44 protein-coding genes and 1 pseudogene are annotated in these 49412 nt (G+C 69.3%); 26 read left to right on the forward strand and 19 right to left on the reverse strand.

Translation table 11 applies throughout. From position 1 onward, the window contains the following. Positions 1-82, forward strand: a pseudogene (locus ACIA8X_RS45620) (IS5/IS1182 family transposase); the annotation flags it as partial. 476 nt (positions 83-558) lie between these two features. Here the strand turns inward: ACIA8X_RS45620 and ACIA8X_RS45625 are convergent. Continuing rightward, entirely contained in the window at positions 559-1089 is a 531-nt protein-coding gene (locus ACIA8X_RS45625) for a malonic semialdehyde reductase (RefSeq protein ID WP_393462846.1), read from the reverse strand. Between the two features lie 774 nt (positions 1090-1863). Beyond that, positions 1864-4716 carry a helix-turn-helix transcriptional regulator gene (locus tag ACIA8X_RS45630; protein ID WP_399460723.1) on the reverse strand — a complete coding sequence of 951 codons (2853 nt, stop codon included), beginning with the start codon at positions 4714-4716 and terminating at the stop codon, positions 1864-1866. Between the two features lie 155 nt (positions 4717-4871). On the opposite strand from ACIA8X_RS45630, the gene ACIA8X_RS45635 reads away from it, so the two are divergent. After that, on the forward strand, positions 4872-6386 hold the full coding sequence (locus ACIA8X_RS45635; RefSeq protein WP_399460724.1) for a 4-hydroxyphenylacetate 3-hydroxylase family protein: 1515 nt from the start codon (positions 4872-4874) through the stop codon (positions 6384-6386). 20 nt (positions 6387-6406) lie between these two features. Here ACIA8X_RS45635 and ACIA8X_RS45640 read toward each other — a convergent pair whose 3' ends face one another. The 4 genes from ACIA8X_RS45640 to ACIA8X_RS45655 all read right to left on the reverse strand — a co-directional run bounded on the left by ACIA8X_RS45640 (position 6407) and on the right by ACIA8X_RS45655 (position 11499). After that, complete coding sequence (locus tag ACIA8X_RS45640; RefSeq protein ID WP_399460725.1) at positions 6407-8623, reverse strand: LuxR C-terminal-related transcriptional regulator; 2217 nt, start codon at positions 8621-8623, stop codon at positions 6407-6409. Positions 8624-8758: 135 nt separating this feature from the next. Beyond that, positions 8759-9247, reverse strand: coding sequence for a flavin reductase family protein (locus ACIA8X_RS45645; RefSeq protein WP_393462839.1), 489 nt, complete (start codon positions 9245-9247; stop codon positions 8759-8761). 256 nt (positions 9248-9503) lie between these two features. Then, entirely contained in the window at positions 9504-10373 is an 870-nt protein-coding gene (locus ACIA8X_RS45650; protein WP_393462840.1) for a dioxygenase, read from the reverse strand. After that, on the reverse strand, positions 10366-11499 hold the full coding sequence (locus ACIA8X_RS45655) for a maleylacetate reductase (RefSeq protein WP_393462841.1): 1134 nt from the start codon (positions 11497-11499) through the stop codon (positions 10366-10368). Before ACIA8X_RS45655 ends, ACIA8X_RS45650 begins: the two co-directional genes overlap by 8 nt. A 383-nt stretch (positions 11500-11882) precedes the next feature. On the opposite strand from ACIA8X_RS45655, the gene ACIA8X_RS45660 reads away from it, so the two are divergent. The 5 genes from ACIA8X_RS45660 (at position 11883) to ACIA8X_RS45680 (ending at position 18310) form a co-directional block, all read left to right on the forward strand. Beyond that, positions 11883-12638 carry a CoA transferase subunit A gene (locus ACIA8X_RS45660; protein ID WP_393462842.1) on the forward strand — a complete coding sequence of 252 codons (756 nt, stop codon included), beginning with the start codon at positions 11883-11885 and terminating at the stop codon, positions 12636-12638. Continuing rightward, positions 12638-13285, forward strand: a complete 648-nt coding sequence (locus ACIA8X_RS45665; protein ID WP_393462843.1) for a CoA transferase subunit B — start codon at positions 12638-12640, stop codon at positions 13283-13285. Before ACIA8X_RS45660 ends, ACIA8X_RS45665 begins: the two co-directional genes overlap by 1 nt. Positions 13286-13287: 2 nt before the next feature. Beyond that, on the forward strand, positions 13288-14490 hold the full coding sequence (locus tag ACIA8X_RS45670; RefSeq protein WP_393462847.1) for a thiolase family protein: 1203 nt from the start codon (positions 13288-13290) through the stop codon (positions 14488-14490). A gap of 636 nt (positions 14491-15126) precedes the next feature. After that, positions 15127-15720, forward strand: a complete 594-nt coding sequence (locus ACIA8X_RS45675) for a malonic semialdehyde reductase (RefSeq protein WP_393462844.1) — start codon at positions 15127-15129, stop codon at positions 15718-15720. A gap of 139 nt (positions 15721-15859) precedes the next feature. Continuing rightward, on the forward strand, positions 15860-18310 hold the full coding sequence (locus ACIA8X_RS45680) for a SpoIIE family protein phosphatase (protein WP_399460726.1): 2451 nt from the start codon (positions 15860-15862) through the stop codon (positions 18308-18310). 182 nt (positions 18311-18492) lie between these two features. Here the strand turns inward: ACIA8X_RS45680 and ACIA8X_RS45685 are convergent, their stop codons facing one another. Further along, on the reverse strand, positions 18493-18978 hold the full coding sequence (locus tag ACIA8X_RS45685) for a hypothetical protein (protein ID WP_393462706.1): 486 nt from the start codon (positions 18976-18978) through the stop codon (positions 18493-18495). Positions 18979-19175: 197 nt separating this feature from the next. Here ACIA8X_RS45685 and ACIA8X_RS45690 point away from each other — a divergent pair, with 197 nt between their 5' ends. Next, positions 19176-19370 carry a hypothetical protein gene (locus tag ACIA8X_RS45690; RefSeq protein ID WP_393462707.1) on the forward strand — a complete coding sequence of 65 codons (195 nt, stop codon included), beginning with the start codon at positions 19176-19178 and terminating at the stop codon, positions 19368-19370. Positions 19371-19519: 149 nt separating this feature from the next. Here ACIA8X_RS45690 and ACIA8X_RS45695 read toward each other — a convergent pair whose 3' ends face one another. The 3 genes from ACIA8X_RS45695 to ACIA8X_RS45705 form a co-directional block, all read right to left on the reverse strand. Next, entirely contained in the window at positions 19520-19918 is a 399-nt protein-coding gene (locus tag ACIA8X_RS45695; protein WP_393462708.1) for a WhiB family transcriptional regulator, read from the reverse strand. Next, entirely contained in the window at positions 19915-21348 is a 1434-nt protein-coding gene (locus ACIA8X_RS45700) for a sugar porter family MFS transporter (protein WP_393462709.1), read from the reverse strand. The genes ACIA8X_RS45695 and ACIA8X_RS45700 overlap by 4 nt, the downstream gene beginning before the upstream one ends. Before the next feature lie 165 nt (positions 21349-21513). Next, positions 21514-22503 carry an ROK family glucokinase gene (locus ACIA8X_RS45705; RefSeq protein ID WP_393462710.1) on the reverse strand — a complete coding sequence of 330 codons (990 nt, stop codon included), beginning with the start codon at positions 22501-22503 and terminating at the stop codon, positions 21514-21516. Positions 22504-22950: 447 nt separating this feature from the next. Between ACIA8X_RS45705 and ACIA8X_RS45710 the strand changes: the two genes are divergently transcribed. The 8 genes from ACIA8X_RS45710 to ACIA8X_RS45745 all read left to right on the forward strand — a co-directional run bounded on the left by ACIA8X_RS45710 (position 22951) and on the right by ACIA8X_RS45745 (position 31555). After that, positions 22951-23325 carry a cupin domain-containing protein gene (locus ACIA8X_RS45710; RefSeq protein ID WP_399460727.1) on the forward strand — a complete coding sequence of 125 codons (375 nt, stop codon included), beginning with the start codon at positions 22951-22953 and terminating at the stop codon, positions 23323-23325. Positions 23326-23447: 122 nt separating this feature from the next. Then, entirely contained in the window at positions 23448-26255 is a 2808-nt protein-coding gene (locus tag ACIA8X_RS45715) for an ATP-binding protein (RefSeq protein ID WP_399460728.1), read from the forward strand. An 87-nt stretch (positions 26256-26342) separates the two neighbouring features. Continuing rightward, entirely contained in the window at positions 26343-26774 is a 432-nt protein-coding gene (locus ACIA8X_RS45720; protein WP_399460729.1) for a GntR family transcriptional regulator, read from the forward strand. Further along, positions 26771-27682 carry an ATP-binding cassette domain-containing protein gene (locus ACIA8X_RS45725; RefSeq protein ID WP_399460730.1) on the forward strand — a complete coding sequence of 304 codons (912 nt, stop codon included), beginning with the start codon at positions 26771-26773 and terminating at the stop codon, positions 27680-27682. The genes ACIA8X_RS45720 and ACIA8X_RS45725 overlap by 4 nt, the downstream gene beginning before the upstream one ends. Continuing rightward, on the forward strand, positions 27679-28635 hold the full coding sequence (locus ACIA8X_RS45730; RefSeq protein ID WP_399460731.1) for a transporter: 957 nt from the start codon (positions 27679-27681) through the stop codon (positions 28633-28635). Before ACIA8X_RS45725 ends, ACIA8X_RS45730 begins: the two co-directional genes overlap by 4 nt. A 90-nt stretch (positions 28636-28725) precedes the next feature. Then, positions 28726-29529 (forward strand): class I SAM-dependent DNA methyltransferase, encoded by an 804-nt coding sequence (locus ACIA8X_RS45735; protein ID WP_393462716.1) that lies wholly within the window; start codon positions 28726-28728, stop codon positions 29527-29529. 18 nt (positions 29530-29547) lie between these two features. Continuing rightward, on the forward strand, positions 29548-30684 hold the full coding sequence (locus tag ACIA8X_RS45740) for an acyltransferase family protein (RefSeq protein WP_399460732.1): 1137 nt from the start codon (positions 29548-29550) through the stop codon (positions 30682-30684). Positions 30685-30814: 130 nt separating this feature from the next. Then, positions 30815-31555, forward strand: coding sequence for a polysaccharide deacetylase family protein (locus tag ACIA8X_RS45745; protein ID WP_393462718.1), 741 nt, complete (start codon positions 30815-30817; stop codon positions 31553-31555). On the opposite strand, the gene ACIA8X_RS45750 is transcribed toward ACIA8X_RS45745, so the two are convergent. Further along, positions 31543-34347 (reverse strand): ATP-binding protein, encoded by a 2805-nt coding sequence (locus tag ACIA8X_RS45750; RefSeq protein WP_399460733.1) that lies wholly within the window; start codon positions 34345-34347, stop codon positions 31543-31545. The genes ACIA8X_RS45745 and ACIA8X_RS45750 overlap by 13 nt on opposite strands. Before the next feature lie 167 nt (positions 34348-34514). After that, positions 34515-35156 carry an MBL fold metallo-hydrolase gene (locus ACIA8X_RS45755; protein WP_399460734.1) on the reverse strand — a complete coding sequence of 214 codons (642 nt, stop codon included), beginning with the start codon at positions 35154-35156 and terminating at the stop codon, positions 34515-34517. 250 nt (positions 35157-35406) lie between these two features. Between ACIA8X_RS45755 and ACIA8X_RS45760 the strand changes: the two genes are divergently transcribed. The 6 genes from ACIA8X_RS45760 (at position 35407) to ACIA8X_RS45785 (ending at position 37905) form a co-directional block, all read left to right on the forward strand. Then, positions 35407-35823, forward strand: a complete 417-nt coding sequence (locus ACIA8X_RS45760) for an SsgA family sporulation/cell division regulator (protein WP_393462721.1) — start codon at positions 35407-35409, stop codon at positions 35821-35823. Positions 35824-35849: 26 nt separating this feature from the next. Further along, positions 35850-36080: a hypothetical protein gene (locus tag ACIA8X_RS45765; protein WP_399460735.1), complete on the forward strand. Its 231-nt coding sequence runs from the start codon at positions 35850-35852 to the stop codon at positions 36078-36080. Beyond that, a complete protein-coding gene (locus ACIA8X_RS45770; RefSeq protein ID WP_393462723.1) occupies positions 36059-36352 on the forward strand; it encodes a DUF1003 domain-containing protein in 294 nt (97 codons plus the stop codon). The genes ACIA8X_RS45765 and ACIA8X_RS45770 overlap by 22 nt, the downstream gene beginning before the upstream one ends. 29 nt (positions 36353-36381) lie before the next feature. Continuing rightward, positions 36382-36513 carry a hypothetical protein gene (locus tag ACIA8X_RS45775; protein WP_393462737.1) on the forward strand — a complete coding sequence of 44 codons (132 nt, stop codon included), beginning with the start codon at positions 36382-36384 and terminating at the stop codon, positions 36511-36513. Next, on the forward strand, positions 36510-36887 hold the full coding sequence (locus tag ACIA8X_RS45780; RefSeq protein ID WP_393462724.1) for a hypothetical protein: 378 nt from the start codon (positions 36510-36512) through the stop codon (positions 36885-36887). The genes ACIA8X_RS45775 and ACIA8X_RS45780 overlap by 4 nt, the downstream gene beginning before the upstream one ends. An 82-nt stretch (positions 36888-36969) precedes the next feature. Then, on the forward strand, positions 36970-37905 hold the full coding sequence (locus ACIA8X_RS45785) for a sigma-70 family RNA polymerase sigma factor (RefSeq protein WP_393462725.1): 936 nt from the start codon (positions 36970-36972) through the stop codon (positions 37903-37905). A gap of 29 nt (positions 37906-37934) precedes the next feature. Here the strand turns inward: ACIA8X_RS45785 and ACIA8X_RS45790 are convergent, their stop codons facing one another. After that, a complete protein-coding gene (locus ACIA8X_RS45790; protein WP_393462726.1) occupies positions 37935-38810 on the reverse strand; it encodes an RNA polymerase subunit sigma in 876 nt (291 codons plus the stop codon). A gap of 204 nt (positions 38811-39014) precedes the next feature. Here ACIA8X_RS45790 and ACIA8X_RS45795 point away from each other — a divergent pair, with 204 nt between their 5' ends. Further along, on the forward strand, positions 39015-39260 hold the full coding sequence (locus tag ACIA8X_RS45795) for a WhiB family transcriptional regulator (protein WP_399460736.1): 246 nt from the start codon (positions 39015-39017) through the stop codon (positions 39258-39260). An 86-nt stretch (positions 39261-39346) separates the two neighbouring features. Here the strand turns inward: ACIA8X_RS45795 and ACIA8X_RS45800 are convergent, their stop codons facing one another. The 4 genes from ACIA8X_RS45800 to aceE form a co-directional block, all read right to left on the reverse strand. Beyond that, a complete protein-coding gene (locus ACIA8X_RS45800) occupies positions 39347-40090 on the reverse strand; it encodes an SDR family oxidoreductase (RefSeq protein ID WP_393462728.1) in 744 nt (247 codons plus the stop codon). A 75-nt stretch (positions 40091-40165) separates the two neighbouring features. Then, complete coding sequence (locus tag ACIA8X_RS45805; protein WP_399460737.1) at positions 40166-41902, reverse strand: FAD-binding protein; 1737 nt, start codon at positions 41900-41902, stop codon at positions 40166-40168. 47 nt (positions 41903-41949) lie between these two features. Further along, a complete protein-coding gene (locus ACIA8X_RS45810; protein WP_393462730.1) occupies positions 41950-42441 on the reverse strand; it encodes an Ohr family peroxiredoxin in 492 nt (163 codons plus the stop codon). An 88-nt stretch (positions 42442-42529) separates the two neighbouring features. Continuing rightward, positions 42530-45217, reverse strand: coding sequence for a pyruvate dehydrogenase (acetyl-transferring), homodimeric type (gene aceE, locus ACIA8X_RS45815; protein ID WP_399460738.1), 2688 nt, complete (start codon positions 45215-45217; stop codon positions 42530-42532). A gap of 209 nt (positions 45218-45426) precedes the next feature. Between aceE and ACIA8X_RS45820 the strand changes: the two genes are divergently transcribed. The 3 genes from ACIA8X_RS45820 to ACIA8X_RS45830 all read left to right on the forward strand — a co-directional run bounded on the left by ACIA8X_RS45820 (position 45427) and on the right by ACIA8X_RS45830 (position 47085). After that, positions 45427-45870, forward strand: coding sequence for a cupin domain-containing protein (locus ACIA8X_RS45820; RefSeq protein ID WP_393462732.1), 444 nt, complete (start codon positions 45427-45429; stop codon positions 45868-45870). Positions 45871-45940: 70 nt separating this feature from the next. Further along, positions 45941-46492, forward strand: coding sequence for a DUF5134 domain-containing protein (locus tag ACIA8X_RS45825; protein ID WP_393462733.1), 552 nt, complete (start codon positions 45941-45943; stop codon positions 46490-46492). Positions 46493-46611: 119 nt separating this feature from the next. Beyond that, a complete protein-coding gene (locus tag ACIA8X_RS45830) occupies positions 46612-47085 on the forward strand; it encodes a carboxymuconolactone decarboxylase family protein (RefSeq protein ID WP_393462734.1) in 474 nt (157 codons plus the stop codon). Positions 47086-47227: 142 nt separating this feature from the next. Here the strand turns inward: ACIA8X_RS45830 and ACIA8X_RS45835 are convergent, their stop codons facing one another. After that, positions 47228-47470 carry a hypothetical protein gene (locus tag ACIA8X_RS45835; protein ID WP_393462735.1) on the reverse strand — a complete coding sequence of 81 codons (243 nt, stop codon included), beginning with the start codon at positions 47468-47470 and terminating at the stop codon, positions 47228-47230. A 1024-nt stretch (positions 47471-48494) separates the two neighbouring features. Further along, positions 48495-49208, reverse strand: coding sequence for a TetR/AcrR family transcriptional regulator (locus ACIA8X_RS45840; RefSeq protein WP_393462736.1), 714 nt, complete (start codon positions 49206-49208; stop codon positions 48495-48497). Positions 49209-49412: the final 204 nt, after the last annotated feature.

Genomic DNA, 49412 nt, shown 5'->3' on the forward strand with positions numbered 1-49412 from the left:
GCGAGCCCGATGCTCCACCCGGCGTATCGGCACCGCCGTCCGAGCCATCCACACACTCTTGACCTGCGATTATTCAGGATGAAAGAGGTTCACTGGGTCACATCCAACTCGAGTACGAGTCCAAGGTGTTGGATTTGCAGTACGCCCCGTACGCCGAAAGTACTCCCACAAGTCACGTCCTTGCGAGAGCCCTTCGTTGTGCTGCCTGCCACGTGAAGGTTGCGAAGACGATCACGAGCAGGACATCCGTGCGGACGCGCCTACGCCGTCACGGCGCGAGCAGCAGGCTGTCGCCGCGCCCCTTGGCAGCGGGCCAACGTCGGGCCAACTAAGGCCAGTTGACGTCATCGGGCGACGATCTTCACCGAAGTCATCCGCCCGCGACCAGCCCGAGCATCGAGAACCCCACGCACAACAGACCCGTGACCTGCAAATTCACGATGCACACTGCTCCATGGGCATTGACGCGGGTGCAGTCGGCCGACCGTTGCCCTTCGATCGGGCTGTGGTGACCACTTGCGCGTATGTCAGACGTGTGGAGCGTGTGAACCACGCGTTCTAGCCCGGCCTGCCGATGTTGATGACGGCGAGGACCGAGTGCTCGCCGTCGCTGAAGAACTCCTTGTCGATGCCTTCGGCGTCGAAGCCGGTCATCGGTCCTGCGGCCAGGCCGGCGGCGCGGACGCCGATGATGAAGTAGCGGACCTGGAGGAGCGCGTTGAGATGCGCGGACCGTTCGCGCACGGCACGCTCGGCGAAGAGATCCTTGGCCTGTGGGAAGTGTGGGAACTGGCTGGGCAGTTCCTCGTGGAACTCATTGCCCGCGGCCAGGATGGCGACGAGCGGGGCGGCCGCGGTCTTGTTGCGGTTGCCCTCCAACAGGTGCTTGGCCAGGCGCTCGCGCGCCTGGGCGGATCGGACCAGCACGATACGCAGGGGCTGCTGGTTCATCGAGGTGGGAGCGTACTTGACGAGGTCGTAGATGGCCTCGATCTGGTCGTCCGTTACTGGCTCGTCGGCGAAAGTGTTGACGGTCCGTGCCTGCCGGAACAGAAGGTCCTGGGCGGAGGGGTCGAGCGCGAGGCGCATGGTGAATCTCTTGCGCGTGAATGTCTGTGTCTTCTGGGTGACATGGCGAACTGCAAAGCAGAGGAACTGGGCGCTGACACCCAGTAGGTACACGGCAGTCGTGGTCGTGCCGACGAGCCCCCACAGGAGGGGCCCTGAACAGCACCGTGTCAGCAGCAGGCTGACCAGCGCAGCGCAAGCCGCCATGGGCAGATGGAAGGCCGCCCAGATCCGCGTGCCGGCGTGGGCGGACCAGCCCGGCGTCATAGGGGCAGCGCCGTGGGCGGCAGCGGCCAACGCGACGAAGGCGAGCGTCGCGCCGACAAGGAGCGCCAGGACTTCAGCAGCCCCTGGGGCGCCCTGCTCGGACGACGTCACCGCGGTGGCGGTCCACAGCGCCAGGGTGTATCCGTGCGGGGCCGCGCTCGCGGTCACAGCAGCCCTGAGTTGGCCGCGGTATCCGCGCTCGGTGCTGGTAGGAGCGCCGGGCCCGACCGCTTTGGGCTGCGGTTGACCATCCGTCGGCGACATGGGTGACGGCCTTGCCACGCCAGTGCTCCTTTCGAGCGCGCCTCGTTCGCGGCGCGGGTCTGCGCGAGCGGCACGACTCGGTCGCTGAAGCATCGGATTGTGATCAACTCACTGATGGAGTCGAGTGCGTCGCGGTCCGGCGGGGCGAATGACGGTGCTGTGCCGGAGGCCACGCCGTTGGGTCCAGCATTACGGGCGGTGCCGGAGCCGGGCGTCACCCATTCAAGGGATCCTTGCCGCCGCGCCCTGCGGTGGGTGCACCGCTCAGTCGGCCCCGTCGGCGCTGGTGCCCCGCTCGATCGCCAGCCGGGTCAGCTCGACCCGCGAGTTGATACCGAGCTTGGTGAAGATGTGCTTCATGTGGGTGTTGACGGTGTGCACGGACACGTAGAGCCGGTCGGCGATGGCCCGGTTGGTGAGGCCCTGAACGACGAGCGGGATCAGTTTCTGCTCGGATTCGGTCAGGTTTCCCAACCCCTGAGGGCTGGCCGTGTGGTTCCGCACGGGGGTGGTGCGCACGCCGAGCTGGCGCAGGCGCCGCCTGATCCGTTCTTGATCGCGCCCGGCTCCTGAGGCCGACGCCAGCTGACCCGCTTCTTCGAAGTACGGGATCGCCGGCGTCGTATCGGCCGATGCCGCCATGAGCTCGCCGAGGTCCTCACAGGCCGCCGCCAGGGCCAACGGCCTGCCGGTGTTCCGGTAGCCGGTGATGGCGGACACCAGCGCACGCGGGTCGCGGTCGAGCAGGCCGTTCACGTGGGCGCGGACCGCCCCGATGATCTGCTGGCTCTCGTCCTGTGCCGTCAGGCTGCGCAGTGCGCCGGACACGGCCTGTGCGACCGACGGGTCCTCGTCCCCCAGCGCGATGCGCACGATCCCGGGCCAGTGGGACGGAGGTACCGCAAGCAGCCGCGTCGGCTCACAGCTTGCGAAGCTTCCCGTGAGTGCCGCCGCCGCCTCGCCGTCTTCGCCCTCCGCGTCCGCCAGACCGGCGCGCGCCAGAGACACCCAAGGGCCGTACCGCTGCATTTTCGTGCCGGAACCGGTTTCCGCGGCGCGGAGGTGGTCCGCGGCCTTGGCGAGGTCACCGCGTCTGATCTCCACCAGTGCCAGCACGGAGCGGGCCTGCGGATTCGGCAGAGTGATCTCGAGTTCGTCCGCCACCATCAGACTGGCCTCGGCCTCCACGGCCGCGTCGTCCAGCGCTCCCTGTTCGAGTAGTGCGCACGCACGGGCGGCATGCCAGTGGGGAAGTGACCAGCCGAGGCCCAGCGCCTCCGCTTCCCGCTGTCCCTCCCGCAGAATCCGCTCGGTGTCAGCAAGCCGGTCGGTGCTGGTCAGCACGGTGGCCAGCCACAGCGCTGGAATCCGCGGGGGCCGCAGGTAGAGCGCGGCGGACTGGGTGCCGGCGCGTCGGGTGGCCTCCTCGGCAAGCTCGAGGGCGCGGGCCAGGTGCCCGCGATAGAAGATTGTCTGCGACTGGAACACCATGGCGCTGACGACGACGGCGGGATCGTGACTCTGGTAGGCGGCCTCGACCAGGCCGGTGTCGGTCTGCTCGGCAGCGGTGATGTCCCCGAGGTACACGTGGCCCGTCGCCTTGGTTTTCAGCAGCCGGACGCGCACGTCGGGCGGCAGCGCGGGAAGGTCCAGGGCCTGCTGGAGGTGTGTCATCGCGGCGGCGTCGTCGCCCGCGGCCTGGTGGATCTCGGCGGCCACCAGGCGCAGGTATGCCTCCTGCAGTGACTCAAGACCTTCCGGCAGAGTGGCGTCGACCAGGTCGAGCGCCTCGTGAACCCGGCGGGTCCGGCCGAGGTACTCGGCGGCGTCGGTCAGCAGGGAGATGCGACGCCGGTCCTGTGGGGGCAGCAGTCCGGCGACCCGCTGAGCCAAGTCCGCAGCCGCGTCGGGGGCCGACGAGGACAGTTCCCGTACGGCGGTGGACAGCGTGGTCACGGCATCGTCGTCGACCGGGCCGCCTGACATGACGACGTGCCAGGCCACCTCGGCCGATCGTGCACCGATGACACGCAGACTGTCGGCCGCCTCCCGGTGCAGAGCGGTCCGTACGGCCAGAGGCAGGTTCTCGTGGACGGCCTGCCGTATGAGGTCGTGACGGAAGGCGAGTCGCGGGCCGTCGGCCGAGAGCAGACCTGCGTTCAGGGCGGCCTCGACGCCGGACAGCAGGCTGCCGACATGCCTGCCGAGCATTCGGGCGGCCGTGCCGAGGTCGAATTCGCGTCCGAGGACCGACCCGATCTGGAGCAGGCGCACGGCGTCTTCCGGGAGCCGGTCCAGACGCCCGGCGATACTCCGCCGGAATCTGCTGGGGATGCTGTCGTGCAGGAGGCTCGCCTCGCCCGCCTCCATTTTGACGGCATCCGTTTCGGCGAATGCGCGCATCAGTTCAATCGCCAGGAAGGGATTGCCCGCGACGCCTCGCAGGAGCCTGGCCAGACCAGGTGACGGGCTCGCCCCGAGGACATCGGCCGCGATGTAGTGCAGCTCCTGCTGTGGCAGGGGGCCGAGGGTCAGCCATCGGGCTCCGAGGCGTTCGAGGTCTTCCCGCACCCTGGCCACGGTCGGCCGCTCGGTGTCCGACCGTACCGCCAGGACCCACAGGACCCGCGAGGCGGCCAGTCGTCCAGGCAGGGTGCGGAGCACGAAGAGCGTGGCCGGATCCGCCCACTGCGCGTCGTCCACAAGCACGGCCACCGGGGCGCGCTGAGCCCGGTCCTCCAGGGCGTCCGTGATGCTGTCCAGCAGCCAGAGCCGCTGGTCGTCGGTTGCTGCCCCGGCTCGGTTGGAACCGTCGGAGGACTGCAAGGCGGACTGCATTGCGGCTCCTGCCGCGTACTGGTCGAGCTCATCGGCCCGTACCGACACCACATCGAACCCGAATCGCCGCGCCATCCCGTCCAGCTCCGCGAGCAACCGGCTCTTGCCGACTCCGGACGTGCCTTCCACGACGACACAGGCGCTCCGTCCGCCACGAACCGCGTCCAGGGCCTCACGGACAACCACGATCTCGCGGTCCCGTCCCCGCAGGCGCAGCCCGGTCATGGCCTGGTTCCCACGCCCACCGGCCTGGTCGTCGGCGGGGTCTGTGCTGCTCATGGGGGAAGCATGGCGCACTGCCGCATCCGCCCTCAACGTCGCTCCCCCGGAGATCGCCGCTTTCACCCGGGTGATTGCCGGTTGTGCGCCGTCGTCTCACCCTGCCGCGACGCATGCTCCGTGCCATCCGGATTGCCCCTGGAGAGGAGCACAACGTGCGTACAGGCAAGGAATACCTGGCAGCACTGAACGACGGCCGCACGGTGTGGGTGGGCGACGAACTCGTCGACAACGTGGCCACGCATCCCAAGACCCGGGCGTACGCCCGAAGCCTCGCGGACTTCTACGACCTGCACCACCGCCCGGACCTCCAGGACGTCATGACGTTCGTGGACGAGGACGGCGTCCGGCGGTCCATGACGTGGTTCCAGCACCGCTCCAAGGAGGACCTGAAGCGCAAGCGGCGCTACATGGAGACGGTCCTGCGGGAAACGGGTGGCGGGGCGACCCCGCGGACCCCGGATGTCAACAACTACGTCCTGCTGACCTACGTCGACGACCCGGAGCCCTGGAGCAGCCAGGCCGTCGGCACCGACGGAAGGGACCTGACCAAGGGGATCCTCGACTTCTGGAACCTGGTGCGGGAGGGCGACCTCAACACGACGCCCGCGTTCGTCGACCCGCAGACGGACCGCTCACGCGATTCCGCCCAGGCCGAGTCCCCCGCCCTGCAGGTGGTCGGCACCTCTGACGAGGGCATCACCGTGCGGGGCGTGAAGGCGATCGGCACAGGTGCGGCCTTCGGCGACTGGATCCACATCGGCGTCTTCTACCGCCCCGGCATTCTGCCGGAGCAGATCATCTTCGGGGCGGTGAAGCCCAACACTCCCGGCGTCACCATCATCTGCCGCGAGAGCAACGTCCGGGACGGGGAGGAGGTCGAGCACCCGCTCGCCTCCCAGGGTGACGAGCTGGACAGCGTCATCGTGTTCGAGGACGTGTTCATCCCCTGGAACCAGGTGTTCCACATCGGTAACCCCAAGCACGCGTCGCTGTACCCGCAGCGCGTCTTCGACTGGCTGCACTACCAGGCCCTGGTCCGGCAGATGGTGCGCGCCGAGCTGATGCTCGGTCTGGCCCTGCTGGTCACCGAGCACATCGGCACCTACCAGCTGCCGCCGGTCCAGACCCGGATCTCCCGGTTCGCCGGCTTCCACCAGACACTCAAGGCACATGTGGTCGCTTCCGAAGAGGAAGGGTTCCACACTCCCGGCGGCCTCTATAAGCCGAACGTCCTGATGTTCGACTTCGGGCGGGCGTACTACCTCGAGAACGTCGCCGAGATGGCCCACGAGATCGTCGACCTGGCCGGTCGTGCCTCGCTCATCTTCCCGACCGAGGGGCAGTGGCAGCGGCCCGAACTTCGGCCGTGGCTGGAGGCGCTGCAGACCGGACCGGTCGGCAGGCCGCATGACCGGCTGAAGATCAGCCGGGTGATCCGCGACCTGTTCCTGTCCGACTGGGGCGACCGCATCAGCACCTTCGAGAACTTCAACGGCACGCCCCTGCTGGCCATCCGCACACTCACCATGAAGCGCGCCGAGATGTCCCCGAGCGGCGTCATGGCAGACCTCGCGCGCAAGGTCTGCGGCATCGAGAAGGTGGAGGAGGAAAAGGAGACCGCGTACACGGCTCAGGCGGACTACGCCCGACGCCAGGACGCCAAGTAAGCAGAATACGAGGGCCCGGGTCAGAGCACACCGCGCTCCCGGGCCCTTGCGACCGCTGCGCTCCTGTCGTGCGCGTCGAGTTTGCGGAAGATGGCCCGTACCTGTGTCTTGACCGTGTTGTGGGACACATAGAGCTCGGAGGCGATCTCCCGCAGCGTCAGCGGACCGCACAGAGCCCGGAGCACTCGGCGCTCCCCCAGCGACAGTTCCTGGGGACCGGGGGCGGCAGGCGTCACGGCCGTGTCCTCGCCGACTCGGCCGAGCAGATCCATCAGTGCCCCTGGCGACTCGCACCGGGCCGCTGCCCGCTCGCCCGCCTCCCGGGCCTCCCGGGCCGCGTCCGTGTTGTGTCGCGCATTCTCCAGCCGCGCCCGCGTGACGTGGCACAGGGCGCGTACTTGGGGTTCGCTTCCGGTCCGGGCCGAGCCCGCCAGCACCGCTTCCGCGTCGGTCAGAACCCGTTCGGCTTCATCGATGTCTCCCTCTTCGAGGAGTAGGCCGGCCCGGCCGATATAGGCGGACACAGTGACGAAGTGCCCGCCCAGACAGGCCGTCGCGGCGGCCTGGAGTGCCTCGTCACTCAGGATGCGCGCCTGCTCGTGCCGTCCGGCCAGCAGCGCGCACACCGCCCGCAAACCCAGCGCGCGGACGAGCACCAAACCGTGCCCGGCGGCGTGCGCATCACGGGTCGCCTCGCCGAGCAGCGCCTCCGCCTCCTCGTACCGGCGGGTCCACAGCAGAGCGGTACCCCGGGCCGTACAGGCCAGGGCACGCCAGGAAGTCAACGGCATGGTGCCGGCAACGGCGGATTCGCCGAGACGGTCGGCGGTCAGCACCTCGCCCTTCAGATAGCAGGCCACGGCCTGAGCGACGGCTGCCGCATCGGACACGGTGCTGCCTTCGCCGACCGTCTCCGATCCCGTGTTCCTGAGCTGGGCCACATCCAGCCAGCGCCGGGCCGTTTCCGGGGTGCCCCCCGACAGAGCCGCCATGGCCGCCACGACGCACAATCTCGCGTCGGCGGCGACCATGCGGGGCGGCAAGAGCTCCAGCCAATGCGTGACCTCCGCACCACGGCCTACCGAGACCGCCTCCTCCCAGCCGTCGAGGACCGACGCGACGGCCGCGGGCTCATCGCCGCCCAGCACCCAGTGCCGTACGGCCGCGGTCGTCTCCCTCCGCCGGGCGTACCACTGAGCCGCCGACCGGTGCAGGGACACGACAGCGTCCGGCCCTTCGGACATCAGGACGTCGGACAGCAGCGGTGACAGTGCTCGGTGATGCCGGTACGCCGACGGATCGGCGGCGGGCACGAGCAGTTGCACGGTCCGCGCGAGTTCACGCAGCACCGCGCCCGCCCGCTCCCCGGCGAGGGCCTGGCATGGCCCGGCACTCAGCTCGTCAAGGACACTGGTGCGCAGCAGGAACTCGCGCTGCTCGGTGGTGAGCCGGTAGAGGACCTCGCCGGCCAGGTACTCGGAGACCGCTTGCCTGCCGCGGGCCAACTCCCTGTCCATATCGACCTCGTTCACGGAGCGGGCGAGAGCGCGCCCCATGATGCACAGCCCCGCCGCCCATCCCTCGGTGGCCTCATACAGCGCGCTCGACGTGTCCGCGCTCGGAGCGGATCCGAGCAGACCGGTGAGCACGGCCTGTGCTTCCTCAGGGGTGAAGGCCAGGTCGTGCTGGTCGAGTTCAGCGACCAGGCCCCTGGCGCGCAGAGCCGGCAGCGGACCTCCGAGGAGGTGCCGGGTCGACACGATGATGCGGAATCCGTGGGGAAGCCTTGTCAGGAAGTCCCCCAGGCTCCGGACCGCGTCGACGTCCGTGATGGATTCCAGTCCGTCGAGGATCACCGTGAGCGGCCTCTGTGCGCCCAGTCCGCTCACCAGACTCGGCAGGATCTCCTCGAGCCAGGCATCGACCGTCCACCCGTCGCCGTCGAGGCGGGCGGGCAGGTCCGGCAGTACCTGGTGCAGCGCCCGCAGGATGCAGGACCAGAGCCGGCCCGGGGCGTTGTCGTAGGCGTCCAGGCTGAGCCAGGCGCACTCTCCGCGAGCCACCAGGCGGCGCGACCACTCGGTCAGGAGCACCGTCTTGCCGGCGCCGGCCGGCGCGGAGAGCACCACGACGGGCTCGGTCGCCGCGTCAAGCCGGCGCAGCAGACGCGGGCGGGTCAGAAGATGCGGGGGCTGGGCCGCAGGATGCAGCTTGAATGCCGCAACGGAGCTGGTCATCACACTCTCCGTGGGGTCGTCGAAACGAGCGGAGCCCCCGATGTCCGCAGCTCGCCTCGCAGGAGCCGGACATCGGGGGCGGTGGCCGGCCCGGTCACGGGCCAGGCGGCCTGGTTCGAACCGCTGCCGCCAGGACTAGTGCGCGGCCCTGAGCGTGCCGAAGCCGCCCGCGAAGTGGACCAGCGGCCGGCAGTCCGCCTTGTGTGCCCACTGGCGGACGTCACCCACGAAGATGGTGTGATCGCCACCGGGGAGCGCCTCGGCGACGTCGCACACGACAGCCGCGATGGCGTCCTTCAACACCGGCACGCCGTGGTCGTCGAAGGTCTCGACACCCGCGAACTTGTCCGCTTTGGAAACGGCGAAGTTCCGCGCCAGGTGCTCGCTGTCCTCGCCGAGGACATTGACGGCGAAGCGGCCGTGTTCCGCGATCGCGGTCCGCGTGTACAGGTGGTTGCCGATGCAGACGAGCAGCTGGAGCGGGTCCAGGGAGAGGGCGGACACGGCACTCGCCGTCATGCCGATGGGTTTGCTTCCAGAGCATGTGGTGATCACGCTGACACCCGTGGCGAGCCGGCTCATCGTGGCTCGGAAATCGACGGTCATGTCAAGGGTTTCAGTCATCGCAGGACCTCCGTGAAAGTCGGGAAGGGCGTCGGCCTTTGTTGCGCAGGGCGCTGGGTGAACTCACCGTCCTGCTGGGTGTGTTGGCGGGCTTGATCGTTCGAGCGGGGCGGGAAGGCGGGCGGCTGCCCTGTGACGTACGCGAGGTCGGCGCGCGGGGTGGCCGGATCGTGCTTCGCCGAGTTCCGGGTCAAGGCGCGCGCCGGCCCTCGTTCATGGCACGCACAGCCGACTGCTTACGCGGTGGGGTGACGCTTCAGTCCGCGGGGAGGGGTTCGAGGACGAAGGTGTGGCGCAGCACCGTGTACGGCTGGTCGGTCGGCCCGCGCCTGGGCCCGGAGTCGGCCGCGTATGTGTCATAGGACGCGACCAGCGACTCCTTGACCCCGAACACCGGATCCGCATCCAGGTACGGGTCGTCCGAAGGGAACAGCATGGTGGTCACGCGCTGGAATCCCGGAGCCTCGATCAGCAGGTGCACATGGGCGGGGCGCATGAGCGACCGGCCGGTCGCGCCCATGATTTCGCCGACCGGGCCGTCACCGGGTATCGGGTAGCTGGACGGACGGATGGAACGGAAACCGAAGTGTCCCGTCTCGTCGGTCCGGAAGAGCGCACGCATGGCCGGGTCGACCCGGCCGGGCACATCCACGTCGTAGTGGCCCTCCGCGTCGCTGTGCCACACGTCCACCGCCGCGCCGGCCACCGGCGCTCCCTCACGGTCGACGACTCGTCCCTCGAAGAACAGCGGGGTGCCGGGCAATCCTCCGGAGATGTCGGCGGCGTCGGGGGGCTGCGGCCTGTCGTCCCTGAAGAAGGGGCCGAGGACGCTGTTCTGTGTGGCCTCGGCAGGGCGTCGATTGCTCAGGGCGTCGACCAGCATGGTGACGCCCAGCACGTCGGACAGCAGGATGAACTCCTGGCGCGTCGGGGTGCACATCTGCCCGGTGCGAGTCAGGAAGTCCACTCCCCGGGCCCACTCCTCCTCCGTCAGTTCCACGTCACGGACGAAGGCGTGGACGTGCCGCACCAGCGATTCCATGATCTCCGCGAGGCGGGAGTCCTTGGTGTCCCGCATGGTCGAGATCACGGCCTCGGTGATGGTGTCGCTGGTCAGATCACGCATGGCGTGCTCCCGTTGTGGTCGAGGCTTCGAGGACGGAGCCGGACTGAGGATCTTCGTTGCCGGGTGAGGTCGACGGCGCTTCCCCGGCCCAGGCGCGGGTCAGCAGGGCGCGGACAGCGTTCCGGTCCACTGGTCGCGGATTCCAGTAGCTGTCCCTCATGACGAGTTCGGCCGCCTGCTCGATCCCCGATTCCGGCATGCCGAGGTCCCGCAGCGCCCGGGGGGCGCCGAGCCGCCCGGCGAAGTCGTAGAGGCCGCTCGCGGCGTCGTCCCCCCGCAGCGCCTGCGCGATGCGCGCCATGGCCTCCGGGGCCGCCGGCCCGTTGTGGGCGACCACATGTGGAAGGACGACGGCGTGCGTTTCGGCGTGCGGAAGCCCGAACGTGCCGCCCAGCACATGGCACACCTTGTGATGCAGGGCCATGCCCACCGTGCCGAGGCACGTGCCCGCCAGCCACGCCCCGTACAACGCGTCCGCCCGCGCCGCTGCGTCGTCCGGATGCTGCGCGACGACCGGAAGGGATCGGATGAGGGAGTCGAGTGCTTCACCGGCCATCAGGAAGGCGACCGGGTCCCGGTCCTGTGCATAGAGGGCCTCCACCGCGTGCGCCATCGCGTTGATGCCGCTGACCACCGATGTCGCCACGGGAAGTGTGAGCGTCAGGTCGACGTCGTACACCACCGTGTTGAGCAGCACTTCCGGCAGCCGTCGGGTCGTCTTCCTGCGGCCTTCGGTCTCTCCGAGGATCGGCGTCATCTCCGAGCCCGCGTAGGTGGTGGGCAGCGCCAGCTGCCGAAGACCGGTCCGTACGGCGATGGCCTTGCCGAGGCCGATGGTCGATCCACCGCCGAGGGCGAGCACGGAGTCAGCTCCCACAGTTCTGGCGTACGCGACCGCCTTATCCGTGACGTCGACAGGGGTGTGCGCAGCCGCTTCGGCGAAAGTTCCCGCTGCTGCGGAACCCAGCAGGTCGCGCATCTGCGCCGCCTGGTCCACCTGACCAGGTGTGCACAGGATGAGCACCCGACGGCATCCGAGAGCATCGGCCTCTTCCGGGATGCGGCTGCGCGTACCGCTGCCGAAGACCACCTTGGTGATCTGTCCCCGGTGCACGAATGTCTTCATGAGAATTTCCTCGGTCCTACCACTCCTGTATTCATGGAGGAAAGCGTCGACACTCGGATGATGTGCGTCAATAAGATCTGCGAGTGATAACGCGGATCGGCGCGGGAATACCCTTTTCGCGCGACGTGCACCGACCCAGCGGCCTGTGGATCGGATGCGATATCCCCCATCTGCGGGATGCCGATGGATGCCCAGGCGTTGCACCGTGGAAGCACGCGTCTGTCAGGTGGGACGCGAGGAGGCAGGCGGGTCTGCGGCAAAGCCGCTCGCGCTATTCCCACGGCCCGCGCCACGACATTAGAGAGCCCGACCGAATTCTTGATGTCGCGTTACGGAAAACAGCGTCCGATGGGTCCACATTGGCGAGAGGCAGAGTAAAGAAGATGGATAAAGTGGTCGCCACGGCTTTGGAGGCTGTTTCGGATGTGCCGGAGGGTGCGTCGTTGGCCGTGGGCGGGTTCGGGTTGAGCGGTGTGCCGAATGTGCTGATCCAGGCTCTGTTCGAGCGGGGGGTGTCGGGGCTCGGCGTGGTCTCGAACAATTGCGGGGCGATGGAGTCGGGCCTGGCCGTGCTGCTCAGGGCCGGGCGGATAGCCCGGGTGACGGGGTCGTACATCGGCGCGAACAAGGAGTTCGCCCGGCAGTATCTGGCCGGTGAGCTGGAGGTCGAGATGATCCCGCAGGGCACGCTCGCTGAAAGGCTGCGAGCCGGCGGCGCTGGGATCCCCGCCTTCTACACCCCGGCCGGGGTGGGTACGCAGGTCGCCGACGGCGGGCTGCCCTGGCGCTACGACGGCTCGGGCGGCGTGGTGCTGGCCTCGCCGCCGAAGGAGGTCCGCGAGTTCAACGGCACCCAGTACGTGCTGGAGCGCGGCATCCGCACCGACTTCGCGCTGGTGCGGGCCGCGAAGGGCGACAGGCACGGCAACCTCGTCTTCAGCAAGTCCACCCGCAACTTCAACCCGCTGGCCGCCATGGCGGGCAAGGTCACGATCGCCGAGGTGGAGGAGCTGGTCGAGCCGGGCGGCATCGACCCGGACGCGGTGCACCTGCCGGGCATCTTCATACAGCGGGTGGTGGCCCTCACCCCCGAGCAGGCGACGGACAAGACGATCGAGCGTCGGACGGTGAGCAGCTGATGGCGTGGACGCGGGAAGAGATGGCCGCGCGGGCGGCACGCGAGCTGAAGGACGGCCAGTACGTCAATCTCGGCATCGGGCTGCCCACCCTGATTCCCAACCACCTTCCCCCGGGCGTCGAGGTGATCCTCGAATCGGAGAACGGCATCCTGGGCACCGGCCCGTACCCGACCGAGGCCGAAGTCGACCCGGACCTGATCAACGCGGGCAAGGAGACGGTGACGGTCCTGCCCGGCGCTTCCTTCTTCGACTCCTCGCTCTCGTTCTGCATGATCCGCGGCGGGCACATCGACGTCGCCGTGCTCGGCGCGATGCAGGTCTCCGCGAGCGGGGACCTGGCCAACTGGGCCGTCCCCGGCAAGCTGGTCACCGGGATCGGCGGCGCGATGGACCTCGCACACGGCGCGCGCACCGTCATCGTCGTGATGACGCACACCGCCAAGGACGGCTCACCGAAGATCCTCACCGAGTGCGCGCTGCCGCTCACTGGCAAGGCCTGCGTCAACCGGATCATCACCGACCTCGGCGTCCTCGACGTCACCGGCGACGGGCTCGTCCTCGTCGAGACCGCGCCGGGCGTGAGCGCCGACGACATCGTGGACAAGACCGACGCGAAGGTTCACATCACCGAGGAGCTCTCGTCATGACACTGCGGGACGTCTACATCGTCGACGCGGTCCGCACGCCGTTCGGTAAATACAGCGGTTCCCTGGCCATGGTCCGCCCGGACGACCTCGGCGCGCATGCCATCCGTGAACTGCTCGCGCGTACACCGGAGTTGGACCCGGCGCTGATCGGCGACGTGTACTTCGGCAACGCGAACGGCGCAGGCGAGGAGAACCGCAACGTCGGCCGCATGGCGGGACTGCTCGCCGGGCTGCCCACCTCCGTGCCCGGCGTCACCGTCAACCGGCTGTGCGCCTCCGGCCTCGAAGCCGTCATCCAGGCCGCGCGGGCCATCGCGCTCGGCGACGCCTCCATCGCCCTGGCCGGCGGCGTCGAGTCGATGACCCGCGCACCCTACGTCCTGCCGAAGAGCGACAGGCCCTTCCCCGCCGCCCACGCCGAGCTGCACTCGACCACCCTGGGCTGGCGCATGGTGAATCCGAACATGGACCCGCAGTGGACGATCCCGCTGGGCGAATCGGCCGAACTCATCGCCGACAAGCACAAGATCAGCCGTGAGCAACAGGACGAGTTCGCGCTGCACAGCCACCAGAAGGCCGCCGCCGCTCAGGCGGCCGGGCTCTTCGACAGTGAGATCGCACCGGTCTCCATCCCGCAGCGCAAGGGCGACCCGGTCGTCTTCGGCGCCGACGAGTGCGTACGGGCCGAGGCGTCATTGGCGACCATGGCCAGGCTGAAGCCGTCCTTCCGCAAGGAGAACGGCAGGGTGACGGCGGGCAACGCCTCCCCCCTCAACGACGGCGCCGCCGCGCTGCTCCTGGTCGACGCCGAGGGCCTGAAGGCCACCGGCCGCGAACCCCTCGCCCGCGTCTCCGCGACCGGCGTCTCCGCGCTCGACCCGCACTACTTCGGACTCGCCCCCGTCGAGGCCGTCACCCGCGCCCTGGCCAAGGTCGGCAAGACGTTCGACCACCTGTCCACGCTGGAGTTGAACGAGGCGTTCGCCGCACAAGTCCTCGGCTGCCTCGCCGAATGGCCCGACTTCGACCCGGCGATCCTCAACCCGCAAGGCGGCGCGATCGCGCTCGGCCACCCGCTCGGCGCGTCCGGCGCCCGCCTCGCCGGCTCCGTCGCCCACCAACTCGCCCGCAAAGGCAGTGGAGTCGGCGTCGCCACCCTGTGCATCGGCGTCGGCCAGGGTCTCGCCCTGGTCCTCGAGCGCTGACACGAATTCACCGGCACCGGCGTCGGTCCCGGCGGCGGCACCTCTACCACCGCCTCCAGAGCGGTGAACTGCTCGACGAACACGTCGCCCGCCGGCGTGTGGAGAAGACAGGCGTCCACGCCTCGCACACCCTCTGCCTCCGCGCCGGCCGGGATCACGGCATCCGGCCACGTGGCTGCGCTAGCCCGGAAGGCGTGCCTTGCCAGCGGACGGGGCGGACACATCCATGCCATCCCCGTCCCGCGCGTCGGGCACACCGCATCCACTCCGACATCACGCCGCACCACCCTGTGCTGCTCGCCCCGGACGAGCAGGTGAAGGCCGTCGACCTGGGGCTCGCGGGGTTCATCCAGACCGCGTTCTTTGTGGCACGCTCCGGCCGACCTCGCAGCAGCAAGGATCCCTCGAATAGGCGATGCCCCCGGCCGGTGCCTGCCCCAAGCTGGTGGCGATGCCAGCGGACCGCAGGGCGCGGCCGCGTCGACGCCCGGCTTTTTCGAAGCCGTCGGCCCAGGCGGCGTCCCCGGCGACCACGCCCGAGTCGCAGGCGCATCATCACAGCCGTAAATTTCCCGGGCGTCAGCGCCCGACTCTTTTGCGCACACCATCCACCACTGTCGAAATAGGGAAAACGTCATGTCTCTCGCACTCCACCCCGCCGCCCAGGACCTTCTGTTCCGAGAGGCCCGGACGGCCAATACCTTCACCGATGAGCCGGTGACGGACGAACAGATGAGGGCCATCTACGACCTCGTCAAGTACGGCCCCACCTCGATGAACCAGCAGCCGCTGCGGATCGTCCTGGTCCGCTCCGACGACGCACGGCGGCGGCTGGTGCCGCATCTCGCCGAGGGCAACCAGAAGAAGACCGCCACCGCCCCACTGGTCGCGATCCTCGCCGCGGACAACGAGTTCCATGAGGAGTTGCCGACCCAGTTCCCGCACTTCCCGCAGGCCAAGGACCTGTTCTTCGCCGAACGCGTGGCGCGGGAGAGGTCCGCTGCGCTCAATGCGGCGTTGCAGGTCGGCTACTTCATCGTCGGCGTCCGCGCCGCTGGTCTGGCGGCCGGCCCGATGACGGGGTTCGACGCCGAGGGGATCGACAAGGAATTCTTCGGTGACGGCGAGCACTCCGTACTGGTCGTGGTCAACATCGGCACGCCCGGAGATGCCGCCTGGTTCTCACGCAGCCCGCGCCTGGCCTACGACGAGGTCGTCACCACTGTGTGATGCCGGGGCGCGCATCGGTGGCCTATGTGAGCGGCGCTATAGAATATGAAGGAAAAGAATTCGCCCTACGGCATTGACTCACTGCTATTGCATTGAGCCCGCGGCGGATCATTCCTTCGTTCGACCGAAAGGGACAGCGGTGGTCGCCTCGGAGGGTGCTGGACCACACGAGGCGGCCGAGCCGGCTCGGGCCGCCACGTCCGTGGTGGATGCGAACGGTTTGATCGTCAAGTGGTCCGACGCCGCCGAGCGACTCCTGGGATATCCCGCACGAGAGGTGCTGAACCGCCGCGCCGTGACACTGATCGTGCCCCGGACGGACCCGACCGGGCGGACGGCGGCATCCGGGCTCCGCCTCACGGACACCGTGTGGGGCGGGTACACGGTGGTGAGGCACAGAGACGGGCGCCACCTCTCGCTGGTCGTGCAGGTATGCCCGCAGACCGACCCCACCGGCCGGCTTTCCTGGCTCGTCCACGCGTTCGACGTGGTGCAGTCGCCGTGGTGGGGGGTGAACAACTCGGTCATGGAGGGGCTGCTCGCGCGTGCGCCGGTGGGCATCACCGTGCTGGACACCGATCTGCGGTGCCTGTGGTTGAACGATGCGATGGTGGAGACCGTCGGCATCCCGCGCGAGCAGCGCATGGGGCAGAGGCTGAGCGCGGTGTTCCCCGGTCCCGATGCCGCGGCCCTGGAGGCACAGATCAGACAGGTGCTGGCGAGTGGCACGCCGCTCATCGACCGCCAGTACCTGGGCCCGACCGTGGCCGATCCGCACGGACAACGCGCGTATTCGGCCTCGTTCTTCCGGCTTGAGGATCCGTCCGGCCAGGTGAGAGGCGTCTCCTGTCTCGTGCTCGATGTCACCGAACGGTGGCAGGCCCACGAGCGGCTTGTCCTGATGAACGAGATCGGAGAACGAATCGGCGGCACGCTGGACGTGATGCGTACCGCACAGGAGGTGGCCGACGCCGCCGTGCCCTTCCTCGCCGACTTCGTGTCGATCGACCTCCTCGAATCGATCGCCCACGGCGAGGAACCGGACTCCCGGCGGGCCGGCGGCAGCACCACACTGCGGCGCGCGGGGCAGCGGTCAGTCCATGAAGGATGCCCGGAGTCATCCTCGGATACAGGGGATCTGGTCACTTACGCCCCGTCCTCGCCAACTGCCCAGGCCCTGACCGCAAGACAGGCCACTCTGGAATGCGTCCTGAATGTCGACACCAGCGCGTGGGTGGCGGAGAGCGCGGATCGTGCGCACAGGATCCGGGCCTGTGGCATCCATTCGCTGATGATCGTGCCGATGGCTGTCGAGAACGCCCGTCTGGGTGTGGCCACGTTCGTGCGCTCACGCCACCAGCGGCCCTTCGACGAAGACGACCTGCTCTTCGCCAAGGAGTTCGTCGCACGATCCGCGCTCTCGCTGGACACGGCCCGTCGCTTTGAGAGCGAACGGACGACCGCCCTTGCGCTGCAGCGCAGCCTGCTCCCACGCAGGCCGGAAGGCCGATCGGTCCTGGACGTGGCCTGGCGTTACCTCCCCGCCGGCTCACACAGCGGCGTGGGAGGCGACTGGTTCGACGTGATTCCGCTTTCCGGTGCGCGCATGGCTCTGGTTGTCGGAGACGTGGTCGGGCACGGAATCCACGCCGCGGCCACCATGGGGCGACTGCGCACCGCGGTGCACACCCTCGCCGCCATGGATCTGCCTCCCGAGGAACTCCTGGCCCATCTCGACGACCTGGTCATGCGGCTCGCACAAGAGGAGGCCGAGGACGCGGAGGACACTAAGGCAGACTCCACCGCGCTCGGCCCGTCGGGAGCCACCTGCCTCTACGCCGTCTACGATCCCGTGGCCCGATCACTCACCGCCGCTAGCGCGGGCCACCCCCCGCCCGTGAGCGTCACTCCCGACGGCACTGCTGCCTTCCTGGACCTCCCGGCGGGGCCGCCGCTCGGCGTCGGCACCCTTCCCTTCGAATGCACCGAAGCGGACCTCCCCGAAGGCTCCATCCTGGCCCTGTACACCGACGGCCTGGTCACCGGCCATGACCAGGACATCGGCACCGGAATGGACCGGCTGGCGGGGGCGCTCGCCGATCCGGCCACCGCACTGGAAGAGTTGTGCGGCAACGTCTTCGAGAGCCTGCTGACGATGCCACTGTGCGACGACGCGGCCTTGCTCGTCGCCCAGACGCACACTCTGGGCCCTGAGCAGGTCGCATCCTGGGACCTGCCCGCCGAGCCGGCCATCGTCGCCCAGACGCGAGCCCTGGTCGGCCGCCGACTCACCGAGTGGCAGCTGGACGATTTGTCCTTCACGACGGAACTTCTGGTCAGCGAACTGGTCACCAACGCCATCCGCTACGGTGCAGAACCCATCCGCCTGCGGTTGATTCGCCATGACGTCCTCATCTGCGAGGTGTCCGACGGGAGCAGCACCTCCCCGCGACTGCGGCATGCTCGAACCACTGACGAGGGCGGCCGGGGGCTTTTCCTGGTCGCACAGATCGCCCAGCGGTGGGGCGCCCGCTACACCCGGGCGGGAAAGATCATCTGGGCCGAGCAGGCCCTGCCGGTCGTGACATGAGCGCCGCTGAGTCCGATCGGCCAAGCGCGGGGCGTCTGGTCACCAGACTGGGCGGGTGACGACACGACGATCCCGGATGGAGGCAGCAGCACCAGGACATTCCGCCGAACGGCCTGGTGCCCGTTCGTACTCTCCCTCGCAGAGCCGAAAGCCCGAGCCGGACGAGAACGGAAGAATCGTGGTTATGCGGCGTCCGGCGCCCCGGCCTCTTCTGGGCCCGGGCCTGCAAGGCGCGACTGGGATGGCCGGCTGACAGGCACCTGGGTGAGCCGTGAGCGCTGGGGATCGATATGAAGGCGTGCGGTATTGATGAAGTGGAGCCGCACGGTTTCCATTCGGTCGCGCGCCTCGCCCCAGGACCGCTCATCGGGGGCGACTTGCCGGATGAATTGATCGCTGCAATCCCAGAACACTTCGTCGACCCGTGCTGCGGCGTCGACGACTGCGGGACCGCCGACCAGCCAGATCGTTCCCAAGGCCACGTTCCAAGGCACCCAGTCCACCGGATCGCCGTGTTTCCAGGCGCGACGCAGAGCGAGTTGGATTCGGGTGGACTCGGCAACGATCGCCGAGCAGGCTGCGGTCTGCTTGTCACGTGCCCAATGCGTGCGATCGCTGCGGCAGGTGAGCAATGAGCCGGCCACCACACCGATCAAGGCAGTGGCCACCCCGCCCACAGTGGTGATGGTTGCCCCCCCCCAACGGCTGGCGTATTGGACGACTCTGCACGCCGGCCTTGTACTGGTATGCACTCGACCCTTCGCAAGAGCGGCATTTCGGCCATCATGTCGAGCCGGCCGATGCGGATTGAGGGAAGGCGGCTGCACCAGCAAGGAGTACCTCGCCGTCATCGCGTTTCCTTTACATGCCCGGCCCTCGGACGACCGACTGGACGACAGCCCACGGAGACCTGCACACCGCCAACATCACCGCCGGCACGCCGTATCCCCTCGACTGGGAAGGCTTCGGCATGGCGCTAGTCGGCTACGACGCCGCCACATTGCCGGCGTACTCCCTCCTTGTCCCCGCGTTGCGTGCCCTGGCCGGTGGGGTCGCTTAACCCAGCACCGCTCAAGAGTGTTACCGCTACCTCGGGAAGCACGGGCGCTCTCAGCGAATGAAGGAGTCGCCTGCCCTGACGGTGTCGTCAACCGGTTTGTTCACCGGGGGGCGTTCCGCGTCGAGGGATGCCAGGCTTCATCAGCCCTGTCAGCCTTCTTCCGTGGGTCCGGTCCGCGGCGCAGTCGCGTCGGCCGGACCAGCGCGGGGCACGAGCCTGTCCGGGACTTCCAGAGTCAGCGGCGGCCCCATGCGGATGAGCAGTTCGCGCGTCTGCTCGGTCAGTCCGCCCCAGATGCCGTGCCGTTCACGGCGGCTCAGCGCGTACCGCCGGCAGGGGCTCCGCACCGGGCACGACTCGCAGATCGCCAGCGCCCGTTGGATGGTGGCCTGGTCGCCCGGAAGCGGGAAGAAGGTCTCGGTGTCGGCGCCCCGGCAATACGCGGCCTGCCACCAGCCCGCCGTCGAGCAGACGGCCCGGTCATCGTCGTCGGCCACCGTCGGCTGCACGCCCTGTTCGTCCGGCCGGGAAGTGCACGGCGATGTCATTGCATCTCCTCCAGCTTCTTGCCGTTGGTCTCGCGCACCCGGACGGCGACGAAGACGAAGGAGAGCACGGCGAAGCCCGCGTAGATCGCGTAGGTGGACGACAGGTTCCAGTCCGACATGCGGGGGAAGCTCTCGGTGACGGCCCAGTTGGCGATCCAGTTGGCGGCGGTGGCCACCGACATCGCGGCGGCGCGGATCCTCAGGGGGAACATCTCACCGACCATCACCCAGAGCACCACGCCCCAGGAGACCGCGAAGAAGAACACGAAGGCGTGGGCGGCGATCAGCGCCACGGTGCCCTGGGTGTCCGGGATGGACAGACTGCCGCCACTTCCCGTCCGGTACGAGAACGCCCAGGCGGCGAGGGCCAGCGAGGCGGCCATGCCGGCCGAGCCGGTCAGTGCGAGCGGTTTGCGGCCCACCCGGTCGATGAGGAGCATCGCCACGACGGTCCCGACGATGTTGATGATCGATGTGGAGAGGCTGATCAGCAGGGAGTCGGACTGGTCGATGCCAACCGACTGCCACAGGAGCGACGAGTAGTAGAAGATGACGTTGATGCCGACGAGCTGCTGGAAGACGGCCAGCCCGATCCCGGCCCACACGATCGGCAGCAGCCCGAACCGGCCGCCGAGCAGATCCCGTACCCGTGGCTTGTGGTCGGTCCTGAGCGCGTGCTGGATTTCGGCGATCCGGACCTCGGCCCCGGTATACGTCCCCTGCAGGTCTCGCACTGCCTCGCGGGCGCGGTCCAGGCGGCCTGCGCCGACGAGGAAGTGCGGCGACTCCGGGATGCGGAGGGTGAGGAGCAGGTAGGCGAGCGCCGGGACGACGGCGGCCATGAGCATCCACTGCCAGGCGCGCAGAGGCCCGAGCAGGTTCTCGCTTCTGCCGTCTGCGCCTTGGGCGATACCCCAGTTGACGAGCTGGGAGGCGGTGATCCCCAGCACGATGGCCGCCTGCTGGAACGATGCCAGCCGACCTCGGTGGTCGGGCGGCGCGACCTCGGCGATGTAGGTGGGCCCGATCAGCGAGGCCAGGCCGATCGCCATGCCGCCGACGACCCGCCAGGCTCCCAGGTCCCAGGCGGAGAAGGGCACGGACGAGCCGAGTGCGCTGATCGCGAAGAGGAGCGCGGCGAGATGCATGACCCGCAAGCGGCCGATGCGGTCGGCAAGACGCCCGGCGACGGCGGCGCCAAAGGCGGAACCGAGCAGGGCGGAGGCGACGATGGTGCCCGTCTCGCTGGAGGAGACGTGGAACCGCTCCTGGATTCCGGTGACGGCCCCGTTGATGACCGCGCTGTCGTAACCGAACAGGAAGCCACCGATCGACGCGGCGGCTGAGATGTAGGTGATACGCCGGAGGTTGGTGGTGCGGGGTGCGGCCATCGGTCGGGCCGGCTCCGCGGGAGTGGCGTTGGCGGTCATGGTCGAGGACTCCTTCACAGGACCGGGTTCGCGGGCGCGCGGGCGGGGCTCGCGGCCGAGTGGGTACGCCGGTCGTAGAGGGGAGGGAGCGGATGGGGGTCGGGGCTGCCTTGCGGGCACGGTCGGCAACCGGGTCCGTCGGTGCGAAATGTCGTCGGCCCGCTGTCAGAGGACGGCCGCCGGGGACCAGAGCAGTTCGTGCAGACGGGCCAGGTTCGCTGCGCCGACGAGACCGGCGTCCTGCCCGAGGGTGGCGGTGCGGATCTGGGCGTAGATCCGGTGTTCGCCGCCGCCGAGAGCCCGCCGGTAGGCGAACTCGGCCGGACGGCGGATCAGTTCGCCGGTGTCGCCGAGTCCCCCGCCTATGACGAGGACGGACGGGTCGAGGATCGAAGCGACGTCGGCCAGAGCCTGGCCCAGCCAGCGGCCCGAGCGGGCGAACACGTCGAGGGAGAAGGGGTCGCCGCCCTGGGCGGCCTCGGTCACATGCTGCCCCTGCAGGCCGGCGAGGGTGCCGTCGCCCAGCACGAGCACCGCCGCGGCCCGCCCCGGATCGGCGGCCGCCATCTCGCGGGCGCGGCGCGTGTGGGCCGCTCCGCTCGCGTACTGCTCCATGCAGCCGTGCTGACCGCAGGGGCACGGGAGCCCGTCGGGGACCGCCCGGTAGTGGCCGATCTCGCCCGCCATGCCGAAGTGGCCGCGGAAGAGCCGGCCCCTGCTGATGATGCCTCCGCCGAGGCCGGTGCCCGCGGTGATCATCAGCATGTCCTCGTGTCCCGCACCGGCTCCGTGGACGAACTCGCCCCATGCGGCGGCGTTCGCGTCGTTCTCGACGACGACCGGAAGCCCGGTGGCCTCCTGGACGATGTCCCGGATCGCTTTGTCGTGCCAGCCCAGGTTGGGCGCGAAACGCACCGTGGAGCGGTCCGCGTCCACGTAACCGGCGGCTCCGACGCCGACCGCCCGGACGTCGTCCCAGCCCTCGCGGACCCGCTGGACCGCTTCGCCGATCGCCTCCGCGATCCGGTCCGGGTCGTGCGGAGTGGGGAGACGCACACGGGAGACGATCTCCCCACCGGGGTCGACCGTTCCGGCGGCGATCTTCGTGCCGCCGAGATCGACGCCGACGGTCAGGCCGCCGGTCTCCTCGCTCATCGGGCACCGCTCATGCCATGACCTGCGCTTTCGTGCATCATTTCGTGATTCCTTCATGTTGTGCTGTCGGGTGAGGTGTGGCCGACGATCACGGGCGTGGCGGACCGGAACGAGGGCCGTGATCCGCGACCGGTCCAGGGCCTCTTCAGCTTCCGTATCCGGGCGGCGAGTTGCTTCAGTCATTTGATGGCGTTCCGCGATGGCGTCGGACGTCGGCTCCCGACCCACGTGTCACACATGCGCGGCATGCCTTGTCATCACTACGAAGCGGGTTGTGTACGTCCGGACACGGTCGTGTGTTCCGGGCCCGGTTACGGAGGTGGCACAGTGCTGGAGAAGGATTCGGTCGGCGGAGCCGACACGCACGAGCACGGACATGGGCATGGGCATGGGCATGGGCATGGGCATGGGCATGGGCCCGTCGGCCCGGACGGGACCGGGCCCAGGATGCTGGCGGACATCAAGCCGCCCTTCATTCCCGAGGGCGCTTCGGGGATGACCGTCTTCGTCGAGTGGCCGCCCGGTCACCCCGGGACTCCTCCGCACCGGCACTCGGGGCCGTGTTTCGGCTACGTCACCGAGGGCGCGGTCCGGTGGGAGCTCGAGGGCGAGCCGGAGCACGTGATCCAGGCCGGTGAGACGTTCTGGGAGCCGGGCGGTGACGTGATCCATTACCAGAACGGCAACGCTTCGTCGGACGCGCCGGCCAAGTACGTCGTGTTCATGTTGTGCGCGCCGGGCCAGCCGATGCTGACGCTGGTCGAGGAGGAGGAGCTGGAGAAGCGGGCCCATCTGCGTGCCCCGCGGCCTTCCGCCGGCTGAGTCGCCGAGGGGAGGGGGCCTGCTGTGCGGCCGGCCGCTTCGCGCGGGGCCGCGGCCCGCGGACCTCCTCCGTTCCTCGGCCCGGCCGGGTCCGCCACGTCAGTTCTCGAAGGAGGCCGTTTGTGGCCGCTGAAAGCTCGGTGTCGCGGAACACGTCCGAGCAACTGGTAGGACGTGACCAGGAGTTGGAACTGCTCCGGTCGTTCGTCGACGAGACGGTCGGCGGTCTCGGCGGGGTTCTGCTGTTGTCGGGCGACCCAGGTGTCGGCAAGTCCGTTCTCCTGGATGCTGCGGCGCGGGCCGCGGCGTCGGCCGGTGTGCTGGTGCTGCGCCTGGACGGGGTCGAGTTCCTGGCGGATCTGAGCTTCGCCGGCCTCAACCACGTACTCGAACCGGTGCTGCACGAACGCGACGGACTCGACCCGGTCCACCGTGCCGCACTGATGGTGGCGTTGGGCACGGGCGAGGGCGCCGCGACGGAGCGCCTGGTCGTCTACGGGGCGGTGCTGGCGCTGCTGCGCCGGGCCGCACGCGCGCGTCCGGTTCTGATCGTCGTCGACGACCTTCAGTGGGTCGACCGTGCCAGCGCGGCGGCGCTCGCCTTCGCAGCCCGGCGGCTCACCGGCAGTCGAGTGGGCCTTCTCGCCGCGTCACGGCCGGGGTTCGAGAGCTTCTTCGAGCGGGCGGGGCTTCCTGAGCTCACCATCTCGCCTCTGGACGACGGCGCCGCGGCCGGCCTGGTCGGCACCCGGTTCCCGCTGCTCGGTGCGCGGGAACTGCAGCGCGTCCTCGCGCAGGCCGGCGGCAATCCCCTGGCCCTGCTGGAACTGCCCGCGACTCTCGGCGACTCGCGAGGCGGCGCGGGAGGCGCGCTGTCCGAGGTGCTCCCGCTCAGCCGTCGTCTACAGGAGCTGTACGCGTCCCGGGTCGCCCAGCTGCCCGAGCCGACCCGCCGGCTGCTGCTCGTGGCAGCGCTGGAGGGCAGCGGTGACCTGCCCGTTCTGCGGGCCGCCGTCTCCGGCGAGGACGTGCTCTCGCTTCTGGCCCAGGCAGAGCGGGCCCAGTTGGTTCGGTTCGAGGACCGGGGTCTCGGGCGGCTGTCCTTCCGCCATCCCCTGATCCGCGCGACGATCGTGTCGGGCTCGACCGGCCGTCAGCGTGTGGACGCCCATCGTGCTCTGGCCGACGCGCTGTCCGACCGGCCCGACCGCCGGGCCTGGCACCTCGCCGAAGCCACGCCCGATCCGGACGAGCGGGTCGCGGCGCTCCTGGAGCGCACCGGCCACCGGGTCCGCCGGCGCGGCGACGCGGTCGGTGCCTTCAACGCGCTGGTACGGTCCGCCGACCTCACTCCCGACCCCGCGGACCGCGGCCGACGCCTGGCCGAAGCCGCCTACGTGGGCTGTGACGTCGCCGGGGAACTGCGTACGGCGGCACAGCTGCTCGTGGAGGCCCGGCGCGCCGACCCCGGACTCAGGGGATCGCTGCAGGCGGCGGCCGCGGCCTCCAACGTGCTGCTCAACCGCGACGGCGACGTCACCACCGCGCACCGGCTGCTGGTCGGCGCGATCATGACCCGTGAGGGCCGGTCCGACGGCGGTGACGACGAGGCGGTCTTCGAAGCGTTGTGCACCTTGCGCAGGGTGTGCCTGTGCGCGGGCAGTCCCGAACTCTGGGACGGATATCACGGCGCCATGGCGCGGCTGAACGTGCCGCTGCCGCCCCTCCAGGGGCTGCTCGGCGACGTCTACGCCGACCCGGCACGGTCCAGCGCAAAAGCCCTCGCACTGCTCGACACCGTGATCCACGGACTGCACCGGGAGACCGACCCGAGCCGGATCGAGCGGATCGCGATGGCGGCACTCTTCGTGGACCGCGCGACGGGGTGCCGTGCGGCTCTGTGGCGCGTCGTCGAGGACGGGCGCGAAGGAGGCGCGGTCGCCTCGGCCCTCATCGCGATGGTGGTGCTGTGCCTGGACGATTTCATGACGGGCCAGTGGGACGAGTGCGCTCGCCTCGCCGCGGAGGGTCTCGCACTCTGCGATGACCACGGCTATCAGCTGCTGGCCCGGCAGTTCCACCGGGCCGAGGGTCTGCTGGCCGCGGCCCGAGGAGACGACGGCACGGTGCACAGCCTGGCGCGGCGGATCACGAGGTGGGCGGTCCCCCGCGGCGCCCGCACCGTCGAGCACTTCGCCCGGCACATGACGGCACTCGCCGCCCTGGGACGCGCCGACTACGAGGAGGGCTACCTCAACGCGTCGGCGATCAGTCCGCCGGGAGTGCTGGCCCCGCATGCCCCGCTGGCGCTGTGGGTTCCCCTCGACCTCGTGGAAGCCGCGGTACGCAGCGGACGCAGAGCCGACGCACTCGCTCACGTCGCCACGCTGCGGCAGACGGGCCTGCCCGGCATCTCCGGCCGCCTCGCACTGGTCACCGCCGGTTCGGCAGCCATTGCCGCCCCTGAGGACCAAGCCGCCGGCCTCTTCGAAGAAGCCCTCTCCGTGCCCGATGCCGAGCGCTGGCCCTTCGACCTCGCGCGCGTCCGTCTGGCCTACGGCGAGCACCTTCGACGCGCACGCGCCGCCAAGGACGCCCGAGCGCATCTCGCCTCCGCCCTCCACACGTTCCGCCGTCTCGGAGCCACCCCCTGGGCCGCCCGGGCGGCAAGGGAACTGCGGGCCACCGGCCGTACCACCGTCCTGGTACGTCAGGACCTGCGGGCGAACCCGCTCCGACCGCAGGAACACCAGATCGCCACACTCGCCGCCTCAGGACTGACCAACCGCCAGATCGGCGAAAAGCTCTTCCTCTCCCACCGGACCGTGGCGGCCCACCTCCATCGGATCTACGCGAAGCTCGGCATCAACTCCCGTGTCACTCTCGGCGAGGCCCTGGCCGCACTCCCGCCCCGCCAGGAGACCCAGTGATCCACCGGTGTTTGACACGGCGGCCGAACATCCACCATGCTTCCATTAATTCATTAATACAAGTATGGTGGAACCGAGGAAGGCGACGTGATCGACTACCGGATCGACCGTGGCAGCGGCGTACCGGCCTACGTGCAGATCGTCGAGCAGACCGAACGGGCGCTCCGGATGGGCACGTTGAAGGTCGGGGACAAGCTGCCCACGGCCAAGGAGGTAGTGGCGGCGACCGCCATCAACCCCAACACCGTGCTGCGGGCCTACCGCGACATGGAGCAGGCCGGCCTCGTCGAACTGCGCCGTGGCCTCGGCACCTTCGTAACCCGGTCGCTCGCCCGGCCCGGCGCCGAGGACGACTCCCCACTGCGCGGGGAGGTCACCGACTGGGTGGCACGCGCACGGGCCGCGGGACTGGAGCGGGCCGATGTCCTCGCCCTCGTCACCGCCGCCCTGGACGCCCACGACCACGAGCACGACAGCCACACCCCGGGCGACCGGGAACGAAAGAAGGAGGACGTATGACCGAGCCTGAAGCGCCGGCCGCGCTGTGCGCCACGGGACTCGGATTCCGGTACCGCAGACGGGGCGGCTGGGCCCTGCGGGACTGCGAGTTCACGGTCCCCGACGGCCGTATCACCGCCCTCGTCGGACGCAACGGCGCCGGCAAGAGCACCCTGCTGCACCTGGCCGGCGGCCTGCTGTGGCCCGGCTCCGGGGAGGTGCGCGTGCTGGGCACCGCACCCGGCACGCCCGAGGCCCGCGCCCGGGTGGCCCTGCTCACCCAGGACAAGCCCCTCTACCCCCGCTTCACCGTGGCGGACACCCTGCTGATGGGCGAGAAGCTGAACTCCTCGTGGGACCGGACCGCTGCCGAGCGGATCGTCCGCGAGGGCGACATCCCGCTCCACGCCCGCGTCGGCGAGCTGTCCCCCGGCCAGCGCACTCGTGTCGCGCTCGCCCTGGCACTGGGCAAGCAACCCGAACTCCTGCTTCTCGACGAGCCGTTGGCCGACCTCGACCCCGTGGCACGAGGCGACATCATGGCGGGGCTGCTGGCCGAGGCCGCCGAGCGCCGCATGAGTATCGTGCTGTCCTCGCACGTCCTGCCCGAAATCGAGGAGACCTGCGACTGGGTGCTGGTGCTGCGCGACGGCCGCGTCGAACTGAGCGAGGACGCCGAGGCACTGCGCGAGAGCCACACCGTACTGACCGGACCCGCCGACCAGGACGGCGCGCTGACCGGACAGCACACCATCGTGCGGCGCCGTACCACGGGCAGACAGCTGACCGCCCTGATACGACAGCACGGACCGCTGCGCGGCGACTGGCACGTCGAGCGGCCCCGGCTGGAGAACATCCTGATCGGCTACCTCCAGGCCGGCGACCCCGGGCACTCCGCACCCGCCGAGCGAACGGAGGCGGCGGCGTGAAGGGCTCCCTCTGGCTCGCCTGGCGCCAGCAGCGCGTGCCGGCCGGCATAGGTGCGCTCGCCCTGGCGCTGGCTGTGGCGATCGCCGCGTACTACCGCTCGGGCATGCTGGACGCCCTGGGCAGCGGGCTGTTCGACCACTGCGACCCCGGGCCGCTGTCCTGCACGCGGTCCGACACCGACCTGCTCCTGCTGCTGGACATCGAGCCGCTGAAGTACCTCGGCGCGCTGAACATCGCCCTGCCCGTCATCATCGGCGTCTTCTGGGGCGCCCCCCTGCTGGGCCGCGACCGGGAATTGGGCACGCATCGCATGGTTCTCGCCCAGGGCGTGAGCCGGGGCCAGTGGTTCGCCTCCCGGATGGCGCTCGCCGCGGTGACCACGGTGGTCGTCTCCGGCGCGCTCGCCGCGGTGTTCGCGTGGTGGTGGCGACCGGCCGCGGACCGGAGTTACGGCGTGTTCTGGTACGAGAACACGGCCCTGAGCGGCTCGGGCCCGCGCGTCGTGTCCGCCGCCCTGTTCGGCCTGGCGGCCGGCACGCTGCTGGGTCTGCTGGCCCGCCGGGTCCTGGCCGCGATGGGCCTGACCCTCCTGGTGACCGGGGCGACTACCCTCCTGCTGGAGTGGACGCACCGGACCCGCCTGCTGGTACCGCCGCACACCTACACCAGCGCCGGCAGCACCCCAAAAGCGCCGATGGGCGAGAAGTGGTCGACCGGCAACTACGGCCTGATCACCGCCTCCGGCCGCCACGACGACGTACTGAACTGCCCCTTCCCATCGGGCACCCAGCTCAAGGAATGCATGGCGACGCACGGGTACGTGGCCCGCTTCTACGAGGCCAACCCGGCCGGTGACTACTGGACCTACCAGTGGACCGACAGTGCCGTCCTCGGCGGCCTCGCCGTCGTCCTCACGGTCGTCACCGTGCTGCTCCTGCGCCGCCGCGTCTGACCGCGGCGACCGCACCTGGGCACATCTGCTCCACCCCCTTCCCTTCTCCTTCCCGCACCGGGATCCCTTTCGCACGGAGGTCGCTTCACCATGCCCGCAGACGCCAAGTCGCCGAAGAAGCTGCGCAGCAACCGCGCCGCGCTCACCCACAAGACCGGTTACGCCCTGCGCCACCCCGGCCGGGTCGTCCCGTACCTCCGCCGAGCCGGCCGGGACGCGTGGCTGCGCCTCAAGCACCCCGACCACGTCGGCTACTACCGGGCCGTGATGGCCTCGGACACCCGCCGCAACCCGGAGGCCGCGGTCGGCAGCCAGACCCACGACCGCTGGCTGGCGCTCGGCCGGATGCAGTTCGACTACCTCATCGAGCACGGGCTGCGTCCCGAACACCGCATGCTCGACATCGGCTGCGGCAACCTGCGCGGTGGCTGGCGCTTCATCAGCCACCTCGACACCGGCAACTACTACGGCATCGACATCTCACCCGACATCCTGATCGCCGCCAAGAAGACCCTCGTCGAGCGCCAACTCCAGGACAAGCTGCCGCACCTGACCATCACCGGCGACCTCACCCTGGACTTCCTGCCCGACGACCACTTCGACGTCATCCACGCGCACAGCGTCTTCTCCCACTCCCCGCTGCACGTCATCGACGAATGCCTTGCGCATGTCGGCCGCGTGCTCACCGAGACGGGTTTCTTCGACTTCACCTTCGACCGCACCGAGGGCACCGAACACCAGGTGCTGCGCGAGGACTTCTACTACCGCACCGAGACCCTCCTGGCCCTGGCCGACAAGCACGGCCTGCACGCGCGCTTCATGGAGGACTGGGAGCAACGCCCGCACGGCCAGTCGAAGATACGCGTCAGCCGCTCGCCCCTGCCCACCGCGTGAGACGGCCCCGCTTCCGACATGCCGTCCTCTGAACCTCGCAGCGGGCAGAAGCGCCTGGCCGCGATAGACGGACTCCGTCTGGTGGCAGCGGTGATGGTGGCCGCATACCACTTCCTCGGGACCCCCACCCCGCACTTCTGGGGACGGACCGAGCTCCGGGACTTCGCCCCGATCCTGCACGAGATCAGCCGCTACGGCTGGCTCGGCGTCGAGTTCTTCTTCCTCATCAGCGGATTCGTCATCTGCATGAGCTGCTGGGGGCGGACTCCCGCACAGTTCACGGTCTCCCGGATCTCACGGCTCTTCCCGGCCTACTGGTGCGCGGTGCTCCTGGTCGTCCTTCTCGTCCTGGTCTCGCGACTGGGCCATCGGCCCGCCGCCACGCGCGTCGACCCCCGTACCGTCCTGGGGAACCTGACGATGGCTCCGGGGCCGCTGGGGCTCGATCTGGTCGACGGAGTCAGCTGGACCCTCTGGGTGGAGGCGCGCTTCTACCTGCTGATGGCCGCGCTGCTCGTCTTCGGACTGTCCTACCGGCGCGTGGTGGCGTTCTGCGGAGCCTGGCTCCTGGCCGCCGTCATCACCCTTGAACTCCACTCACCACTGCTCGACGAGTTCGTAATGCCCCGGTACACCGGCCTGTTCGTCGCCGGGATCGTGCTCTACGTCATGTACAGGTTCGGACAGAACCTCCTGCTCTGGCTGCTGCTCGGTTTCGCCTGGTGCTACCAACTCACCGTGCTCCAACTGCGGGTGGCCGACCACGCCGCCGTACCCCCTGGCGAGCGCCCGCCCTCCTGGGCCGTCTGCGCGGCCGTACTCACCCTCTGCCTCGGGCTGCTGGCCCTCGCCGGGATCGGCCCGCTCGCCCGGCTGCGACGGCGTTGGCTGGTCACCGCCGGGGCGCTCACCTACCCCTTCTACCTCGTCCACCAAAGCCTCGGAATTCCCCTGGCCAAGGGCTTGGTCCGCGCATTCCCGGGGCTGGGGCCACTGCCCTCGATGGCGGTATCCGTCATCTGCATGCTGGGGCTGTCCCTGCTGATCCACCGCCTGGTGGAGCGTCGGCTCGGACGCCTTCTGAGGCATCGGCTGACGCTGGACGTGCGCATACGGGACCTCGCCGCGAAGCCGGCTCTCACCCGCGCGCGATAGCGCGAGGCGAACCCACTCGGAATCACCACGAACCCTGTCCAGGGATGGATCTCGCATGCCCTTCAACACAAGAATCAACGCACGAATCACCACGCGAATCACCACGCGAATACGACGCTCTCGCATCCTCATGGCCGTCACCACAGCCGTGGCCGCCGTCCTGACCGTCGCGCTGACGCTGGCCCTGACGGTCACGACCTACGATCACACCTCGCCGCGCGCCGCCCGCGCCAAGGCATCAGGATCCGTGGCCGGAAAGGTCGACTGCCGCAAGGCGAAGTGCGTCGCCCTCACCTTCGACGGCGGCCCCAGCCCGACGACCCCCGGGCTGCTGGACATCCTGAAACAGGAGGGTCTGCACGTCACCTTCTTCGTGCAGGGCAAAGGCCATATCGCGAAGTACCCCGAGATCCTGCGCCGGATGGCGGACGAAGGGCACGAGATCGGCAATCACACCTGGACCCACGAGCGGTTGACGGATCTCGGCACCGAGGACGCCCGCCGGGAGTTGACCCGGACGCAGGACGCCGTCGAGAGGATCACCGGCAGCAAGCCCGGACTGATGCGTCCGCCGGAGGGCCGCACCAACCGCAAAGTGGCCGGGATCTGCCGGGACTTGGGGCTGGCGCAGGTGCTGTGGAGCGTCACGGCCAAGGACTACGAGACGACCGACTCGGCCCTGATCACCCAGCGGGTGCTCGACCAGACCCACCGCGACGGCATCATCCTGCTGCACGACCTGCACAAGGGAACCGTGCCCGCCATCCCGGGGATCCTCAAGGCGCTCGAACAACGCGGCTACACCATCGTCACGGTGTCCCAGCTGCTCGCCCCTGCCAAGCCCCGGCCGGGGATGGTCTACCGGCCCTGAGGGAGTGCCGCGAGCGCATCTCTGAGTGCCGCGCGTGAGGCGATCTGGAGTTTCGGGAACAGCTGGTAGAGGTGCGAACCCACGGTACGCGGGGACAGGTGGAGGCGTTCCCCGATCTGCTTGTTGGTCAGCCCGGACGCGGCCAGGTGAGCGATCTCCAGTTCCTGCGCGGTGAGCGTCACGGAGTCGCGCGTCGCCCTGGTCCGGGACCGGCCGGTGGCGCGGAGTTCGCCCGCGGCCCGGTCGGCCCACGGCCGGGCGCCCAGGCGCTCGAACGCCTGAGCCGCCGCGTCCAGTTGCGCCCGTGCTTCCGTGATCGAGCGCATGCGCCTCAGGTGCTCCCCGTAGGCCAGTCGTATCCGCGCCAGATCGAACGGCCAGTCTTCCACTCCCGGGACGGCCAGGGCCTGCTCGAAACGTTCGGGCGCTTGGTCGTCGAGCGGGACGAGCGCAGCCGACCCCTCCACGAGCAGGGCCAGCCGGGGAGAGAAGGACACGATCCCCGACTCCCGTACCGCGCGGACGTGCACCTCCGCCTCGGCGGTGCGCCCGGTGTGGACCGCCGCCTCCACCAGATCCATGCAGGCCCACATGGCGTGGGGAACATGGGACGCGAGATGGCCGGCGGGACTGATCGCCACGGCGTGGTGATGGGCGGCCTCGTAATCCCCCTCACCGAGTGAGGCAAGGACGCGGGCATGGCCGGCGCAGGCCACCGCTCCCAGAACGCCGCGGGGCACGGCCCACTGCGTGATGCGGTCGGCCAGCGCACGGCTCTCCTCGAAGCGCCCGTGGACGGCGGCGAGCAGCGCCTGGATGTAGTGGAAGTACCAGGACAGGAACCGGTACCGGTGTTCCTCACAGATCCTCAGACCTTCGTCGGCCAGCGTTCCGGCTGCCTCCCACCGGCCGATCAGGAAGTCGTCCAGGCACAGGTTCATGAGTGCGCGGATGTACTGGCGGACGGGGCCGCCACGGCGTCCCTCGCGGACCACGTGCCCGGAGACGTCGCGCACTTGAGCGAGCCGGTCCGGGGTGACCGTGGCCATGGTGGCATGGACGATGCGCCCGGGGTCTTCCCCGTCGGGGAGGCCGGCGAGGATCGAATCGAGCTCCTTCAGTCCGGCCGCTCCGGTACGTGCCGGTTCGGCCAGCGTCCTGCTGCACGCGGAAAGCGACAGGGGAGGAGCCGGCTTGAGGCGTCGCAGCACCGTCTCGAAGCGATCCCACAGGTCGGCGCGGCCTCCGCACCAGCACACCAGAAACAGGGTGTGCATCGCCTCGACGAGTGTGTCGTCCCCGGCGTCATAGCCGTGCGTACCGGTCTCGACGGCGTCCACGAGGAGGCGGTGCGCCGTCTCGACGTCGCCGTTGCCGCTGTTGAGCAGGACGAGCGCTGCCGTGGTGGCGGTGCGCAGAGAGCCGGTGAGGTCCGGGGCGGCTTTCCGGGCGCCGCCGAGCAGTTCGGCGGCCGCGCGCAGCTCACCGGTCGCGTGGGCCTCGAGGTAGGCGGCTTCCGTCAGCCGGCGTCCTCGGTCCTCGGGACGGGGGCTAAGTTCAGCGGATCTGGTCAGGGCGGCGACCGCTCCCGCGGCGTCGCCCCGTCGGGCGAGGCCCTGCCCGGCCGTCTCCAGCAGCGCCGCGACCCGCTCGTCGGGAACGAGGGTCGCCTCTCCGAGATGCCAGGCTCTTCGCTCGGGCTCCTCCGCGCGGATCTCGGCGAGCGAGCGATGAGACCGGCAGCGCTCGGTCAGCGTGCTGGTCTCGATGACCGCGGCCCGGATCAGCGGATGACGGAAGGCGACACGGCGGTTCGTGGCGTCAACGGTGATCAGGCCGTCCGATTCCGCCGCTGCCAGGGCCTTCGGCGTCCCCGAGTCTGCCGAACCCGTCCCCAGCACGCCCAGATCTCCGGTGCCGTCGAGCGCGAGGAGCAGCAGGAGCCGCCGTGATGCGGCCGGAAGGCTGGACACCTGCGGCGTGTAGAGGGTCCTCAGGCGCGGGGAGAGGGGCAGTGCGGCGGGCAGATCGGCCAGCGCGCCGCGTTGCGGGCCGCTCAGCGCGGTGGGGAGTTCCAGCAGCACCAGGGGATTGCCCTGCGCCTGAGCCAGGACTCGGTCCCGAACCCGCACGGCGAGTTCCGGAAAGTGTGCCCCGAGCAGTTCCGTGGCCGCCCTGTGGTCGAGTGGCGGCAGCTCGTACTCGGGAAGTCCGGCCCGCTCGAAGAAGGTTCCGGTTCCGGTCCTGGAGGCGGCTAGAAAGCCGATACGGTCGCTCGCCGGCCGACGGGCGACGTAGTCCAGGACCATCGAACTGGCCCGGTCTAGCCAGGCGAGATCATCCACGACGATGAGCACGGGGCGTTCGGCGGCCGCTCGGCGCAACAGGAAAAGCACAGAGTCCGTGACGAGAGTCCTGTCGGGCACCGGACCGCCGCCAAAACCCAGGGCACCCCGCAGAGCCTCCCGATACGGGTCCGGCAGGTGCTCGTACCGGTCGCTCAGCGAAAAGAGGAGCTGGTGGAGGCCGGCGTACGCGAGCTCCGCCTCGGACCGGACACCGGCGGCCGACAGTACCCGGGCCCCCGTCGCCGCCATGACCTCGGCGACCTCACCCAGCAGTGCACTCTTGCCCACGCCCGGTTCCCCGGACAGCAGCAGAGCACGGCCCTCGACCGTTCCCGGCCCGAGGAGAGCCGTGATCTGCTGGAGTTGCTGTGCACGACCCACCAGCCCGTACGGCGCATCACCGTTCGCGTCCGCCGGTCGTTCGGCGCGAGAGCGGAGTGACATGGAAACTCCGTACGTCGTGGGGGCCGCGTTGCCGCCCTGCAGCGGGAGGGCCTGGAGACACCCTGCACCGGTTCGCGGGTGCCTGCATCAGTCAGGTGACCATGACCGCCGTCAAGTGACCATGACCGCCTTCGACAGTACGACCGCCGCGCTCTTCGGGAAAGCAATCAGATCTCGTCCAGCTCTTCCAAGGGGTTGAACCTGAGGTAGAGGGTGCTGATTCCAGGCCCGTTCTCCCCCAGCAGACCGTCGACCACCGCGATCCCCATCGAGTTGAGCGTGCCGTCATGCATGGGCACGGCCCGCTCCGGCGCGACTTCACGCACCCAGTCGATGAGGTCGCGGACGCGGGCCCACGGTGTGTGCACCGGCACCAGCAGTGTTCTGACCGGCTTGTCGGGCACGGTCAGCGCGTCGCCGGGATGGAACAGGCTCCGGTCGACGAGAAAGCCGGTGTTCGCGACGGCCGGGACGTCCGGGTGCAGCGTCGCATGCCGGGCACCGTGTGCCTCGATCTCGAAACCGGCGGCCGTGAACACGTCCCCGTGACCGATGACGTGCAGCTGATCACCCAGTCCGGTCAGCACCTCGGCGACGGCCGCCACCGTCCACACCTGCAGACCGCGATTCGCCTCCGCGGCTCTGCGCACACGGGCCTCGGTGAAGTGATCGACGTGTTCGTGCGTCACCAGAATCGCGTCGGCGCGCTCCACCGACTCGTCCTCGGTCCAGCATCCGGGATCGATGACCAGGCTTCCCCCGGGACTTTCGAGCCGGACACACGCGTGGCCGAACCTTGTCAGTTTCACTGATTCCTCTCACCCCCCGTCGCCGCGGACGGCCAGTGTCACTCGCGCGGTCGGAGTCCCGCATCGGTCATCCGACCTGATGTGACACCGATGACCGGGGGCGGCGGATCTGCGGGTCGTTTGACTGATGCCGCGGCCTCGGGCGCCCTCACAGAATCGGGAAGTCCATGAATCTCCCTGGACCTCCCCTGATCCCACCGGTTCACCGAGCGGCGATGAGATGAGAAAACCCGGCAGTTGCAGTCTGGCAGTGGCCCGAATACCCGTCCGCCTGGTCCTCGCCGACGAGGTGGTCCTGCCCGTGATGCTCGATCTGTGCTACGACAGCGCCGATCCCTACGCGGTGTCCCTGACGTTTCACCTGTTCACCGATGAATCCGTGGAGTGGGTGATCGGCCGCGACCTCCTCCTGGAGGGACAGCAGGGGCTCGCCGGCATGGGCGACGTACAGGTGTGGCCGTCCCGCCGTCCGTGGGTGGGCAAGGTACACATCGCGCTGGCCCCCTGCGCGAAGAGAGACGCGGTGATCGTGACCGCCCCGGCGCGGGCCCTCGACGCCTTCCTGCGGCGAACCCTTGATGTGGTGCCCGCAGGCACCGAGGAATGCCACCTGAACCTGGACGGAACCGTCCGCCAACTCCTGCGCGGCCCCGGCGAACCCCGCTGACGGGACCTGCCCTTCTGGAGGTCATTGTGCTCAGTCCGACCAAGGTGCCATCCGGGACCCCGCCTGCGTCCCCGGTACGCAAGCATCCTGCCTACCTCGAACTGCAGAGGGAGCGCGCCGCAGACGTCGAGCTGCGCATGGCCGACTGGATCGCCCGGTTCGCCGGGTCGATGCGGTTCGTCTACATCCACGCGGTCCTGTTCGCGGGATGGATGCTGTGGATGGAGAAGAGCCCGTGGGAGACACGCTCACGCTGATCGTCTCGCTGGAGGCCATCTTCCTGTCGACCTTCGTGATGATCGGCCAGAACCGGCAGGCCGAGTTCTCCCGCAAGAAGGCCGCCCACGACTACGAGGCGCAGGAACTCGAACTGCGTCACAACACCGAGCTGACCCGGCTCATCCACGCGCTCACCGTCGAGATCCACCAGGCGGTGACGACCGCGGGCGACGACGCCGACCATGCACACGCGCCCCGAACCGGAGACCGGGACGGGGGCTGTCACATCTGCCCGCGCTGCCCGGTCTAACTGATGTCGGACAAGCACCCGAGGAAATCATGCGCGAGATTCTGATCGTCGGCGGCGGCTACGCGGGCTTCTACACCGCATGGGGCCTGGAGAAGAAGCTGCGTCGCGGCGAGGCACAGGGCCCCGGCGTCGGTCTGACGGGTGAGGAGACCGCCGCATGAGCATATGGGGGTCGCCCTTCCACCGGGAGCACGCCATCGACACGCGCGAGGAGGCCGCCCGTGGCCTGATCGACATCGAGAGCTACCTGTACCGGAGGGCCCATGCGGGAGAGGCCCGTCGGCGCGTGGCGGGATTCACCGCACGGCTACAGGGGCTGCCCCGGGAGCAGAAGCGGGAGATCGAGCAGTGGTACGTCGCCGAACAGATGTACGTCGCCCGTATGGTCACCGATCACATCGCCGTCCGTATCCACATCGTGGAAGAACATCGCATCCGGACCTGGCGCCGGCTCCGGAGAACACTCGCCGCGATGGCCCTCCTCACCGTCGCGCTCGTGGCGTGCGTCGTTGTGGCCCTGTGTTCGCCGGGGTGACCACCGTCCCCGGTTCCGTCACAGTAGAAGGCGGATCCGGTCAACAGAGCACGTGCAACTGAGCAACGGAGACCACAGGATCATGCCTCTCGAACCGTCCCCCAGGTCACGCGACGACCTCGACGCGGCCGTTTCCGTCTTCGTACAGCACCGGAGGCGTCTCTTCGGCATCGCCTACCGCATGCTCGGCAGCGTGGTCGAGGCCGAGGACGTGGTCCAGGAGGTGTGGCTGCGGTGGCAGCTGACCGACCGCTCGGTGGTGGCCAATCCGGCTGCCTTTCTGTCGAGCATCACGACCCACCTGGCCATCAACGTCACGCAGTCGGCCCGCGTGCGTCGGGAGACCTACGTCGGACCGTGGCTGCCGGAACCCGTCGACACGAGCTCCGACCCGGAGGTGGGGGCTCAGCGCGCGGAGGCCCTGGAGCTGGCGCTGCTGCTGGTGATGGAGAAACTCACCCCCACCGAGCGCGCCGCGTACGTGCTGCGCGAGGCGTTCGACTACTCCTATGCCGAGATCGCCGGAATCCTCGAGCTCAGCCTCGTGAACGTACGGAAGATCGTGAGCCGTGCCCGCAAGCATCTGTCGGACGAGCAACGGGAGAGCGTGGACGCGGCCGAGCACCGACGCCTCCTCACCGTCTTCGTCTCAGCTGCTCAGACGGGGGATGTGGCGGCGCTGGAGGCCCTGCTCACCCCCGATGCCGTGAGCCTGTCGGACGGCAACGGCATGCGGGGCTGCGCCCGAGTACCCGTGCTGGGTCGCGAACGCGTCGCCAGGCTGTCGACCTATCGGCCGTTCTGGCGGGGAGCGGAGTTCACGCTGGTCGACGCCAATGGAGGCGCGGGTGTGATGGTCAGCAAGGACGGCCGGCCCGTGACGTTCATGACGGCGTCCGCCTCGAAGGCCGGCATCTTCCAGCTGATGTGGGTGATGAGCCCGAGCAAGATCGCCGCGTTCCTCGGCTCGCGTTCCCGCTTCGAAACCGCCTCCGGCCCTGCGTCGGACGGTGTGTGACCGCGGCAAGGTGACGCTCTCCACCGCGGTCACGGGCTCCAGCCCGAGCCGCCATGGGTCCGGCGTCGGTTCCACGACCGCAGCTTGTCGGGGTTGAGCATGACCCAGACCTGGGCGACATGGTCGTCGGCGACGTCGAGACTGATGACGGCGGCAACCTGACAGCCGTAGCGGGCGACGAGGCCGGTACGGCCGTTGACGGACTGCGCGGTCAGACCGGTGCGCGGGCGACCGGCCAGGAGTGTCAGCAGGCTGTCGGCGACCGGCCGGCTGCCGTGGACCGGCCCGGTCAGCGCCCGTACCTTGCCGCCACCGTCGAAGAACGCGATGACGTCCGAACACAGCAGAGACGCAAGCAGTTCGCCGTCCTGCGCTGCGCATGCCCGAAGCACCGCATGGACCACGGCATCGTGCTGCTGCGGTGTCGTGGACTGGGAACGCCGAACCCGCAGCCACTGCCTGGCCCGATCGGTGAGTTCGGCGACCTCCGGCTCCGTACGGCCCACGATGTCGGCCACCGCGCCGGGGGCCATCCCGAAGGCGTCGAGCACGAACGCCGCCCGCTCGGCCGGCGACAGCGACTCCAGCGCGTCCAGCACGATCCGGCCGGCCTCCTCCTCCGCGTCCGTCGGCCGTGTCCGGTGGTCCTCCTCGTGCCCGGCCGTCCCCCGGCCGGACAGTGCCAGCCGGCTCAGGCAAATGGCACCCGCAGTCTTCGCCAACCACGACCGGGGAACAGTGATCCCCCGACGCACCGCATCGGGAAGCTCGTACCAACGAAGGTAGGTCTCGCCGACAACGCGCTCCGCCTCCGCCAGGTTGCCCAGCATCCAGTTGGCAACCTCCAGCAGAAACCGGCGTTCCTCCAGCAACTCGGCGATCGGCACCGCGTCGCCCCGGTCCATACGCCCTCCTCTCCCACACCGCCTGCTCGCATGGATGCCGTCGGTCTTCGGCTCCGCCTCTGAGACCGGGAACCAGTGGTCCTTTTGACAGGCCCGGCCCGCCGAATCGAAATTCGGCCGTGTGTCACACATGCGCCGGTTACCTGGTCTTATATGGCAGCCCCGCACTTCTTTCCCCTGACTCCCGAACGAGGTGGTCATGCCATGGACTGGCGCGAGCGGGCAGAATGCCTGCGCGTAGACCCCGATCTGTTCTTCCCGATATCAAACAGTGGCCCGACGCTTCGGCAGATCGACGAGGCCAAGGCTGTTTGCCGCCGTTGTCCTGTCGTGGAGCGGTGCCTCGACTGGGCTGTGCGGACGGGACAGGCCGAGGGGATTTGGGGCGGAATGACGGACGGTGAACGCCGTGCGGCACAAGGGCGCAGAACTCTGTCGGCGCAACCCTGAAGGTCAGCCCTGGCAGCTCGGCGCCCGCTCCCTCACGGAGGCAGGGATGGCCCTCTCCTGCCGGCAAGGGCCACCCGCTGGGTTTACTACTGCCGCGCGAGCCAGTCGGCGTACCTGGTCTCGGCGATATGCGCGCCCGGACCCGGCAGGAGTGTGGTCTCCTGCAATTCGGCACCCCAGTAGCGAGCCTGCGGGTCCGTGACGACCGTGCGGAGGTCGTTCTCGGCGGCGAGCACCTTGCGGATGAGTTCGTCGAGCTGGAACGCCTCCGGGCCCGCGACCTCCACCACGCCACCCACCGGGGTGCCGACCGCGGTGCGGGCGACGGCTGCGGCCACCTCGTCGGAGACGATGGGCTGGATCTTCACGGGCGCCAGGCGCACCGTGCCGCCCTCGGTGGCCGAGTCCGCGATCCCCTTCATGAACTCGAAGAACTGGGTGGCGTGGACGATGGAGTAGGGAATGCCGGAGTCCTTGATCAGGTCCTCCTGGGCCTGCTTGGCGCGCAAGTACCCGCTCTCCTGGAGGCGTTCGGTGCCGACGACCGACAGCACGACATGGTGCCGCACACCGGCCTCGGTCTCCGCCTTCAGCAGGTTGGCCGTGGAGGTGCGGAAGAACTCCATGACGGCGTCGTCCTCGAACGAGGGGGAGTTGGACACGTCGACCACGACCGACGCGCCCTCCAGGACCTCGGCCAGCCCCTCGCCCGTCAGGGTGTTGACGCCGGTGTTGGGCGCGGCCGCGACCGCCTCGTGCCCGTGCTCGCCCAGCCGGGCGACCACCTTCGAGCCGATGAGCCCGGTCCCACCGATCACTACGACCTTCATGACGACATTCCTTTCGGGTTTTCCTGGTGCCTGTACCAGTAGAGACAGGGCCGGGGCTCTATCTGTGACAGGGGTTTATTCGACGAGTTTTCCCTGGGTCGAGACCTCCTCCATCGGGGCGGAAATCTCGTCGGGGACGGGCGGAATACTCTCGCGGGTGATACCGGTGGTCGGGGACCACAGGAGATTGACCTGGAGAGCGGGATCCGGCTCGGGGTAGTCGCTGCGGTTGTGGCACCCGCGGGTTTCGCGGCGCTCCAGTGCCGCTTCGAGGGTGGCCCGCGCGGCCAGTGCGGCGGACTTGAGGTCGAAGGCGTGCGCGAGGTCCTGGTAGCCGGCGATGTCGGGGTGCACGCCGACGTCCTCCATCCTCTTCTCGATGACCGCGAGTTCGGCCAGCCCGGCGCGCAGGCCCTCCTCGTCGCGTACGACTCCCGCGTGCTCGGTCATGGTGTTGCGGATGGCGCGCTGCAGGGCGCGGACGTTCTCCGGCCCGTCGGCCGCGAGCAGTTCGTCCATCTCCGCCCGGGCTGCCGCGACCGCTGACGCCGACCGCGGCTGGGCGGTCAGCGACTGCGAGTAGGCGGCGGCATCCTGCCCCGTGATGCGGCCGAAGACCAGCAGCTCGATGAGGCTGTTCCCGCCGAGACGGTTGGCGCCGTGCAGCCCGCTGGATGCCTCACCGATGGCGTACAGGCCGCGGACGTCGGTGCTGTGGTCCTCGGGTCGTACCCACACGCCGCCCATCGAGTAGTGCGCGGTGGGTGCGATCTCGATCGGGTCGCGGGTGATGTCCAGCATCTGTACGTCCAGCAGGGTCTGGTAGACGCGAGGCAGCCGCGTCATGATCGTCTGCCGGGGCAGGTGGGAGACGTCGAGCCAGACGCCGCCCTTGGGGGTACCGCGGCCCTCCTTGATCTCCGTGTAGGCGGCCAGCGCCACGCGGTCGCGGGTGGACAGCTCCATCCGGTCGGGGTCGTAGCGGGCCATGAAGCGTTCCCCGAGCACGTTGCGCAGGATCCCGCCCTCGCCCCGGGCGGCCTCGCTGACCAGGGTGCCGGCCGCGTTCTCCGGCTCGATGATCCCGGACGGATGGAACTGCACCAGCTCCGCGTCCCGCAGCCGGGCCCCCGCCTCCACGGCCAGGCGGAAGGAGTCGCCGGTGTTCTCGTCGCGCCGCGAGGAAGTACGCCGCCAGATGCGCGTGTGACCGCCCGCCGCAAGGATCACGGCGTCCGCGTGGATCAGGTAGCGCGTCCCCGTCGCGAGGTCGAATCCGTACGCACCGAACACAGCGCCGTCGTGCACCAGCAGCCGGGTGATGTAGACGCCATCGAGCACAGGGATGGTGAGTTGCTCCGCGCGCCGGACGAGCGTGCGCTGGATCTCCAGACCGGTGTAGTCGCCGGCGAACGCGGTGCGCCGGAACTTGTGCGCGCCAAAGAAGCGCTGGGAGATCCGGCCGTCCTCCTCCCGGGCGAAGGCCATGCTGTAGCGCTCCAGGTCGTCGATGCCCCGGGCGGCGCCCCGGGTGACGATCTCGACGGTGCGGGGGTCGGCCAGCAGATAGCTCTCCTTGAGCGTGTCGGCCGCGTGCTGCTGCCAGCTGTCCTCGGGGTCCACGGTGGCCAGCGCGGCGTTGATGCCGCCGGCCGCCAGTGCCGTATGGGCGTCCTCCTTCGGGCGCTTGCCGACGGCGAGGACGTCGACGCCAGCCCCGGCCAGCTCGATCGCCGCCCGCAGACCGGCACCGTGGTGGCAAGACGTTGTTCGGTGACAGCCACGGTCCACTCCGATCGCCTGGGTCTTCACTCACTACGACCGGACGGCCCCGCGATCTGTGACAGCCCGCCGTGTCGTCAGGAGGCCAGCGTGATGGTGGTCGGCGTACCCCGCCAGGCCATCCTCGCGTAGGGGCAGAGCGAATCGGCCCGCTCCAGGAGCGGAGCGGCGGTCTCGGGGGCGATGCCCGGCCACCTGACCACCAAGTCGACATGCAACTGGTAGCCGCCGTCTTCGGGGTCCCGGCCAAACGCCACGGTCGCCTCGACGGCGATCGCCGTGGGATCGAACGCGGTCTGTCGTGCCACCAGGCTCAGCGCCCCGTGGAAGCAGGCGGCGAACGCGGCGGCGAACAGCTGCTCGGGATTCGTTCCCTGGCCGTCTCCTCCCAGTTCGGCCGGGGTGCGGAGATCCAGATCGAGGACTCCGTCGGCCGAGCGGGCCTTGCCCGAGGCCCGCCCGTGTGCCGCTGAACCGCCGGTCACCGTCACCGTCGTGGTGTAGAGGGGAGCGAAGGACTTTCCGTCGAAGTCCTTCTCGGTGGGCAGGTCGGGCGGCTGAATCGCCATGGTGAGGGCACCTTCGCGTCGTGGCGTGGATCCGGACGACTGGTAGACCGGAGAGTCCCGTCTCGTGTGACGCCCGTGCCTGTCACGGTCACTCGTGCCATCCGTACCACTCGCATGCCTGTGCGACCGTCTCCGCGTGGACCGCGCCGACACCCGCCAGCCGGTCCAGGGCGGCGACGACGATGGACTCGGCGTCCACCCGGAAGTACCGGCGTACGGCGTCACGCGTGTCCGACAGGCCGAAGCCGTCCGTGCCCAGCGACGAGTAGTCGTGCCCGACCCACTGGCTGATCTGGTCGGGCACCTGACGCATCCAGTCGCTGACCGCCAGCACGGGGCCCGGGGCACCCGCCAGCGCCTCCGTCACGTACGGGACGCGCTCCTCACCCCGCAGCCGCGCCCGGTCGGCGTCCAGGGCGTCGCGGCGCAGCTCCGTCCAGGAGGTCACCGACCAGACGTCGGCGTGGACGCCCCAGGTGGACAGCAGGAGTTCCTGGGCCGCCAGCGCCCAGTGGATGGCCGTGCCGGACGCCAGCAGCTGGATCCGCGGTCGTTCCTCGTTCGTCTCCGCCTGCCGAAAACGGTAGATGCCCCGCAGGATTCCTTCCTCGACCGAGGGCCCGGCGGGCATCGGCGGCTGCGGTTTGGGTTCGTTGTAGACCGTCAGGTAGTAGAAGACGTCCTCGGGCCGGTCGCCGTACATGCGGCGCAGCCCGTCCCTGACGATCACCCCGATCTCGTACGCGAAGGCCGGGTCGTAGCACACGGCGGCCGGATTCGTGGACGCCAGCAGGTGGGAGTGTCCGTCGGCGTGCTGCAGTCCCTCCCCCGTCATCGTCGTACGGCCCGCCGTCGCCCCGATGACGAACCCGCGCCCCATCTGGTCGGCCAGAGCCCAGAACTGGTCGCCCGTGCGCTGGAAACCGAACATGGCGTAGAAGATGTAGAACGGGATCATGGGCTCGCCATGCGTAGCGTACGACGTCGCCGCGGCCGTGAACTCGGCCAGGGAACCGGCCTCGGTGATGCCCTCGTCGATGAGTTGACCGTTCCTGGCCTCCCGGTAGTACAGCAACTGGTCGGCGTCGACCGGCTCGTAGGTCTGGCCGTCCGGTGAGTAGATCCCCGCCGTCGGGAACAGGGACTCCATGCCGAACGTGCGGGCCTCGTCCGGGATGATCGGCACCCAGCGCGGTCCCGTGTCCTGGTCCCGCATCAGGTCCTTGACGAGGCGGACCAGGGCCATGGTGGTGGCCACCTCCTGGTTGCCGAAGCCCTTCTCCAGGGTTTCGAAGGGGCGGGCCGGCGGCTGCTTCAGCGGCTTGGCCACCACCCTGCGCACCGGGGCGGGACCGCCCAGCACGGCACGCCGCTCGCGCAGGTACCGCACCTCCTCCGAGTTCTCACCGGGGTGCCAGTACGGCACCAAGTCACCGCTCAACGCGCTGTCGGAGATGGGGAGTTCGAGAAGGTCCCGCATCTCGCGGAACTGCGCCATCGTCAGCTTCTTCATCTGGTGGTTGGCGTTGCGCGACTCGAAGGCCCGGCCCAGCGTGTGGCCCTTCACCGTCTGGGCAAGGACGACGGTCGGCGCGCCCCGGTACTCGACGGCGGCCCGATAGGCGGCGTAGACCTTGAGCGGCTCGTGCCCGCCCCGGGAGTTCTCGAACAGATCGGTCAGCCTGCCGTCGCTCAGCCCGGCGGCGATGCCGGAGAGCGCGTCGCCGGTGAAGAAGTGCTTGCGGATGTAGGCGGCGTCCCGGGTGACGTACGTCTGCAGCTGGGCGTCGGGCACCTCGCCGAGGCGGTGGACCAGGGCACCGGTGGTGTCCTGCCGCAGAAGGGGGTCCCAGGCTTCGCCCCACAGGGACTTCACGACGTGCCAGCCCGCACCGCGGAACCTGGCTTCGAGTTCCTGCACGATCTTGGAGTTCGGCCGTACGGGACCGTCCAGACGTTGGAGGTTGCAGTTGACGACGAAGGTGAGGTTGTCGAGCCGCTCGCGGGCGGCGAGCGCCAGGGCGGCCGTCGCCTCGGGCTCGTCCGTCTCCCCGTCCCCGAGGAAGGCCCAGACCCGGGACGCGGACGTGTCCTTGATGCCTCTGGCGTGCAGGTAGCGGTTGAACCGGGCCTGGTAGACGGCGGCCAGCGGGCCGAGCCCCATGGAGACGGTCGGGAACTCCCACAGCCAGGGCAGTCGTCGGGGATGCGGGTACGACGGCAGACCGTCGCCGCCCGCCTCCCGCCGGAAGCCGTCCAACTGCTGCTCGCTCAGGCGCCCTTCGAGGAACACGCGCGCGTAGATGCCCGGCGAGGCATGCCCCTGGAAGTACAGCTGGTCGCCCGAACCGTCCCCGTCCTTGCCCCTGAAGAAGTGGTTGAACCCGATCTCGTAGAGCCAGGCCGCCGAGGCGTACGTGGATATGTGGCCACCGAGCCCGAAGCGGGCGCCGCGGGTCACCATCGCCGCCGCGTTCCACCGGTTCAGGGCGGTGATCCTGGCCTCCATGGCGAGGTCACCGGGAAAGGCCGGCTGCGCCGACGCCGGGACGGTGTTGATGTAGTCGGTGGACAGGAGCCCGGGGAGCGCGATGCCGGTCCTGGCCGCGTGCTCGTACACCCGCCGCAGCAGGTACACAGCCCGTTCCGGGCCTGCGCTGCGCACGACGGCGTCGAGCGACGCCTGCCATTCGGCGGTCTCCTCGGCGTCACGGTCGGGCAGCTGGTCCAGTTCGCTGGTGGCGGTGGCCTCGGCGGGCCTGGCCGGATCGATCATGGCAGCCTCCTGCGGGACGGGGGTTGAGGGGAAGGCGCCGACCGGGACCGGATGTGACCGGTGCCGGTCGGTGGCATGAGGCCGACCGCCCGCTACAGCTAGGACCGGGCTCGCGCCGATGTTGTGACGCCGTTGCCGCCCCGGTGTCACGGATCCACCGCGCATCCGGTCATCACTGGCAACGAACCGGACGCATGGAGGTGCGACCCATGTCGGACAAGAACTCAGTGCACGGGACCGTCGAGCAGCCACGGTCGGAGGGGTGGAAGACGGCGGCGACGATGCTGCAGGACGCCGCACCGATCTCCGTCCCCGAAGGCGCCTCGGCGATGACCATTCAGGTGGAGTGGGAGCCCGGAGACCCGGGAACTCCGCCCCATCGCCACTCGGGGCCGGCGTTCGGATACGTCGTCGAGGGCGCGGTCCGTTTCGAGCTGGAGGGAGAGCCGGAGCGCGTGATCGGGGCCGGCGGGACGTTCTGGGAGCCGGGCGGTGACGTAATCCATTATCAGGACGGCAACGACCTCACCGATGCGCGGACCCGGTTCGTCGTGACCATGATGTGCGCGCCGGGTCAACCGATGCTCACGCTGGTCGACGAGGAGGAGTTGGAGAAGCGGGCCCACCTGCGTGCCCCGCGGCCCACCGGTTGAGCGGCTCCCCCGCTTGTGCGGGCCGGATGCGAACAGGACCCGTCCGCTGCGTGGAAGAGGGCGACGAGGCATGAGTGCCGCCGACGTCGTGCACTGGATGCTGACCGCGCTGTTCGCGGCAGCGGCCGTGCACGCGGTGCGCAAGGGCGTCCTGACCCGGAGTTCCGGGTGGCGCGGTCGAGTCGACCGCTCCCTGCACGCCGCCATGGCCCTGTCCATGGCGGTGATGCCGTGGGCCTGGGGACACCTGCTGCCGGAGGTGCCGCAGTCGGCGTTGTTCGCAGTCGGCGCAGTGTGGTTCCCGGCGAGCGCACGCGGGCGCTCCCAGGCATCCCGACTGGCCGACCTCGTACGGCGGTTGCCCCACGCCGCCGGCATGGCCGCGATGGCCTGGATGCACCTCGGTCACTCCATGGAGACGAAGGGCGGCGATCTGGTCACCGGAGTGCTGACGCTGTACCTCCTCGCGTGCGCGCTTCGGTCACTCACCCGGGACATGCCCGCACTGCGCGGAACTTCGGGCACCGTGGACGTCGCCACCGACGCGCACGCGCCTTACGAGCACTTCTGGCACGGATCGATGGCTCTGGGCACGGCCATCCTGCTGCTCATGCACTGCTGACCGGCTGGCCGTCTGACCGCCGGTCGCGAACTCCCGCCACATCACACCGCCTTCGGTGTCACACCTTGTGGTGCTGCCCGGTCAATAGTGCGTAACTGCGACTCGGTTAGGAGATCCCCATGGATCCGCGTCTCGACTACTACGGCAACTCCCTCGGGGCCAAGGTGGTGAAGCACCTCTACTCGGCCAGCAAGGCGCTGGCGGACTCGACGTTGCCGACCACGATTCAGCACCTGGTGGAGATCCGTGCCAGCCAGATCAACGGGTGCGGCTTCTGCACCGACATGCACACCAAGGAGGCGGTCCACGCCGGGGAGACCTCGGTGCGGCTCAACCTGATCGCCGCCTGGCGTGAGGCGACGGTCTTCACCGAGGACGAGCGCGCCGCGCTGGAGCTGACCGAGCAGGGCACCCGGGTCGCGGACGCAGCCGGCGGGGTCACCGACGAGGCGTGGACGAACGCCGCCAAATACTTCGACGAGGACCAGCTCGTCGCGCTGACCTCCCTCATCGCGGTCATCAACACCTACAACCGCATCAACATCATCACCCGCCAGCCGGCCGGCGACTACCAGGTGGGCCAGTTCGGCTGAGCCGGAGGGCCTGGCCAGGCCGGATACGCACGGTGAGTGCCTCCGGCGCCAGGACTTGGGCCGGAAGATTCCGGCGGTCGCCTCCGGAACACCTCGTCCGCGACCGCCGAATCCCCGGGATGGCGGGACACCGTCCGCACCTTCAACGGTTCTGGTTGCCTGGCAAATAACCTGCCCCCCCGATCAGTGCGAGCGTCATCTCCTGCCACGTCGCCTTCAATACCGCGTCACTGAACGCCGGTTGTAACGGCGAGTTGAGCACATGCGTCGGCTTGGCGTGGCGGCCTCGCGGCCTGCCGTGCAGGGCGAAGTCCGACCGGATCGTCGTCCGGGTCCGCAGCAGCGTCCGACGCACCATTGGATGCAGGCTGGATGCCGAGACCACGACGCTGAGCTACTCCTCCGGGAGACCCGCCACGGCGTACTCACCGGTCTCGCTACGCACCAGCTGACGTCTGACGTCCCCGCGCGTCGATGACGGTCACCGCGGCATTGCGGACCGGGCGGCCCTCCTGATCCTGAACCGGCCGGTGAGGACGGCCGATCGCCGGCGTTCCCACGATCACACCGAACGGAAGTACCAAGAACCTGGCCCCGCACTCCTTCTTCAGCATCGGTCGCGCCTCAGCGAGGGCACCCCGAAGCTGAAGCTGTTCGGCGCGCGCCTTGGTCCTCTCCCTATGGCTCACGCTGAGACGACCTGGGCTTGGCCCGGAAACGCTGCACCACGATCAGGCCAGATCCTCTGGGGTTCCACGGTCCGGGCTCGGGCGATCTTGTACGTGAAACGCCTGGATCCGCTCAACGGTTCACCGCTGCTACCGGAAATCCCCGAGCCCCGCACAGAGGACCTCCAACCGTTCATGCACGGCTGGAGCCCCTACGGACCCATCTGTTGAGCGGACTCTCCGCCAGACTCCCTGACCCGCCAGACCGCGAACTGCAGCGCTCCTTGCACCGCAAATCAGCGCTGGCAAAACCTGACCGATCTTCGCCAAGTTTCCGTATACACGGGGCTCGGGAACTGCGTATCCCGCCTCACCTGACCTGCTCCATCGACCGAGTGACGCCCCGTCAGAACGTGCGTCAAACGTGCGTCAAGGTATCGCCCGTAACGCCCACAGCGCACATTACGCACACCACCCGAACCTGCAGGTCAGGCACCCTTTGCCGCAGGCTCAAGGATCGCGACACACTCAACATGGTGCGTCATCACACAACGTGTGGAACAAAACGTGTGTAAGTGATCGCAGTTCACAGCCTCGCCAGCGCAAATCGGGACGAAACGCAGAGGTGCGTTACGAGCGCTACTTGCGGCAATTTGACGCACGTTGAGACCCAGCCGAGCGCCGCGGCACGAGCCACCCCGCCAGCAGAGCGCGGTTGCCGTCGGGGCGTCGGCCGATCGCTCAGCGCCGCTTGCCGGTCTCGGGGAGGTTGACGCCGTGGCTGGCGCGTCGCATGGCCTCGTACAGGGCGGCGTCCTCCGGCGGGTCCGGTAGCGGGCCGCGGGCGGGGGCCTGAAAGGACTGCACCATCCATGCCACGAGGCGGCGCCAGGCGTCCGGGGCGGCGTCGCCGGTGGCGCTGAGGACGCCGGCGTTGGCCATCAACAGCAGGACGAGATCGCGGCTGGTGAATTCCTCGCGGAGTTGCCCGCTATCCTTGGCGCGGCCGATGAGTCCGAGGAAGCCGTGGAACGCCTCGGTGCGCCGTGCCTCCAGGGCCTCGGCGCCTGGGAAGCTCATGGTCAGGATGTCGGCAAAGCCGCGGTCGGCGGCCTGCATCGCGCAGACCTTCTCGATGTAACCGGTGAAGCCGCTCCACGGGTCCGGGTCCGCCAGCGCCTCGGCGGTGGCCTGGGCGTACGCCTCCATGCGGTCCGCGAAGACGGCTGCGACCAGGTCCTCCTTGCCGGGGAAGTGGCGGAAGAGGGTGGCGATCCCGACTTCGGCCTGCCGCGCGACCGAGGCCATCGAGGCGCTCAGCCCGTCGCGCCCGAAGACCGTGCGTGCGGCGGCGATGATCCGCTCCCGGTTGCGCTCTGCGTCGCTGCGCAGGGGCGGGGTTGCCGGGCGGGCCGTCTTGCCGGTGCCGTCGGCACGCTGGTCCTGGGGGTTCATGTCGGCCAGGCTAGCAAACCGGAATAACCTATCCAGTTCCCGTGTTACGCTCGATCACGAATCGGATAGGGCTTTCCGGATTGAAAACGGATAGCCCTATCCACCCACACCCTAGAGGTTGTCCCGTAACCGGTGGGGCGGTTGGTGCGTTGGCTGGGCATGGGTGGGGTGATCTCAGCGGATGATCCGAAGTGGATCGAGCCG

This window comes from Streptomyces sp. NPDC051738 (genome assembly GCF_044453205.1).
Classification (GTDB): Bacteria; Actinomycetota; Actinomycetes; order Streptomycetales; family Streptomycetaceae; genus Streptomyces.

Coding starts and splice junctions, on each gene's coding strand:
- ACIA8X_RS45625 (WP_393462846.1), bottom strand. CDS start 1,089: ATGCGCCTCGCGCTCGACCCCTCCGCCCAGGACCTTCTGTTCCGGCAG.
- ACIA8X_RS45630 (WP_399460723.1), bottom strand. CDS start 4,716: ATGAGCAGCACAGACCCCGCCGACGACCAGGCCGGTGGGCGTGGGAAC.
- ACIA8X_RS45640 (WP_399460725.1), bottom strand. CDS start 8,623: ATGACCAGCTCCGTTGCGGCATTCAAGCTGCATCCTGCGGCCCAGCCC.
- ACIA8X_RS45645 (WP_393462839.1), bottom strand. CDS start 9,247: ATGACTGAAACCCTTGACATGACCGTCGATTTCCGAGCCACGATGAGC.
- ACIA8X_RS45650 (WP_393462840.1), bottom strand. CDS start 10,373: ATGCGTGATCTGACCAGCGACACCATCACCGAGGCCGTGATCTCGACC.
- ACIA8X_RS45655 (WP_393462841.1), bottom strand. CDS start 11,499: ATGAAGACATTCGTGCACCGGGGACAGATCACCAAGGTGGTCTTCGGC.
- ACIA8X_RS45660 (WP_393462842.1), top strand. CDS start 11,883: ATGGATAAAGTGGTCGCCACGGCTTTGGAGGCTGTTTCGGATGTGCCG.
- ACIA8X_RS45665 (WP_393462843.1), top strand. CDS start 12,638: ATGGCGTGGACGCGGGAAGAGATGGCCGCGCGGGCGGCACGCGAGCTG.
- ACIA8X_RS45675 (WP_393462844.1), top strand. CDS start 15,127: ATGTCTCTCGCACTCCACCCCGCCGCCCAGGACCTTCTGTTCCGAGAG.
- ACIA8X_RS45690 (WP_393462707.1), top strand. CDS start 19,176: ATGCCCGGCCCTCGGACGACCGACTGGACGACAGCCCACGGAGACCTG.
- ACIA8X_RS45695 (WP_393462708.1), bottom strand. CDS start 19,918: ATGACATCGCCGTGCACTTCCCGGCCGGACGAACAGGGCGTGCAGCCG.
- ACIA8X_RS45700 (WP_393462709.1), bottom strand. CDS start 21,348: ATGACCGCCAACGCCACTCCCGCGGAGCCGGCCCGACCGATGGCCGCA.
- ACIA8X_RS45705 (WP_393462710.1), bottom strand. CDS start 22,503: ATGAGCGAGGAGACCGGCGGCCTGACCGTCGGCGTCGATCTCGGCGGC.
- ACIA8X_RS45710 (WP_399460727.1), top strand. CDS start 22,951: ATGCTGGCGGACATCAAGCCGCCCTTCATTCCCGAGGGCGCTTCGGGG.
- ACIA8X_RS45725 (WP_399460730.1), top strand. CDS start 26,771: ATGACCGAGCCTGAAGCGCCGGCCGCGCTGTGCGCCACGGGACTCGGA.
- ACIA8X_RS45735 (WP_393462716.1), top strand. CDS start 28,726: ATGCCCGCAGACGCCAAGTCGCCGAAGAAGCTGCGCAGCAACCGCGCC.
- ACIA8X_RS45740 (WP_399460732.1), top strand. CDS start 29,548: ATGCCGTCCTCTGAACCTCGCAGCGGGCAGAAGCGCCTGGCCGCGATA.
- ACIA8X_RS45745 (WP_393462718.1), top strand. CDS start 30,815: ATGGCCGTCACCACAGCCGTGGCCGCCGTCCTGACCGTCGCGCTGACG.
- ACIA8X_RS45750 (WP_399460733.1), bottom strand. CDS start 34,347: ATGTCACTCCGCTCTCGCGCCGAACGACCGGCGGACGCGAACGGTGAT.
- ACIA8X_RS45775 (WP_393462737.1), top strand. CDS start 36,382: ATGCGCGAGATTCTGATCGTCGGCGGCGGCTACGCGGGCTTCTACACC.
- ACIA8X_RS45780 (WP_393462724.1), top strand. CDS start 36,510: ATGAGCATATGGGGGTCGCCCTTCCACCGGGAGCACGCCATCGACACG.
- ACIA8X_RS45785 (WP_393462725.1), top strand. CDS start 36,970: ATGCCTCTCGAACCGTCCCCCAGGTCACGCGACGACCTCGACGCGGCC.
- ACIA8X_RS45790 (WP_393462726.1), bottom strand. CDS start 38,810: ATGGACCGGGGCGACGCGGTGCCGATCGCCGAGTTGCTGGAGGAACGC.
- ACIA8X_RS45795 (WP_399460736.1), top strand. CDS start 39,015: ATGGACTGGCGCGAGCGGGCAGAATGCCTGCGCGTAGACCCCGATCTG.
- ACIA8X_RS45800 (WP_393462728.1), bottom strand. CDS start 40,090: ATGAAGGTCGTAGTGATCGGTGGGACCGGGCTCATCGGCTCGAAGGTG.
- ACIA8X_RS45810 (WP_393462730.1), bottom strand. CDS start 42,441: ATGGCGATTCAGCCGCCCGACCTGCCCACCGAGAAGGACTTCGACGGA.
- aceE (WP_399460738.1), bottom strand. CDS start 45,217: ATGATCGATCCGGCCAGGCCCGCCGAGGCCACCGCCACCAGCGAACTG.
- ACIA8X_RS45820 (WP_393462732.1), top strand. CDS start 45,427: ATGTCGGACAAGAACTCAGTGCACGGGACCGTCGAGCAGCCACGGTCG.
- ACIA8X_RS45825 (WP_393462733.1), top strand. CDS start 45,941: ATGAGTGCCGCCGACGTCGTGCACTGGATGCTGACCGCGCTGTTCGCG.
- ACIA8X_RS45830 (WP_393462734.1), top strand. CDS start 46,612: ATGGATCCGCGTCTCGACTACTACGGCAACTCCCTCGGGGCCAAGGTG.
- ACIA8X_RS45840 (WP_393462736.1), bottom strand. CDS start 49,208: ATGAACCCCCAGGACCAGCGTGCCGACGGCACCGGCAAGACGGCCCGC.